The sequence below is a fragment of the Curtobacterium sp. VKM Ac-2861 genome (assembly GCF_013204965.1).
GTDB lineage: Bacteria > Actinomycetota > Actinomycetes > Actinomycetales > Microbacteriaceae > Curtobacterium.
The window spans coordinates 399,716-457,386 of record NZ_JABMLA010000001.1 but is presented as its reverse complement, the minus strand read 5'-3'; the positions used below and the strand labels follow the sequence as shown (position 1 = coordinate 457,386).

Here is a 57,671-nt window from a genome sequence, read left to right as displayed (position 1 = left end):
CGGTGAGGTTCTCCTTGGCCACGTTCGTCACGTTGATGGCGTGGTCGAAGCGGTTCTGGACAGCACCGATGCTCGAACGTGCCGAGGACACGTACTTGATCTGCTCGTCGATCGCGGTGATGGCGGCCTGAGCGTTCGTCGCGCTGTCGAAGGTGAGGGCGCCGACAGCGGTCGACACGGACTCCACGTTGGACTTCGACAGGTCGACGTCGATCTGGCTCGCCGCGTCGCCGTTGGCGCCGACCTGGAACTTCAGGACGCCTGCGGTGCCGGCGGAGCCGTCGAGCAGGTTGATGCCGTTGAAGTTGGTCGACTGCGAGATGCGGGTGAGCTCCTTGGTGAGCTCGCCGACCTCGGTGGTGATCGCCTTGCGCGAGTCCTCGTTGTTCGAGTCGTTACCGGCCTGGACGGCCAGGTCGCGCATGCGCTGGAGGATCGAGTGGGTCTCGGTGAGGCCACCTTCAGCGGTCTGCACGACGGAGATGCCGTCCTGCGCGTTGCGGGCGGCGACCGTGAGGCCACCGACCTGGGACTTCAGCCCCTCGGAGATCGACAGACCGGCCGCGTCGTCGGCAGCACGGTTGATGCGGAGACCCGACGAGAGCTTCTCGAGGGACTTCGACAGGTCGTTCTGCGTCGAGTTGAGGTTCCGGTACGTGTTGAGTGCCGAGAGGTTGGTGTTGATGGACATACCCATGGTGGTTTCCTCCGTGAATGCTGGGTCGTACTACAGCCCGTCCGTGGGCTGACGTGGATGACTCTCGACCGGGTGCCGGGAGTCGTTAGGGAATCGACGGAAATACCCGTCGACGGTTCAGCTCGCCGCCACGGCGACCGGTGCGGTCGCGTCGTGGACGGCACGTGCGACGCCGGCGGCGGCGTTCGACGCGACGCGTGCGAGGTAGGCGCTCCGGCGGGCCGCGGTGGTGCGCGAGGCGGGTTCGGCGGCGGCACCGCCGTCGCCGTAGTGGGCGGCCAGTCCGTCGCGGAGCAGGCGCATCGCCTCGGAGCGCTGCTGCGAGACGGCGGAGTGCGTGATGCCGAGTTCCGCGGCGACGTCGGTCACCGAGCGGTCCCCGAAGTAGACGGCCTCGACGACGAAGCGCATCCGCTCGGGCAGTGCCTCGACGGCTGCGCGCAGGTAGCGGCGCTTCTCGGTCTCGAGCAGGTCGTCGCCGGGCAACGGCAGGTCGGCGGCGACGAGGTCGTGCACGGTCTCGTCGAGGGGCGCGACGATGCGGGCCGCGTCGCTCATGGCATCCGAGGCGGTCTGGCGGTCGACGCCCATCGCATCCGCGATCTCCTGCACGCCGACGCTCCGGCCGAGTCGGGCGGACAGGGCCTCCTGCGTGGCGAGGGTCTCGCGGATCCGCTTCCGGGTGCCGCGGGACGCCCAGTCGGCGGAGCGCATGTCGTCGGCGAGGGCTCCGGCGATCCGGGTCCGGGCGTAGGCGCCGAAGGGGACGCCGAGGGTGGGGTCGAACGCGTCGGCAGCGGCGACGAGCGCGAGGGAGCCGACGGCGGCGAGGTCGTCGCGGTCCAGGTGCGTGGCACGGGAGCGGACGTCGGCGACGATGTAGCCCACGAGCGGGAGGTGCTCCACGATCATCGCGTTGCGTGCGGTGCGGTCCATGCTGATCCCCTGATCGACCTGACGTGACTGTCTCGACTCACCCGTCCCTGGGCACGACGGACGCCGGCCTCGGATGGCCGGTGCGTACGCCGAAGACCCGCCCGGTTCCCTCCGAGCGGTGCACCCCGCGCCCCTGTGAGGCGGTTCGAGGTCGCCCTCGTGGTGCGTTCTGAATGTATCGGCTGGCAATGTCCTGAACAGGGGTTCATCCGTCCCCAGTGCGGGGGCATTCGCGGTGTTTCCCGGTCGGCATTTGGGGGGACCCAGCGCGTAGAACGCCCGTTCCCGTCCCCCGGACGGGAGGCATCCGCTGGTGCGCATCGCGCCAGCGATGCCGGATGCCTCCGGGCGAGCCTGCGAGCACGGCGCCGAAGACCAGCCGTCTCCACTTACGCGCCACCACCCGCGGTCGATAGGTCTCGGTGTCCGCCGGATGGTGGACCCGCAGGACCGAACAACCACGACCCGAACACCCGACGACGACCCACACGGGAGGAGCTGATGAGCGTGAACGACCTGTCCGCCGTGCTCTGGCGCGAACGCGAACTGCTCGAGCTGCTCACCTTCAAGCTCGAGGAGGAGCAGCTCCTGCTCACCGCGGGCCGTTCCCGTTGGGTGTCGCACGCCAGCCGCGAGGTCGAGCAGGTCCTCGAACGACTCCGCAGCACCGGACTCGAGCGCGCCGCGTCGAGTGCCGAGGTCGCCGAGGAGTGGGGCGTCCCCGCCGATGCACCCCTGCGCGACGTCGTCGCCGCAGCGCCGAACGGCCCGTGGGGCGAGATCCTCGCCGCGCACCTGACCGCGATGGTCGAGCTGACCACCCAGATCGGCGCCCTGCGCGACGAGAACGACCGCTTCCTGCGCACCGCCGCCCAGGCCACCGAGGAGACCCTCGCCGGCACCGTGACGACCGCCGCGACCTACGACGCCTCGGGCACCTCCGGTCCCGGCTCCGACGGCGCTCGCCTGTTCGAGGGGACCCTGTAACCCCGTGGTCAGCACCTTCGGCTCCCTCGCCACCGCGTACTCCGGCCTCGCCGCAGCCCGTGCCGGCATCGACGTCACCGGCCAGAACATCGCGAACGCCGGCACCGCCGGGTACACGCGGCAGCGCGTCACGCAGAACTCCATCCCCGCGACGCAGACCGGGTTCATGCGCGGCACCGCCGCCCTCGCCGGTCAGGGCGTCTCCGTCGACGGCATCGCCCGCCTGGCATCGCTGACGCTCGACGTCGGCGTCCGGGTCGCCGCGGGGTCCTCCGCCTACGCCGACGCCCGTGCGACGGCACTGTCCGCCCTCGAGACCGGCCTGCACGAGCCCGGCAAGGACGGCCTGAGCGCCAAGCTCGATGCCTTCTGGTCGTCGTGGAGCGAACTCGCCAGTCACCCCGACGACCCGGGTGCCGCCAGCGCCGTCCTCGGCGCAGCGGGCACCGTCGCCTCGGCGCTGGCAGCCGGATCGAAGGCCGTCGACGCGCAGTGGTCCTCGGTCCGGGGCACCGCGGCCGGCCAGGTGACCCAGCTGAACGACGCCGCGAAGCAGGTGGCCGACCTGAACGGGCGGATCCGCACCGCACTGGCCTCCGGCGGCACCGCGAACGAACTCCTCGACCAGCGTGACCAGCTCACCGAGCAGATCGCGACGCTCGCCGGCGGGACGACCCGCACCAACGCGGACGGCACGGTCGACGTGCTGCTCGGCGGCAACCCGCTCGTGCAGGGCACCGACGCCCGCGCCGTCGCGCTCGGCGGTGGCGAACGCCTCGCCGACGGCGCCGCGGTCACCCTGACCTGGACCTCCGGCACCGCCGGCGCGGTGTCCCTCAGCGGCGGGTCGATCGGTGGCGCCCTCGCCGTCCTCGCCCCGGCGAACGGGAACGGCACGGGCGGCGCGCTCGCCCAGGCCGCCGCGTCCTACGACGCCGTCGCGACCCAGCTCGCCACCACGGTCAACGCCGTGCACGCCACCGGCACGACCCCGGCCGGCACCACCGGCACCGCGTTCTTCGCCCTCGCGGCGGGCGTCCCCGCAGCGCAGGGCCTCTCGGTCGTCCCGACGGACGGCAGCGGCCTGGCGACGCGGAACGCGGCGGGGCAGCTCGACGACTCGTTCGCCGACGCGCTCTCGCGACTCGGCACGGGCCCTGGAGCCGCCGACACGACCTGGGCGACGTTCGTGGCGGGGGTGGGCACCGCCTCCCGGTCGGCCGCGACGGAGTCGACGCTCACCGGACTCGCCCTGACCAACGCGCGCACCCAGCAGCAGTCGAGCGCCGGCGTCGACCTCGACGAGGAGAACGTGAACCTGCTGAGCTACCAGCACGCGTACCAGGGCGCGGCACGCGTCCTGACCGCCGTCGACGAGATGCTCGACACCATCATCAACCGCGTCGGACTCGTCGGGAGGGGCTGATCGTGATCACCCGGGTGACCACCCAGATGTCGATGGCCGCGGCCTCGGCACGGCTGCAGACCGGTGCGGCGCGCGTGGCGCAGCTGACCGAGCAGGCCACCACGCTGCAGGCGATCCAGAAGCCGTCCGACGACCCGGTCGGCACCGCGTCGTCGATGCAGGTGCGCAAGGAGCAGGCCGCCGCCGCGCAGTTCACGCGCAACGCGAACGACGCCGTGGCCTGGCTCGCGACCACCGACAGCGCCCTGTCCAGCGTCTACTCGGTGCTGAACAGCGTGCGGGACCTGACCGTGCAGGCGGCGAACTCCGGCACCATGAGCGACACCGACCGCGACGCCTTCATCACGCAGTTCCAGTCGCTGAAGTCCGACCTCGAGGCACGGGCCAACACGACCTACGGCACCCGCTCGGTGTTCGCCGGCGCCTCGACCGCCGCCGCGGCGTACGACCCGGCGACCGGGTGGGCGGCATCCGGCACGGACGTCTCCCGCCGGATCGGCGACGGCACCACCGTGCGCGTCGACACCGCCGGGGCCGACGTCTTCGGCACCGGCGCGTCGTCGGTGTTCGGCGTGCTCGACTCCATCGTCAGCGACCTGCAGAACGGGGTGAACGTGAACGCGCGGATCAACGACGTCGACGGCGCGCTCGGTGCCGTCCGCGGCGCCCAGGCCGACGTCGGTGTCCGGCACGCGACCGCCCTCGCCGCCCAGGACTCGCTGAAGACGGCAGCCGTCTCGCTCGAGAACCGCCGCGCCGGCATCGAGGACGTCGACCTCGCCAAGGCCGTCCTCGACCTGCAGGTGCAGCAGACCAACTACCAGGCAGCCCTCGCCGTCACCGCGAAGGTCCTGCAGCCGACCCTGATGGACTACCTCCGATGAGCATCTCCCTGACCTTCGCCGTCCCGCCGTTCGGCCTGTCCCCCGCACCGGTCTTCACGCTGACCCCGGTGGACGGCGCCGAGGGCCTGTTCACCCTCGTCGGGGGTTCCTCGCGCTTGTTCGTGCTCGACGCCGCGGTGCACCTGTCGTCGTACTCGCCCGAGCTCACCGACGAGCAGGCCGCGGGGCTCGAGCTGACCGACCCCGCCGACGCCATGCTGCTCGTGGTGGCGAACCCCGGCGCGTCCGGCACGACCGTCAACCTGCTCGCCCCGATCGTCGTGAACGCCCGGACCGCCGTGGGCGCGCAGCTCATCCTGGAGGACCAGGACCTGCCGCTGCGGGCGGAGCTCGCGCGGGCGTAGGTGCTGCGGGGGCTGGCGGCTGCACGAGCTGCCTGGCTGGTCGACTCGGAACGACGTCCTCGATGTCGTACGACATCAAGTTCGTCGCACCCGCGCGTGCGCAACAGTTGCACGCGCCGCCCGACGACAACATCGACGTCGTGCGACATCGATGTTGTCGCACCTTGCACGGGCGTCGGTCCGGCATCGAACACGCGTACGCCCTCGGCCCGGGGCACCGATCCCCGCAGGCCCCTGTCACCCGTCTACCCCGAACGACGTCCTCGATGTCGTACGACGTCGAGTTCGTCGCACCCGCGCGGGTGCAACAGTTGCACGCCCCGCCCGACGACAACATCGACGTCGTGCGCCATCGATGTTGTCGCGCCGTGCGTCCGCCTCATCCCTCCACAGACTGGAGGCCCGGCTCGTTTCCCACAGATCGTCGCTCCGTACCGACATGGTCGGCTCGCACCGCCGATCGTTGAGACATGAACGACCGAGTCCTGGCCATCCCCCTCATCCGCACCGGCGACCATCCGAGCGCTGAACGGCGTGCGCTCCAGCGTCGCGTGCATCGCGGCTCGCTTGCCTCGATCCGGCCCGGCGTGCTGGTCGATCCGTCGCTCGTACAGGGGCTGCGGAGCGAAGACCGTCTGCTCCTGCTCGTCCGGGCGACGGTCCCGTCGGTCGGACTGCCCCGGGCGTTCTCGCACTCCTCCGCGGCAACCGTGCACCGGCTGCCCTTCACCGCAGCGGCTCCCGACCGAGTCGAGGTCGTCGACCCTCGGTTGACCAGGCCGGACACCACGGCGCTTGCCCGGGTCAGACCGGGGCATGCGATCGACGACTCCGGCGGACGATGGGCAGGGACGCCGCCGACCGTTCCGATCGAGATCGACGGGGCACCGGTGACGTCGTTGGTCCGGACGCTCGTCGATCTCTCGGCCACCGCACCGTTGGACCAGGCCGTACCGATGATCGATGAGGCGCTGCGCGGGCGACGGGTCCTGCCTGAGATGCTCCGCGACGAACTCTCGGCCCACGAGCGCAAGGGATCCGAGAAGGCAGGGGTGGCGATCGAGATGGGGTCGGCGCTGTCGGGGTCGCCGGCGGAGTCGGTGTGCCGGGTGCGCTTCCGGCAGGTCGGGGCGCCGGAGCCGGTGCAGCAGCACGAGTTCCGACGGACCGGAGGCGGGACGGCCGTCGTCGACTTCTGGTTCCCGCAGCAGGGCGTCGTGGTCGAGGTCGACGGCCGCGCGAAGTACGAGGACCCGGTGATGCTCGAGGGGCGGAGCACCGCCGAGGCGCACTGGCAGGAGAAGCGTCGCGAGGACTTCGTCCGGTCGTTCCCCGAGGTCCGGTTCGTCATCCGGTTGTCGTGGGCCGACCTCATGCAGCCCGACCGCGTGCGTGCAGCACTCCGCCGGGCGGGTGTCCCGTGCCGGTGACGCGCAGGCGAGCGGCTCCGAGGGCCCGGCCGGGGTCAGTGGCTCGGCGCCTCCGGGTGGTGTGCACGCTGCCGTTCGACCACGAGCGGTGCGCTCGGCACGCCACCGCCGACGATCACTTCGCCGGTGCCGACCCGCATGCCGTGGACCCGCCCGACACCCTTCACCACACCGGCTCGCCGATCGGGGTCGGGCTCGCGGTGGTCGCCCCCGGCTGCGAGCTCGGCGTCACGGACGGCGACCGTCCCGAGCACCTGGGCTCCGGCGCCGAGCTCGGTGGGGCCCTCGACGAGGCAGCCGCCCGACAACCGAGCGCCGTCCCCCACGAGCACGTCCGCCCCGGTCGCCGTGATCGTGACGGGCCCCGGGCCCAGTTCGGCACCGGAACCGATGGTCACCCGGGCCGCGGTGGCGACGAGGGTGACCTGGCCCGGACCGAGCCGCGCGCCGGACGCGACGGTGATCGAGCCCCCGGCACGGGTCTCGAGCACGGTTCCGGGGTAGAGCACCACCCCGGCTGCGAGGGTGACGTCCGCGCCGACGAGCACGGAGCCGGGGTCGAGCACCACGACCTCGGGCAGCAAGCCGCGCACCTCGGCGACCGTCAGGAACCCGGAGGCCCGACGAGCGTCGTCAGCCGGACCGGGCGCGCCGTCGATGTCCATCCAGCGAGCCTCCCACATGCCCGGCGTACGGTGAGCGCATGGCCCGCTCCCCGAAGGACCAGGCGATCGTGCCGCTGCCGAACGCCCAGGTCTCCCCCATGCCCGACGACTCCCGGACCCCGCAGCCGCAACAACCCGGCGGGTGGGTCAAGTGGCTCGACCGTGCCATCAGCGTCCAGCGCCCGGTGGTCGTGGCGCACGTCAACGCGATCCGCCGACGCAAGCCGGACGCCACCCCCGCCGAGGTCATCCAGATCCTCGAGCGGCAGTACCTCACCGCGGTCACCACCGGTGGCGCAGCGGTCGGTGCGAGCGCGGTCATCCCGGGCGTCGGGATGGTGGCCGCCCTCGGGCTGAGCGGCGCGGAGACGGTCGGGTTCCTCGAGACCACCGCGCTGTTCGCCCAGTCGGTGACCGAGGTGCACGGCATCGCCCTGGATGACCCCGAACGGGCACGGACCCTGGTGATGGCGATGATCCTCGGTGCTCCGGGCACACAGCTCATCAAGCAGCTCGGCGGGCAGATCGCCGGCGGTCAGGCGCGCACGGCGTTCTGGGGCGAGATGGTGACCTCGTCCCTGCCGAAGCAGGTCGTCAACGGCCTCGGCGGGCAGGTCCGCGACCAGTTCATCAAGCGGTTCGCAGTGCGTCAGGGGACGTCGGTGCTCGGCCGTGCACTGCCGTTCGGGATCGGCGCTGCCGTCGGCGGGCTCGGCAACCACGCGCTCGGGCGGAAGGTCATCCAGGCCTCGCGGACCGGGTTCGGGCCGCCGTCGGCACACTTCCCGATCATCCTCGAGCCCAAGCCCGCGAAGTCCGAGAAGCAGCCGAAGGACAAGCAACCCAAGGACAAGCAGCCCAAGGACAAGCAGCTGAAGGAGCCCAAGCCCAAGCAGCAGAAGCAGCTCGGCTGGCGCCGCGGCTCGGCGAAGGACGAGGACCTCTGGTCGGAGACGCCCGAGCGCTGAGCCGGGCGGCAGGCCCGATCAGAACGACCGAGGCCCGATCAGAACGACCGAGGCCCGATCAGAACGACCGAGGCCCGATCAGAACGACCGCACCGGCGTCCTGACGACCTGTCCGGCGTGCGCGAACCCGCCGCCGAAGCCGAACAGCAGCCCGGGGACGCCCTCGGGCAGGTCGCCACGCGCCCATGCCTTCGACAACCCGAGCGGCACACTGGCGGCCGAGGTGTTCCCGGACTCGACGACGTCGCGGATGACGAACTTCGACTCCCCGCCGAGTGCGGTGACGAGCGGCTCGATGATCCGCAGGTTCGCCTGGTGGAACGCGAACACCTCGATGTCGTCCATGGTGAGCCCGGCGGCCTCGACGACCTTGCGGGCGTGCCCCTCGGCCTCGGTGATGGCCCAGCGGTAGATCGAGCGACCCTCCTGGTTGAACCGGCCGGGCGTCCCCTCGACCCGCACCGCGTCGAGCAGGTGGGGCACGCTGCCCCACGACACGGGCCCGATCTCGGGGACGTCGGCGGCGCCGAGCACGGCGGCCCCGGCCCCGTCGCCGACGAGCACGCACGTCGACCGGTCGGTCCAGTCGGCGATGGCGGAGAGGGTCTCGGACCCGATGACGAGCGCGACGTCGGTGGACCCGACGCGGATCGACTGGTCGGCGAGGGCGAGCGCGTACTCGAACCCGCTGCACGCGGTGTTGATGTCGATGGGCGCCGGGCCGTTCGTCATCCCGAGCGCGGCGGCGACCCGACCGGCGGTGTACGGCGCACGGTCCTGGTGCGTGGTGGAGGCGACGATGACGAGTCCGACCGCCGAGGGCGACACGCCGGCGTCGGCGAGGGCGTTGCGGCCCGCTTCGATCGCCATCGACGTGACGGTGTCGTCCGGCCCGGCGATGTGGCGGGTCTGGATCCCGGTCCGGGTGCGGATCCACTCGTCGTTGGTGTCGACCATGGTGGAGAGTTCGTCGTTGGTCAGGATGCGTTCGGGCTGGTGGTGACCGAACCCGAGGATCCGGCTGCCACGGAGTGCTGGGGTGTTCACCGTCGTCACGGTACTCCTCCCCGGAGCGCGGACATGCCCCGGACGGCATGCAGCCACGCACCATGCAGAACAATGCACCCAGCAAGCAGAACAATGCACCCCAGCATGCAGAACCGGTACTCCCAGGGCCTGGCAGGGTGCCCCTCGGAGCGCGTAGACCGGAATCATGGACTACACACACCTCGGACGGACAGGGCTGTCGGTTTCACGAGCAGTGCTCGGCACGATGAACTTCGGCCCGGAGACCACTGAAGACGACTCGCACGCCATCATGGACCGGGCCCACGAGCTCGGCGTCAACTTCTTCGACACCGCCAACGGCTACGGCGGCTCGGTGGGCAAGGGTGCCACCGAGGAGATCATCGGCCGCTGGTTCGCGAAGGGCGGCGGCCGTCGCGAGAAGACGGTCCTGGCGACCAAGGTCTACGGCGACATGATCGACTGGCCGAACGGCGGCAAGCTCAGCGCCTTCAACATCCGCCAATCGCTCGACGCCAGCCTGCAGCGCCTGCAGACGGACCACATCGACCTGTACCAGTTCCACCACGTCGACCGTGCGACCCCGTGGGACGAGATATGGCAGGCGATCGACGTCGCCGTGCAGCAGGGCAAGGTCCTGTACGTCGGGTCGTCGAACTTCGCCGGATGGCACATCGCCCAGGCGCAGGAGGCCGCGAAGCGCCGCCACACCTTCGGCCTGGTGAGCGAGCAGTCGATCTACAACCTCGTGGTGCGCGACATCGAGCGCGAGGTCCTGCCCGCCGCCCGCGAGTACGGCCTCGGCGTCATCCCGTGGTCGCCGCTGCAGGGCGGTCTGCTCGGTGGTGTCATCGAGAAGACCGAGAACGGCTCCCGCCGTCTGTCGGGTCGGAGCGCGGAGTACGTCGAGGGGCACCGCGACCAGCTCACGGCCTACGAGTCGTTCGCCGAGGAGCTCGGCCACACGCCCGGCGAGCTCGCCCTCGCGTGGCTCCTCCACCAGCCCGGTGTGACCGCGCCGATCACCGGCCCCCGCACGATGGAGCAGTGGGAGTCCGCGGTACGCGCCGTCGACATCCGCCTGGACCAGCGTGCGCTGGACCGGCTCGACGAGATCTTCCCGGGGCACAAGACCTCACCGGAGGACTACGCCTGGTGAGCTGACGGAACGGGCCGGAACCACGGCCCGCGATCAGGGCCACGGACGGGAGGCACGGTGCGCGTCGGACGCGCACCGTGCCTCCCGTCCGCCGTTGCGACCACCGCACGTGGCGAGCCGTCAGGAGAACGCACGCCCGTCAGAGCGCTGCGATCTCCGCGTCCGTCAGCCCGGCCCAGCGCAGGTACGCGGTGACGCTGCCCCACCGCGCCTCGACGTGCCGGATCACCGTGGTCATGGTCTCCGGCACGCACCGTTGCGCGACGGCGGTCGCCTCGGGGTCCGTGCTGACCGCACGCTCTGCGGCGAACCGATCGGCCAGCCCGACAGCGCTGGCGGCGTAGTCGTCGCCGACGGCCTCGATCGACGCCCCCCAGAGCCGGGCGAGCAGTCCGCTGACGACGCCGGTGCGGTCCTTGCCGGCGGAGCAGCAGACGAGCACGTCGCCGTCGGACCGGGCGATCGCGCGGAACGCGGCGGCGATCCCGGTGCGGTGGCGCTCGAGCCAGTCGATGTACTGATCCTCGAGCTGCACGGCCTGGGCGCCGGACTCGACGGTCGACGGGTCGAACAGCGGGACGAGCCGGTAGCCGTCGGTGGTGCCGAGCGGGTGCGGGACGCGGGCGACCTCGTCGTCACGGCGCAGGTCGACCACGGCCGCGAGTCCGTGCGGGTAGGCGTCGGCACCGACGCGTTCGGTGTTGGCGCGGTACACGGTGCGGGGTCGGGCGTCCTGCAGGCCCGGTCCCCCGACCTCGCGCAGGTTGGTGAGGGTCGACGTCGTCGTCATGCCGTCAACCCTGCCAGACGACGGACCGCACGACGACGGGCCCCGCGCTTGCTGTGTGCGCGGGGCCCGTCGTCGTGCGGGTGGTGCTGGTGGAGCTGGTGTCTGCTGGCTAGCGGACCGAGACCGGCGAGTCGTCGGTCTGCTCGTAGAGGACGTAGCCCTCTTCGCCGTGGACCGCGGTGTCGATGCCGGCGACCTCGTCCTCGGTCTTGACGCGGAAGCCGATCGTCTTCTCGATGAGGAAGCCGATGACGAACGCCAGGACGAAGGAGTAGATGCCGACGGCCAGGGCCGCGGTGGCCTGCTTGCCGAGCTGCTCGAACGAGCCGGAGTAGATCAGGCCGGTGTCGTTGGCGAAGAAGCCGAGGTACAGCGTGCCGACGATGCCGCCGACCAGGTGGACACCGACGACGTCGAGCGAGTCGTCGAAGCCGAGACGGTACTTCCAGTCGATGGCGAAGCAGCAGATGATGCCGGCGACGAAGCCGAGCAGGATGCCCCAACCCGGGGTCAGGTTGGCACATGCCGGGGTGATCGCGACGAGACCGGTGACGGCACCCGAGGCGGCGCCGACCGACGTGGCCTTGCCGTCCTTGAGCTTCTCGACGAGCAGCCAGCCGAGGATGGCGGCGGCCGGTGCGGCGAGGGTGTTGACCCAGGCGATCGCGGCGATGCCGTCAGCGGCGCCCTCGGAGCCGGCGTTGAAGCCGAACCAGCCGAACCACAGGATGGCGGCGCCGAGCAGGACGAAGGGCGGGTTGTGCGGCTTGTGCGCACCCTTGGCGAAGCCGACGCGCTTGCCGAGGACGAGCGCCAGGGCGAGGCCTGCTGCACCGGCGTTGATGTGCACCGCGGTGCCACCGGCGAAGTCGATGACCCCCCACGTGGCAGCCCAACCCGAGGTCAGGTTGAAGACCCACGAGGCGACCGGGAAGTAGACGACCGTGACCCAGATGCCCGCGAAGACCATCCAGGCGCCGAACTTGGCGCGGTCGGCGATGGCGCCGGAGATGAGTGCGACCGTGATGATCGCGAAGGTGGCCTGGAAGCCGACGAACGCCATCGACGGGTACGCCGCCTGGATGTTCGAGGACTGCGCCTCCTCGAAGGCCTGGCCGAGGCCGATCTGGTTCCAGTCGATGCTGAAGAACCCGACGACACCGGAGACCGCCGTGCCGTCACCGTGGTTGGCGAAGGCGATCGCGTAGCCGTAGAGCACCCACAGGACGCTCACGAGTGCGATCGCACCGAACGACATCATCATCATGCTGATGACGGACTTGGCCTTCACCAAACCGCCGTAGAAGAAGGCCAGGCCGGGTGTCATGAACAACACCAGCGCCGCCATGACCAACACGAACGTCGTGTTGCCCTGATCAAGCATCTGTTCACCTCTCGATTGCACGAGCGGCTCTTGGACCGCCTCGGGTGACACCGAGTCTGGCGAGGTGACGTTTCACGAGGGGGCACGATGTGTTTCGCGGATGTAACGCGACGGCGCGGTTTGTAAACGTCGTGTTTCGCACGGCCCGATGCCCCCTGGACAGGGGGTGCACCGACCGGTCAGCGGATGCCCCGGGCGGTGGAGGTCAGTCCTGGGCGCGGCTCAGGGCCACGACACGGCTCGCTGCGCGCAGGTACTTCTTGCGGTAGCCGCCGTCGAGCATGGCGTCGGGGTACACCTGGTCGAGCGGCGTGCCCGAGGCCACGATCCGGACCTGGGCGTCGTACAGTCGGTCGACGAGCGCCACCCACCGGAGCGCGTCGGTCTGGTCCGTGAAGGCCCGGACGTCGGTGAGCCCGACGGCGTCGAGGTCCTCGACGAGCGCGACGTACTTCGACGGGTGCACCGAGCCGAGGTGCGCGACCACGGCCGAGAAGTCGTCGAGCGTGACGGTGCCGGCCGGCAGTGCCGCGGCCACGTCGGACACCACCCCGGCCGACTCGTCGACCGCGCGGCGGCGGTAGTCGAGCCCGTCGATCCGCATGGTGTCGAACCGGTCGGACATCGCCTGGATCTCCCGCAGGAAGTCCTGGGCCGCGAACCGGCCCTCTCCGAGCGCGCCCGGAGGCGTGTTCGAGGTGGCGGCGAAGCGGGTGCCGGTCTCGCTCAGCTCCTTGATCAGGCGGGTCATGACCATGGTGTCGCCCGGGTCGTCGAGCTCGAACTCGTCGATGCAGACCAGCGCGGTCCCCCGCAGCAGGTCGACCGTGCCCTGGAACCCGAGCGCGCCGACCAGGGCCGTGTACTCGATGAACGTACCGAACGTCTTCCGCCCGGAGGCCGCGTGGTACGCCGCGGCGAGCAGGTGGGTCTTGCCGACACCGAACCCGCCGTCCAGGTAGACGCCCGACTTCGCAGCGGGCTCGACCGGCTGCTTGCGGCGGCCGAACAGCCCGCGACGGGGCGCGTCGGTCGGACCGGCCGCGACGAACGCGGCGACGGCGTCGCGCACGTCGGCCTGCGAGGCGTAGTCCGGGTCCGGGCGGTACGAGTCGAACGAGGCGGCCGCGAACTGGGGCGGTGGCACGAGTGCCGCGGCCATCTGCTGCGGGGTCACCTGGGGGTCACGGTCGACGAGGTGCGCTGGCGCGGTGTTCGTGGACAATCAGGAACCCTTCCGGGAAGCAAGTCGTGCGGTGTCACGTTGCGGCTGGGGCACGGTACGTCCGCGTACCGTTGCCCACAGGCACCGACGACCGATCCTAGTCCGGTGCCGGATGACCACCTGGAGGTAGCCCACCATGACCGCACCGGTCGACCCGTCCGAGAAGTTCACCGCCTACGCCCACCCGGAGCGTCTCGTCTCCACCGAGTGGCTGCAGGAACAACTGGACGCCCACACCCCCGACCTGGTCGTCGTCGAGTCCGACGAGGACGTCCTGCTCTACGAGACCGGACACATCCCCGGCGCCGTCAAGATCGACTGGCACACCGACCTCAACGACCCGGTGCAGCGCGACTACATCGACGGCGAGGCGTTCGCCGAACTGCTCGGCAGCAAGGGCATCGGCCGCGAGACCACCGTCGTGGTCTACGGCGACAAGAACAACTGGTGGGCCGCCTACGCCCTCTGGGTCTTCTCGCTGTTCGGCCACGAGGACGTCCGTCTGCTCGACGGCGGCCGTGCCAAGTGGATCGCTGAGGACCGCGCCCTCACCACCGAGGAGACCGTCGTCGCGCCGGCCGAGTACCCGGTCGTCGACCGGATCGACACCGAGATCCGTGCCTACAAGGACGACGTGATCGCCCACCTCGGCAAGCCCCTCATCGACGTGCGCAGCCCGGGCGAGTACGACGGTTCCCGCACCACCGCGCCCGACTACCCGGAAGAGGGTGCGCTGCGCGGCGGCCACGTCCCCACCGCGGTCAACATCCCGTGGGCGACCGCCGCCGCACCGGACGGCACCTTCAAGCCGCGCGCGGAACTCGACGCGATCTACCGCGAGGGCGCCGGCATCGGCGATGCGGACGAGGTCATCGCGTACTGCCGCATCGGCGAGCGGTCGAGCCACACCTGGTTCGTCCTGCAGCACCTGCTCGGCTACGACAGCGTCCGCAACTACGACGGCTCGTGGACCGAGTGGGGCAGCGCCGTCCGCGTCCCGATCGTGCAGGGCGCGGAGCCGGGTACAGTTCCGAACCGATGAACGACAGCACCGAGGCCACCCTCCCCGCCACCCTCGCCGAGATCCGCGACGACTTCCTCGCCCTGGGCCAGAAGGACCGCCTGCAGCTCCTCCTCGAGTTCTCGAACGAGCTGCCCGCGCTGCCCGAACGGCTGCAGGGGCACGAGGACGAACTCGAACGGGTCGAGGAGTGCCAGTCCCCCGTGTTCATCACGGTGACCGTGGGCGAGGACGGCGACGCACCCGACGTCGTCCGCATGCACGCGACCGCGCCGCGCGAGGCGCCGACCACGCGCGGCTTCGCCTCCATCCTGGCGCAGGGCCTGAGCGGCCTGACGGCAGCGCAGGTGCTCGCCGTGCCGGCGGACTACCCGTTGACCATCGGCCTGTCCGAGGCGGTCAGCCCGCTGCGGATCCGCGGCATGGTGGGCATGCTCGGACGCGTGCAGCGTCAGGTGCAGGCTGCGGTGTCGTAGACGCGACCTTCTGACGGACGGGAGGCCCGTGGCGGATCCGCCACGGGCCTCCCGTCCATCTCCCCTCGGCACGCATGCCGTCCTCTGGAATTTCAGTCCGGATCCGTGCCAGGATGGTGCGGTCAGCACCAGGGGGGAATGACGATGGCGAAGATCCACGGGAACGATCCGACCGGCTACTCGTACAGCGCGGCGGATGCACTCAAGTCGGCTTCGACGGCGCTCGCGTCGTCGATCGACGGCCAGTCCGGGTCGCGGTCGTCATCGGTGACGACTGCGCGTGCGGAGTTCCGGGGCTACTTCTCCGAGGTCTTCGCGGACAACGCCGACATCGCCTCGCGCAGCGCGACGAAGCTCGTCGAGTCGCTGCAGAGCCTGTCGGGGTTCGTGCAGCAGCTGCGCGACGCCGCGAAGGACGAGGACGACCGGCGGAAGCAGGCGAAGGCGTGGGACGCCCGCAAGCGTGAACGCGAGGAGAACTTCCTCGTCGCCGCCGGGCACGAGGTCTCGACGTGGTTCGGCGGGGGCGACGACCCGAAGCCTCCGGAGCCCGAGCCGGAGCCACGACTGCAGGCGGACGAGGTCAGCGTCACGGGGCGGGAGTTCCCGGCGGGCGGCGGGACCAGCGGTGGGACGTCGTCCGCCGTCCCCGCGGACCTCCGCTCCTTCGAGGCGACCACCCGGACGCTCGACGCCGATCTGTCCGGCGCCGTCTCGACGTTCCGGAACGCCCTGAGCGACTACGAGGCCGAGTGCAACCCGTGCTGGGGCACCCTGAACGCCCAGTCGCTGCTGACCGCGGTGAACGACTGGCTCACGGCGAACGGGAAGGACGCCGACTGGGCGGGCACCGTCGCAGCGCAGTTCGAGGCCGCCGGTGGCGGTGCCGGGCCTGCGACGCTGTCGGACGCGGCGATCGCGGCCGCGCTGTCCTCGGCGGGGATCGACGCCGGTCGCGACGACTTCACCATCGGGCCGTTCTCGGCGATGGGGACGCCCCCGACCAACGGGTTCGCCGACGACCCGGTCAACACGGCCACCGGCAACTTCCTCGAGCCCGAGACCGACCTGTCCTTCGCGGGGCAGGCCGCGTCGCTCCGGCTCACCCGCATGTACAACTCACTCGACGGCCGCGTCGGGGTGTTCGGACTCGGGTGGTCCTCCATCCTCGACATCCGGCTCGAGGTCAGCGACGAGGCCGCCTCGGTCGTGCTGGACGACGGCCGGCAGGTCGACTTCCCACGGCAGGGGGACGGGTGGAGCCGCGGCGTCGGCGAGGACCTGTGGCTCCGGGCCGAGCAGGACTCGCTCGTCGTGCGGGACAACGCCGGCGGCCGGTGGGCGTTCACGCCGTCCGGACTGTGGCTGAGCAGTGCGCGTGGAGCGGGCACCGCCGTGACCGTGCGACGCGACGAGCACGATCGGATCACGCGGCTCGCGCACGTGTTCGGGCGGTTCGTCGACATCGAGTACAGCGGCGACCGGGTGGCGTCCGCGACGGCGTCGGACGGGCGCCGCGTCGAGTACCACTACGACGAGGGCCGCCGGCTGGTCCGGGCGACCGACGCCGTCGGCAGTCGCCGGTACCGCTGGAACGCGGACGGCCTGATCGACCGGGTGACCGCTGCGACGGGAGTCGTCGAGTGCGAGAACACCTACGACGACCGCGGCCGGGTCGTCGAGCAGCGCACACCGTTCGGTCGACGGGTCCGGTTCTCGTACCTGCCGGGTCGGGTCACCTCGGTCTCCGACATCGACGGGGTCCACGCGAACACCTGGATCGCCGACCGGAAGGGCCGCGTCGTCGGGATCATCGACACCGACGGGCAGCGCCAGTCGATGTCGTACGACCCGCACGGCAACCTCGTCTCGGTGACCGAGCGCGATGGTCAGGTGACCGTCCACGGGTACGACGACCGCGGGCGTCGGGTCCGGACCGTGACGCCGGAGGGCGCCGATCTGACCTTCGGGTACGACGAGCAGGACCGCTTGACCACGGTGGTCACCGCGAACGGTGGGGTCGTCGAGTACGGGTACACGGGCGACGACCGGAACCCGTCCGTCGTCATCGACCCTGTCGGCGGTCGCACGCTGCTCGAGTGGCGGGACGGCGTGCTCGTCCGCACCACCGATCCGACGGGCGTCGTCGTCACGTTCCACCACGACGCGTCCGGTGAGCTCGTCGGCGTCGAGAACGCCGTCGGCGACACCGCACGTCTGATGCGCGACGCCGGAGGCAGGATCGTCGAGGCCGTCACGCCGCTCGGCAACCGGACCCGGTACCGCTACGACGCCGCCGGGCTGCTTACCGCGCGCGAGGACCCGGACGGGGGACTGTGGCGGTTCGAGCACGGCGACGACGGTCGGGTCACGGCGACGATCGACCCGACCGGTGCCCGCACGGAAGTCACCTACGGTCCACACGGCGAGGTCGTCTCCACCACGGACCCCCTCGGTCGCGTCGTCGCGAAGGACTTCGACGCGTTCGGCAACGTGTCGACGATGACCCTGCCCGACGGTGCCGAGTGGGCGTTCGTGCACGACGCGCTCTCCCGGCTCGAAGCCGTGGTCGACCCGGCCGGTGGCACCTGGGAGCGGGAGTACGACGCGGTCGGAGCCCTCGGCGCCACCGTCGACCCGACCGGTGTCCGCACTGAGGTCGGGCGCTCGCGCGCGGACGGCGTCTCCACGGTCCGCGACGCCTTCGACGCCGTGTCCGTGACGACCGACGAGTTCGGGCGTCCGACCCGGCTCGAGCACGCGGATTCCTCTGCTGAGCTGACGACGTACGACGCGTGCGGCCGCCCGGTCGAGCTCGTCGACGCGAACGGTGGCCTCGCCCGCATCGAACGTGACCTCGCCGGACGCGTCGTCGCCGTCACCACCCCGGCGGGCCGCACCACCCGGTACGAGTACGACGCGTGCGGCCGACCGGTCTCCGCGATCGATCCCGCCGGCGCACGCACCACGCTGACCTACGACGCCGATTCGCGGGTCGTCGCGCGCACCCTGCCGACCGGCGAGGTCGCACGCACCGAGTACGACCGCCAGGGCCGGGTCGTCCACGCCGACGTCCCCGGGGTCGGCACCGTCCGGTACCGGTACGACCGGGTCGGTCGCGTGGTCTCGGCGCGGGACACCCGCTTCGGCCAGCGGACCTTCCGGTACGACGCCGCAGGACAGCTCGTCGCTGCGGTGAACGGGCTCGGCGGCACCACCCGCTACGAGCACGACCAGCGTGGACGCCTCGTCCGCACCGTCGATCCGCTGGGTGGCGTGACCGTCCGGACGTACACGCAGCTCGACAAGGTGGCCTCGTCCACCGATCAGCTCGGGCGCACGACGACGGCGACCTACGACCCCGCCGGACGACAGCTCACCCAGACCGACCCGGACGGCACCGTGCTGCGGTGGGAGTACGACGCAGCCGGTCGGGAATCCGCGCAGTACGCCGGCGACCGTCTGATCGGCCGCATCGACCGCGATGCCCGCGCCCGCACGGTGACGATCACCGATGAGACCCGTCCGGACTCCCCCACTGCCCACGTCCTCGAGTTCAGCCGGCTGGGGCAGCTCGTCCGACGCTCGACCGGCGCCCGGGAAACGCGGTGGACCAACGATGCCGACGGGCTCCGCACCTCGGTGCAGTCCCCCGACGGGTCCACGACCCGGTACACGCACGACGCCACCGGACGGGTCGTCCGGGTCGAGCACTCGGTCTTCGGCGAGGTCCGGTACGAACACGACCCGGCAGGCCAGCTCCTGCAGGCCCGCGCCGGCGATCAGTTGCAGACCTGGGAGTACGCGAACGGACACGTCGTCCGGCACGCGCGCATCGACTCGGACGGCACGCACCTCAGCACCATCGGGCGCGACGCCGACGGGCGCATCACCCGGGTCGACGGACCCGGCGGGAGCACCACCTACGAGCACGACGATGCCGCGCAGCTGGTGGCGTCCGTCCAGGACGGCAGTCGCACGGGCTGGGTCTACGACGCAGCAGGTCGCCTGGTCGAGGAACGAACGGACTCCGGGGCCCGACGGTTCTCGTACGACGCCGCCGGACAGCTGACCAGGGTCGACGCTCCGGACGGGGCGCCCGAGGCGGAGTACGCCTACGACGGCGCAGGTCGACGGATCCAGACGGTCCGAACGGACGGCGTCGCGACCACGTACCGCTGGGCCCCGCAGGGTCACCTCACCGGGGTGGCGGAGACCACCGCGGCGGGCAGCACCACGACCGACCTGCACGTCGACGCCCTCGGTGAACTCGCCGATGTCGACGGCGTCCCGATCGACTGGGACACCGCCGCGTTCGCGCCGACGCTCCTCGCTGTCGGCGACACCCCGGTCGTCCGCGCTCCCGGTGGTCTCACCGGGGTGGGCGACGGGTGGGCAACCAGCGGTCGGCGCACCACGAGAGCAGCCGACGACGCCGACCCGTGGCAGACGCTCCTCGACCTCGGCGGCTCCGGCCTGCCCGGCGGGATCGCCCTCGGCGCCGACGGTTCGCTGCAGGTCGCCGGCTTGGAGTGGATGGGTGCCCGCGCCTACGACTCGTCGTCGCGCGGCTTCCTGTCCATCGACCCGGTCACCGCGCCCGCCGGAGCAGCCTGGGCGGGCAACCCCTACTCGTTCGCCGGCAACGATCCGCTGCACGCCATCGACCCGCTCGGTCTCGCGCCCGTTACCGACGCGGAACTGGAGGCCTACGCGGCGGCCGAACAGGGTCCGCTCGCCCGGGCCGCCGCGGCCACCGGTGACTGGTTCGCGGACAACTGGGAGTACGTCGCCGGCGGCGCGATGGTCGTTGCGGGCGGTGTGCTCGTCGCCACCGGTGTCGGCGGTCCGGTCGGCGCGATGCTCATCAGCGCCGGTGCCGACACCATCATCCAGAAGGCCACCACCGGCGAGGTGAACTGGGGCCAGGTGGCCGTCAGCGGGGCCTTCGGTGCCGTCGGCGGTGGTGCCGGAGCCCTGATCGGGAAACACCTGCTCGGGAACGCGGCAGAAGGAGCGGTCGAGAACGTCGCGAACTACGCGGTGAGTGGCCAGCCGGTGACCCCGGGTGGTCTGCTCCGGAACGCGGCCGAGGGTGCGGCGACGTCGACGGCTACCGGCGGCACGATGTCGAAGGTCCACCTGCCGACGTCCGTGAACAAGTTGGACGACCTCGCGCCGACCCCGCCTGTCAACGTCCTCCCGTCGAGCGGGAAGACGTTCGTCGTGACGCCACAGGGGACGGCCTACGACATCCCTGCTGGTTGGGACATCGGACCGGCTCGGACCAACCGAGGGCTCGTTGCGCAAGATCCTGCTTCTGCAGCGAACCCGGGCATGCACGACGATGCCAACATGATCCGGGTGATGGAACCCACCGAACGGTATCCGAACGGCTACAGCCGTTACAGCAACGACTACGGGCAATGGCTCGATCCCCGAACGGGGAAGCCCGGCTCAAAGCCGGACAGCCATGTTCCCAGTGAGCACCAGGGAGAGTACCTCGGATGGCCGAACTGACCGCAAATGACGTTCACCTCGCACTCGTCGGCGAGACTGTCGACCTCATCTGGATCGACTTCAGGCTCACCCTCGCGTTCTCGAACCGGAGCATGGTCTCGTTCGAGACCACCTTCGCGATCAGGGATACGGATGGTGTGACGGTCTCGGTGGATCCGGAAGACAAGGATTCCCTGCTCCCCGCTCTCCATCTCCACACACAGAACGTCACGGGAGCTCGGATCGACGAAAGTGCGCTCGAAATCACATTCTCATCGGGAACGACTCTTCGAGCAGAACCGGACGACGATTACGAATCGTGGCATTACTCCGGCCCTGAGACGCCACCGGTCAGAGCGACCGCTCTCGGAGGTGGCAACCTGTTCATCTCGATACCTGGTGACGGCACTCCGATCGAGCGCGGTTGAGCTGAGCTGAGGATGGCCGCGCAGCCAGATGCCTCGACCAGACGAGGTCCGGAACCGACACAACCCATCGTCGGCGGAGATCCGACGGTGACGGACGCACCCCCGGACATCTCGATCGGCCATCTCCGAGCGGTCACCAACGATTCGACTGTGGAGCTCCATCCGGCGGACCTACTCGAAGCAGGAGCCGAACCTCGTACCGTTCATCGACCCACTCGAAGCCCTCGGGGAGGAGGACGTCCTGATCTGTCAGGTCGAGCACGGCGATGAACTGGTGACCGTGGTGCTCTTCGCGACGGATCGAACGCTCGTGGCGGCCACGGCGATCGACCGATTCGTCGGTCTCGTCCACATCACCGTCGAGGAGCTGTGCGCGCGCCTCCGTGTGTCGAACGCCCCGGGGGTGGAACTGGCGCTCGAGGTGGCATCGCAGTGTCGGTCCGAGGAGCGGGTCCGCATCTTCGAGCAGGGCGCGCTGTCGACGGCACGGACGTTCCTGACGAAGTACACGATGGCCGCCGAGAAGGGCTTCGACGTCCGTGGACTCGACGGGTTCGCACGTGCGCTTGTGCCGCTCGGTAGCGAGCAGCCGGGGTTCTGCACCGTGCAGGCTGACGCCGCGGTCGCGATCACCGCGTTCACGCCCGGCAGGATCGACGTCCTCGCCGCCATGAGCGTCGGCGGGCTCTCGCCCCAGACAGGAACGACCGAGGAGAACGGATGACCACGACAGTGCCGAGCGACCTGGGGATGGTCACGCACACGATCCCCGCTGATCACGTCGCGTTACCCGACCTCGTGCAGTTCTTCGCGGGCTCGAAACACTAGGGCTCGAAACGCCAGGGCGCGAGACACCAGGCCTCGATTCAACCGAGCTCGTCTGGGTCCTCACGACGCTGTCCGCCGTCACGTCCCCTGACCATTTGGTCGAGGCGCTCCCCCTCGAACGCCGTGTCAACACGGCGGAGGACCCAGGGCTCATCCTCAACCAAGCCGAGGCGACGGACATCGCCGACAGCATCTGGCAGCTCATCGACGGCGAGTTCCTCGGGTACCTCCCTGGCACGGACCTGACCGACGAGACGAACCTGGTCGTCCGCATCGACGCGTTCGACAGCGGCGAATGGACCGTGACGGTCCGACCGCCGCTCACGACGATGAGCGATGCCTTCGAGCGGACGCACGGCCCAGCGCAGCCCGGCCGACCGGCGACTCGTCTCGAGGAGGTCGGGCCTCGCCAGCAGACGACGAACGGAACGAGTGCCACACCGGCCGCTTCGTGAGCAGAAAGGGTCGAGTGCGCGACGGTGATCCGACCATTTCTGCTCACTATGCGACCGAACGGACGCAAGGGCAGACGGGAGGCCCGTGGCGGATCCGCCACGGGCCTCCCGTCCGTCTGTCCCTGCGTCTACCGCGCGCTGGCCGCCCCGCGACGCTGGACCACCTCGGTGAGCCACGCGAGGATGCGGGCGTCGAACCAGTCGGCGTCGTGGTTCCAGAGCTTGGTGTGCCGGGCCGTGGTCTGCACCTCGAGCCGTACCAGGTCGGGTCGGGCGCGTGCGAGGTCGTGCGAGGCCGAGGACGGCACGAACCCGTCGTCGTCGCTGTGCAGCAGGAGGATCGGCACCGTCAGCTCGGCGGACCGGGTGACCATGTCGAGCTCGCGCAGGTCCACCGGCTGCTGCAGGCCGGCGAGCCGGTGCAGCACCGGGGTGCGGAGCAGGCGCTGGGCGACTTTGCGGACCGGCCGCGGCAACCCCATGAGCTGGCTCTGCGACTTGAGCACCGCGTGCCAGTCGACCACGGGTGACTCGAGCACCACCCCGTCGACGAGCCCGGCGAAGCGTGAGCGCAGCAGGGTCTGGAGCACGACGGCACCGCCCATCGACCACCCCATGAGCACGACGCTCTGCGCGTTCTGGGCACTGAGCCACCGGAGGACGGAGTCGATGTCCTCCCACTCGGTGCTGCCGAGGCCGTAGCGGCCGTCGACGCTCGGCGGTGCGACGCCGTCGTTCCGCCACGACGCGAGGACGACCGAGTAGCCGGCGGCACGGAAGACGGGGACGGCGCGGATCGTCTCGGCGCGGGTGACACCGCGGCCGTGCACCAGGACGGCCCACGGGGCGTCCGGGTCGTCGGCACGGACGACCCAGGCCGGTGCGGGGCCGTTCGGGGTGGGGATGTCGATGTCCTCGACGGGCACGTCGAGCTCGCCGGGGGTCAGGTAGAACCAGCCGCCCCAGCGACCGCGGCGTGCAGCGGTCGGGTCGCCGGCGTCGATCGCGATGATGCGGCGCGTGACCGTGGTCTCGGTGGTGCCGAGGACCTCGCCGACGCGCATGTGCCCGGTGCCGGCGCCGAACCAGAGGGAGTAGCGGCCCTGCAGCTCGGTGTCGGCGGTCCGCTCGATGGTCACCGTCATCCGGACCGGGTCGACGGCGTGGATCGGGACGCGTTCGGTGCGCTTGCGGTCCGGGGTGACGACGGCGCGGGCGACGGCGGCGACGAAGCCACCGATGACGGCCGTCCCCACCGCGCCGGCGGCCAGACCGGCACCGAGGGCGATGAAGCCGGCCGATCGTGCGGTCTCCTGGACGGCGTCCTCGGCGGGTCGCGCGGATCGGGACATGGCCCGGAGCCTAGTCTGCATGTGTGTCCGAAACCCGAGAGCCCGACGCCTTCGCGCGGCTCCGCGCGTTCGTGTCCTCCGGCAGCAGCCGCTCCGAGACCACCGTCACCGAGATCCCCTCGCCCACGCGGATCGCACCGTTCTCGATCGCCCTGGCGGCGGACGTGTCCGGCACCGCGCACGGCGTCGAGTCGGACCTCGGCACCGGACGGTTCATCGCCCTGTACGACCCCGAAGAACCCGAGGGCTGGGGCGGCGCGTTCCGGGTGGTCTCGTTCGCGCAAGCACCACTCGAACCCGAGATCGGTGTCGACGAGTTCGTCGCCGACGTCACGTGGAGCTGGCTCGTCGACGCGCTCGAGACGCACGGTGCCGAGTACGACCACGCTTCGGGCACGGCCACCAAGATCATCTCGCGCGGGTACGGCGACCTCGCCGCACAGGGCGACGGCGCCCAGCTGGAACTCCGCGCGTCGTGGACGCCCCGCGGCGACGACCTCACCGCACACGTCCAGGCATGGCAGGACATCGTCGCCATGCTCGCCGGTCTGCCTCCTGCCTCGGACGGCGTGACCCTGCTGGCCCCGAGGAGGCTCGCCAAGTGACCGACCCCGCCAGTTCGACCCCCGGTGCACCGGACCCCGCGTTCGAGGACTCGCACGAGGCCGTCAAGGTCATCGACTCGCGCGACGACTACCTCGACGCCGTCGCGGCGATCGCCGCCGGTCACGGGCCCGTCGCCGTCGACGCCGAGCGCGCCAGCGGCTACCGCTACTCACAGCGCGCCTACCTGATCCAGGTGTTCCGTCGCGGTGCCGGTGCGTTCCTGTTCGACCCGATCCCGATCGGCGACTTCTCCGAACTGCAGGCGGCCATCGTCGACGAGGAGTGGCTGTTCCACGCCGCCTCGCAGGACCTGCCCTGCCTGCAGGAGGTGGGTCTCGTCCCGACCCGCATCTTCGACACCGAACTCGGAGCCCGCATCGCCGGGTTCCCCCGCGTCGGTCTCGGCGCCGTCGTCGAGCAGCTGCTCGGGATCACGCTCGCCAAGGCGCACTCGGCAGCGGACTGGTCGACCCGGCCGTTGCCGCAGTCGTGGCTCGTGTACGCGTCGCTCGACGTCGAACTCCTGCCCGACCTGCGTGACGCCCTCGCCGCGAAGCTCGACCAGGCCGGCAAGTCCCGGATCGCGGAAGAGGAGTTCGACGCGGTGCTGCACCGCGCCCCGAAGCCCGTCCGTGCCGAGCCGTGGCGCCGGCTGTCCGGCATGCACGCGCTCCGTGGCGCCCGCGCCCTGGCGATCGCCCGGTCGCTCTGGGTCGCCCGTGACGAGTACGCCCGCGCCGCCGACATCGCTCCGGGGCGCACGATCCCCGACGCCGCTATCGTCGCAGCGGCAGCCGCCGCACCGTCGTCGCGCGCCGAACTCGGCGGCCTGAAGGCCTTCACGGGTCGCGCCAGCCGTTCCGAGCTCGATCGCTGGTGGGCCGCGGTCGACGAAGGCCTGACGACCGAGGACCTGCCGAAGCTCCGCGGATCCGGTGAAGCGACGCTCCCGCCGCCCCGCGCCTGGGCCGACCGCAACCCCGCGGCCGACCGCCGGTACAAGGCCGCACGGGCCGCGGTGACGAAGCGGTCCGAGGAGCTCGACATCCCGCTCGAGAACCTGCTCACGCCGGAGACCCTGCGTGTGGTCTCGTGGGCACCGCCGTCGCCGCCGTCGACCGAGCTGGTCGGGGCCGCCCTCGCCGCACACGAGGCCCGCCCCTGGCAGGTGGAGGAACTCTCCTCGATCATCGCGTCGGCCTTTGTCGCTGCTGCACAGCAGCCCGCGCCGACGGATGACGTCGAGTCGTAGGAACCGCCCAACCGGCATGCGGCCGCCCAGCCTGGGGGCATAGCGTCGGGAGCGTCGCCGGGCGAGGCCCGGCCGGCCGGAGCGACCAGCGTTCCGGCCCGATCGATGAGGATCTGGGAGGCCCGGATTGCCAAAGGCATCAGACGTCGTGTTCGTGGACGGAGTTCGGACACCGTTCGGACGAGCCGGCGAGAAGGGGGTGTTCTGGAAGACCCGGTCCGACGACCTCGCGGTGCACGCGATGCGCGGACTGCTCGACCGGAACGCCTCGCTCGACACCGCAGCGGTGGACGACGTCGCCGTCGCGGCGACCACGCAGCAGGGTGACCAGGGGCTGACCCTCGGCCGCACCGTCGGCATGTTGGCCGGCCTGCCGAAGTCGGTCCCCGGGTACGCGATCGACCGCATGTGCGCCGGTGCCATGACGAGTGTCACGACGCTCGCGGGTGCCATCGCCTTCGGTGCCGCGGACATCGCGATCGCCGGTGGCGTCGAGCACATGGGACGCCACCCGATGGGCTTCAACTCGGACCCGAACCCGCGGTTCATCGCGGAACGCATGGTGTCGAGCGACGCGCTGGTGATGGGGTCCACCGCCGAGCGCCTGCACGACCGCTTCCCGGCGATCACGAAGGACCGCACGGACGCCTACGCCGTCCAGTCCCAGCAGCGCTACGCCGCGGCGTGGGCCGCCGGCAAGCTGCAGCCCGACGTCATCCCGGTCGAGGTGAACAAGGGCGACGGGTGGGACGTCATCAGCACCGACGAGCCGCCGCGTCCGGGCACGACGCTCGAGGCGCTGGCCGCGCTGAAGACGCCGTTCCGCCCGCACGGACGGGTCACCGCCGGCAACGCCGCCGGCCTCAACGACGGCGCGACCATGAGCTTGCTCGCCTCGGCCGAGGGCGCCAAGGAGCACGGCCTGCCCACGAAGATGCGCATGGTCTCGTTCGCCTTCGCCGGCGTCGAGCCCGAGGTCATGGGCGTCGGCCCGGTCCCCGCGACCGACAAGGCGCTATCGAAGGCCGGCCTGTCGATCGACGACATCGGCCTGTTCGAGATCAACGAGGCGTTCGCGGTGCAGGTGCTCGCGTTCCTCGACAACTACGGCATCGCGCAGGACTCCGCGAACGTCAACGCGTGGGGCGGCGCGATCGCCGTCGGCCACCCGCTGGCATCGAGCGGTGTCCGCCTGATGAACCAGCTCGCCGCGCAGTTCGCCGAGCGCCCGGACGTCCAGTACGGCATCACCACGATGTGCATCGGACTCGGCCAGGGCGGCACCGTCATCTGGGAGAACCCCGGCTTCAGCAAGTCCGCAGCACGTTCGGCTCGGAAGGGGGCATGAGCATGACCACCGTCGACACCGACCGTCTGTCCGAACTCAGCGAGGACGAGGTCGTCACGCACTCGTTCGTCAAGCACGTCACGATGCCCTCCGGCGGCACCCTGGCGCTCATCACGCTCGACAACGGCAAGGACTACAAGCGTCCGAGCACCCTCGGGCCGCGCACGCTCCGTGAACTCTCCGGTGTGCTCGACACCCTGAAGACCGAGGCGACGGCCGGCACGATCCAGGGCGTCGCGATCACCGGCAAGGAGTACTGCTTCGCTGCCGGTGCCGACCTGTCGCAGGCAGCGTCCGTGCCGTCGCGGGACGTGGCGCACGACCTCGCGGCCCTCGGCCACGCCACCCTCCGCAAGCTGTCCGACCTCGGCGTGCCGTCGTTCGCGTTCATCAACGGCATCGCCCTCGGCGGCGGGCTCGAGATCGGACTGCACTGCACCTACCGGGTGTTCTCGTCCGCGGCGCAGGGCATCGGCCTGCCCGAGGTCTTCCTCGGCATCATCCCGGGCTGGGGCGGCGCGACACTGCTCCCCCGCCTGATCGGTCCGGAGCGCGCGCTGCGGGTCATCGTGGAGAACCCCCTCAAGAACAACCGCCTGATGGACGGAGCGGCCGCGGTCGAGATCGGCATCGGCGACGCGCTGATCCCGTCGGTGACGTTCCTGCCGTCAGCCGTCGCGTGGGCCGACGGCGTCATTGCCGGTCGTGTTTCGGTCAAGCGGCCCAACGAACCGGGCATGCTCGAGAAGGCTGCCTGGGGCACGGTCGTCAAGGTCGCCCGTGGGCAGGTCGCGTCGAAGATCGGGACGGTTCCGAAGTCGCCGTTCCGCGCGCTCGACCTCGTGGCCGCCGCTCGCGGCGGTTCCCTGGACGAGCGGTTCGCCGACGAGGACGACGCCCTCGCCGACCTGCTCTCCGGTGACCAGTTCGCCGCGTCGATGTACGCGTTCGACCTGGTGCAGAAGCGTGCGAAGAAGCCCGTCGGTGCTCCGGAGGGTGTCGAGCCGAAGAAGATTACGAAGGTCGGCGTCCTCGGCGCTGGTCTCATGGCCTCGCAGTTCGCGCTGCTCTTCGCCCGACGACTCGGCGTCCCCGTCGTGATCACCGACGTCGACCAGTCCCGCGTCGACGCCGGTGTCGAGCGGATCCGCGGTGAGGTCGGCAAGCTGCTCGAGAAGGGGCGGATCTCCCCCGACGACGCGAACCGCATCACCGCACTCGTCAGCGGGTCGGTGTCGTACGACGCCTTCGCCGACGCCGACTGGGTGATCGAGGCCGTCTTCGAGGAGATGAGCGTCAAGCAAGAGGTCTTCCGGAAGATCGAGCAGGTCATCGCGCCGGACGCCATCCTCGCCACCAACACCTCGTCGTTGTCCGTCTCCGAGATGGGCTCGGTGCTGTCCGACCCGTCGCGCCTGGTCGGGTTCCACTTCTTCAACCCGGTCGCCGTGATGCCCTTGCTCGAGGTCGTCCGCACTGCCGACACCTCCGACGAGACGCTCGTCACGGCACTCGCCGTCGCGAAGACCCTCAAGAAGACGGCGATCATCACGGCCGACCAGCCGGGCTTCGTCGTCAACCGGGTGCTCGCACGGGTCCTCGGTGAGGCGATGCGCGGCGTCGAGCAGGGCACCTCGTTCGACGTCGTGGCGGCCGGTGCCGCGCCGCTCGGACTGCCGATGTCGCCGTTCGAGCTGCTCGAACTCGTCGGTCTGCCGGTCGGAGCGCACGTGCTCGACTCGCACCACGCCGCCTGGCCGGAGCGCTTCTACCCCGGTGACGGGCTGAAGAAGATCGCCGAGCACGGGAAGATCCTGACCCGCGACAAGAAGGGCAACGCGACCGGGTACGACTCCGCTGCCGTCAAGCTCGTCGCGCCGTCGAAGAAGGACGCGAAGCCCGTCGACGCTGCCGCGATGCAGCAGCGCTTCGAGGACGCCCTGGCCGACGAGCTGCACCGCATGCTCGAGGACGAGGTCGTCCAGCACGTCGAGGAGATCGACCTCGGCCTGATCCTCGGTGCGGGCTACCCGTTCCAGGCCGGTGGGATCAGCCCCTACCTCGACCGCAGTGGGGCGTCCGAGCGCGTCTTCGGTGGGAGCTTCCACGACCCGCTGATCGTCGGCCCCGCTTCCCGCTAGCCGGCGCGAGTCCCCCTCGCACCACCGAAATCACCCCGAACCGCAGATCGCCGTGGTTCGGGGTGACTTCGGTTGTGCGCCGGGATGGAGCGCCAGCCTCAGGAACGCCCGCCCTGGCGTACGGTGCAGGGGTGACGCAGGAGTGGTGGGCACCGAAAGCCGCCGCAGGGCCCTCCGTGGTCCTGCCGGTCCCGCTCGACGCTGTACCGGCCCTGCTCCGGCGAGCAGTCGACGCCGTTCCGGGTGCCGCGGCCATGGAGATCCGCGACGACGGCGCCGTCATCGCCCGCCGGACCTCGTTCGCGCTGCGGGCCGAGAACATCGTCCTGACCTTCCTGCGCGAGTCGCCGTCCTCGTCCCGCGTCCGGATCCTCCGCGAGGGCCGCGACGGCCTCGACTCCGGCCAGGTCCTCTGGGTGACGCCGATGGCGCGCGCGATCCTCGCTGCACTGCGGTCGGCAGCTGCAGAGGACACGGCAGCGCCCCCGTCGTGAGCCGCCGTCAACCGCCGACGCAGTCGTTGCTGCCGCTGAAGCACGGCGGGACCGACGGCCGTGGTGCCGGCGGCTCGGGCGGCTCGTTGTCGTACGACGTGAAGTACGCGGCGCTGTGCGTCACGACGAGCACGTAGTCCGCCCCGCTCGCCCGGACGGCGCCGTCGCGTCGGTGGACGCCGAGACCCGGTGCGGACTGCACGACGGACGATCCCTCCGACTGCCACAATCCGAGTGACCCGTCCCAACCGCGGACCCGCACGACCGCGAACCGGTCCTGCCCGATGTCGTTGCCGAGTGCGATCGACTGCCGCCCACCGATGTCGACCAAGTACGGTGTCGATCCGTCCGGCTGGATCGCCTGTGCCACGAGGTCCTCGTCGGTCAGGCCGCCCGTGCGCAGCGCCGGTCCGGCGATGCGCACCGCGTCGACCGGTGTGGTTGCACCGTCGATCGTGTACACCGCTCCGGCGTCGATCCGACACGTCGTGCCCGAAGCGGGCTGGAAGAACCCGGAGTTGCTCGCGTGGCCGCACGAGTCGGTCCAGGTGGCATCGACCCGGTGGACTGCGGCGGTGCCCTCCCAGTCGACCACACGGTGCATCGTCTGTCTGGCGCCGACCCGGGCATCTGCACCGAGCCCCGGCGTGACCGTGCCGTCGTTCATCGCTGCGCACCCTGAGGACAGCGCCACCACCGCGAGACCGATCGCCACCGCCGTCGTCCTGAACCCCCGTCGCATGCGGCGATCCTGCCAGACGTCCCCGAGGGACATGCCCCTGACGGCATGGGTGACCATCCGCGACTCACCTAGCTGTAGTTCCCCGTGAGGTTGTGAACGCGATCTGATGGGGTTTAGCCGCCGAGGCCGGTGTGTGGTCGGTGGTGATTGTAGTGATGCAGCCAGTCCGCGTAGGTCGCGGTTCCGGCTGCATCACTGTCGTAGTGACGGGCGTAGGCCCATTCCGCGGCGAGGGTCCGATTGAACCGCTCGACCTTCCCGTTGGTCTGCGGCCGGTAGGGCCTGGTGAAGCGGTGCTTCGCGTCACCGAGGGCGCTCGCGAAGTCGCGGGATCGGTAACACGCACCGTTGTCGGTCATCACGGCCTCGACATGGATCCCCGCGGCGGCGAAGAACGTGTTTGCGCGGGCCCAGAACCCGGCAGCGGTGGCGCCGAGTTCGTTGTCGTGGATCTCTGAATACGCCAGCCGGGAGTGATCATCGACCGCGTGGTGCAGGAACCGGTATCCACGAGAGGCGCGACCGCCCCGACGAGCAGCACGATCACGATTCGAGCCTGCGGCGCGGTCCTGGGCAGACCCGCGTCCGTGAGCGCGCCAGCCGCCACCATCTGGGATGCGGCCTTGCTTCTTGATGTCGACGTGGACGAGCTCACCCGGCCGGGACTTCTCGTATCGCAGCGGAGTCGGCCGGCGAACCGGGAGCCCGGTTGCTTGGTCATTGTTGCGCAGCAGCGGCATCCGGAACCGGGCCAGGACACGTCCGACTGTCGAGCGGGCCAGGCCCAGGTGGAACGCAATCCGGTGCGGTCCCCACCGCCGGGTGACCCGCAACGCGAGGATGCGGCGTTCCAGCCGGGACGGGACTCTGGTCGGACTCGACAACGGCCTCGACGACCGGTCGACCATCGACAAGCCCGCTCGGTATCGTTCAGCCCACTTGGCTGCCGTCGCTGGCGAGCACTGGAACCGTTCCGCGGCCCGACGGACCGGCCAACCATCGACGACGATCAGCCGAGCAAGGCGTTCTCTGCCCGTTGGAGTGAACGGGGCATTAGCGTGAGTCACGAAGACCTCCGGTGACGACGTGGTGTGTGGTAACTCACATCGTCCCGGAGGTCTTCACTTACGTCACCCGTTCACAACGTCCCGGGGAACTACACCTAGCGGTCGGCGGACTCCCGCGACCGCGCGGGCTTCGCCTGCGGCAACTTCGTCCCGACGACCTGGTCGATCACGTCGCGGGCGATCGCCTGCGCCGTCAGCCCGACGTCGGCGAGGATCTGCGACCGGGTCGCGTGGTCGATGAACTCGTCCGGCAGCCCCAGCTCGTTCACGCCCGTGTCGACCCCGGCGGCCCGCAGGTCCTGCCGGAGCCGGGTCCCGACGCCACCGACGCGCACGCCGTCCTCGATCGTGATGACGAGCCGGTGCGTGCGCGACAGCTCGATGAGCGAGCCCGGGATCGGGACCACCCAGCGCGGGTCGACCACGGTGACGCCGATGCCCTGCGCCTCGAGCAGCGCCGCGGCCTCGAGCGCCGTCGGCACCATGGAGCCGACGGCCACGAAGAGCACGTCCTCGACGCCGTCCGCAGCGGCGTGCAGCACGTCCACACCGTCGGGGAGACGACGGACGGCGGGGATGTCCGGCCCGACCTGGCCCTTCGACCACCGGAGCACGGTGGGGGCGTCGTCGACGGCGATCGCCTCGCGGAACTCCTCGCGCAGGGTCGCTGCGTCACGGGGGGCGGCGATCCGGATGCCGGGCACGACCTGCAGCAACGCGAGGTCCCACATGCCGTGGTGCGATGGGCCGTCCGGTCCGGTGATGCCGGCGCGGTCGAGCACGAACGTCACGCCGGCCTTGTGCAGCGCGACGTCCATCAGCACCTGGTCGAAGGCCCGGTTCAGGAACGTCGCGTATAGCGCCACGACCGGGTGCAGGCCGCCGTACGCGAGGCCGGCGGCGGTCGTCACGGCGTGCTGCTCGGCGATGCCGACGTCGTACACGCGGTCGGGGTGCTGCTCCTGGAACAGGTGCAGTCCGGTCGGCCGGAGCATCGCTGCCGTGATCGCGACGACACGGGGGTCCGAATCGCCCACAGAAGCCAGGGTCGACGCGAACACCGAGGTCCACGACGGACCCGACGCGGCGTCGAGCGACTCCCCCGTCTCCGGGTCGATGTGCCCGACGGCGTGGAACTGGTCGGCCTGGTCGCGCAGGGCCGGCTCGAACCCGTGCCCCTTCTCGGTGATCGCGTGCACGATCGTCGGGGCACCGTAGGCTTTCGCCTGCCGGAGCGCCGCCTCCATGGCCCGCTGGTCGTGTCCGTTGACCGGCCCGATGTACTTGATGTCGAGGTTCGAGTACAGCGCTTCGTTGTTCGTGAAGCGCGACAGGAACCCGTGCAGGCCCCCGCGCATCCCGCGGTACACGGCCCGGCCGGGAGCGCCGAAGCGGTCGGCCACGGCCCGGGAGGTCTCGTACAGCGCCCGGTACTCACGCCGCGTGCGCATGGAGCTGAGGAACCGCGCCATGCCGCCGATCGTCGGAGCGTACGAGCGGCCGTTGTCGTTGACGACGATGACCAGGCGGCGGTCGTTGTCGTCCGAGATGTTGTTGAGCGCCTCCCACGTCATCCCACCGGTGAGGGCGCCGTCACCGACCACTGCGACGACGGTGCGGTCGGTCTGTCCGGTCTGCCCGAACGCGCGGGAGATCCCGTCGGCCCACGACAGCGACGACGACGCGTGCGAGGACTCCACGATGTCGTGCTCGGACTCGCTGCGCTGCGGGTAGCCGGCGATGCCGCCCCGCTCGCGGAGCTTCGAGAAGTCCTGCCGCCCGGTGACGAGCTTGTGCACGTACGACTGGTGCCCCGTGTCGAACACGAAGGGGTCGTTCGGCGAGTCGAACACCCGGTGCATCGCGAGCGTCAGCTCGACCACACCGAGGTTGGGCCCGAGGTGCCCACCGGTCTTCGCGACCTCGGCCACCAGGAACCGGCGGATCTCGGCGGCGAGTTCGGTCATCTGCACGTCGGAGAGACGCTTCAGGTCGCGCGGCGACGTGATGCTGCTGAGCAGGCTCACGGGCGCTCCTTTCGTGGGGCTGTCGGCCCACTCTATTCTCGTGGACTCCCATTCAACCGACCTCGCAGGCTCGGTCGGCGCTGGCGCCGCGCGCCGCTGGCGCGTCGCATCATGCGGAGCGCGCGGGAGGCCCGTGGCGGTGTCGCCACGGGCCTCCCGTCCGTCCTGTGGTCGCGTCAGCGACCCGTGCGCACGTCGCTCCTGTCGTTCAACGGACTCAGACGAGCGACCGGAGCACGTACTGCAGGATGCCACCGTTGCGGTAGTAGTCGGCCTCACCCGGGGTGTCGATGCGGACGACCGCGTCGAACTCGACCGGCTGCTTGCCGGCGGGCGAGTGCTCGCTCGGCGTCGCGGTGACGTGCACGGTCTTCGGGGTCCGGCCTTCGTTGAGCTCGGTCAACCCCGAGATCGAGACGACCTCGGTGCCGTCGAGCCCGAGGGACTCGACCGTCTCGCCCGCCGGGAACTGCAGCGGGACGACGCCCATGCCGATGAGGTTCGAGCGGTGGATCCGCTCGAAGCTCTCGGTGATGACGGCGCGGACGCCGAGCAGGTTCGTGCCCTTGGCCGCCCAGTCGCGCGACGAACCCGAGCCGTACTCCTTGCCACCGAAGATGACGAGCGGGATGCCCTGCTCCTGGTAGTGCTGCGAGGCATCGTAGATGAACGACTGCTCGCCGTCGGCGGTCGTGAAGTCGCGGGTGTACCCGCCCTCCACGCCGTCGAGCAGCTGGTTGCGCAGACGGATGTTCGCGAACGTGCCGCGGATCATCACCTCGTGGTTGCCGCGACGCGAGCCGTAGGAGTTGAAGTCCTTGCGGTCCACGTCGTGCTCGGCCAGGTACTTGCCGGCCGGGCTGTCCGCCTTGATCGAGCCGGCGGGCGAGATGTGGTCGGTCGTGACCGAGTCGCCGAGCTTCGCCAGCACGCGGGCGCCGGAGATGTCCGACACCGCGTCGGGCTGCATGGTCATGCCCTCGAAGTACGGGGGCTTCCGCACGTAGGTCGACTCCTGGTCCCACTCGAAGGTGTCGCCCGTGGGGGTCGGCAGGTTCTTCCAGCGGTCGTCGCCCTCGAACACGGAGCCGTACTCGTGGGTGAACATCTCGGTGTCGATCGACTCGTCGATGACCTGCTGGACCTCGGCCGCGTCGGGCCAGATGTCCTGCAGGTAGACGTCGTTGCCGTCCTGGTCCTTGCCGAGGGCGTCCTTGTCGAAGTCGAAGTGCATCGACCCGGCGAGGGCGTACGCGATGACCAGGGGCGGGGACGCCAGGTAGTTCATCTTGACGTCGGGGTTGATGCGCCCCTCGAAGTTGCGGTTGCCCGACAGGACGGCGGTGACGGCCAGGTCGTTGTCCTGCACGGCCTGCGAGATCTCCTCGGGCAGCGGGCCCGAGTTGCCGATGCAGGTGGTGCAGCCGTAGCCGACCGTGTAGAAGCCGAGCTGCTCGAGGTAGGTCGTGAGACCGGCCTTCTCGTAGTAGTCGGTGACGACCTTGGACCCGGGGGCGAGCGTCGTCTTGACCCACGGCTTCGAGGTGAGGCCCTTGGCGGCGGCGTTCCGCGCGAGGATGCCGGCCGCCATCATGACGGACGGGTTCGAGGTGTTCGTGCACGAGGTGATCGCGGCGATCGCGACGGCACCGTGGTCGATCGTGAACGGGTCGGCCCCGTCCATCGCGACCTTCGTCGGGGCCGAGGCCGTCGACGGGGCGCTCGACACGTAGACGTGCTCGTGCAGGTTGGTGTCCTCGTTGGTCGAGCCCGCGGCGATCGGGTCGGAGGCCGGGAAGGTCTCCTCCACCGCGTCGTCGAGGTCGGTCTGCTCGCTCGGGGTCGTGTAGTTGTTCAGGTCGACCTCGAACTGGTCCTTCGCCTTGGACAGTTCGATGCGGTCCTGCGGACGCTTCGGCCCCGAGATCGACGGCACGACCGTGGAGAGGTCGAGTTCCATGTACTCGGAGTACGCCGGCTCGACCGAGGCGTCGTGCCACAGGCCCTGGGCCTTGGAGTACGCCTCGACCAGGGCGATCTGCGCCTCGTCGCGACCGGTCAGGCGCAGGTAGTCGAGCGTGACGTCGTCGACCGGGAAGATCGCAGCGGTCGAGCCGAACTCGGGCGACATGTTGCCGATGGTGGCGCGGTTCGCGAGCGGGACGGCACTGACGCCCTCGCCGTAGAACTCGACGAACTTGCCGACGACACCGTGCTTGCGGAGTTCCTGCGTGATGGTGAGCACCACGTCGGTCGCGGTCACGCCGGCCGGGATCTCACCGGAGAGCTTGAAGCCGACGACCTTCGGGATGAGCATCGACACCGGCTGGCCGAGCATCGCTGCCTCGGCCTCGATGCCGCCGACGCCCCAGCCGAGCACGCCGAGCCCGTTCACCATCGTGGTGTGTGAGTCGGTGCCCACGAGGGTGTCCGGGTAGGCGTAGGTCTCGCCGTCGAAGTCACGCGTGTAGGTGACCTTCGCCAGGTACTCGATGTTGACCTGGTGCACGATGCCGGTGCCCGGCGGGACGACCTTGAAGTCCTCGAACGCGGTCTGGCCCCAGCGGAGGAACTGGTAGCGCTCACCGTTCCGCTCGTACTCGAGGTCGGTGTTGCGCTGGAGTGCGTCCGTGCTCCCGAAGAGGTCGGCGATGACCGAGTGGTCGATGACCATCTCGGCCGGGGACAGCGGGTTGATCTTGTTCGGGTCGCCGCCGATGTCCGCCATCGCCTCGCGCATGGTGGCGAGGTCGACGATGCACGGCACGCCCGTGAAGTCCTGCATGACGACGCGCGCCGGCGAGAACTGGATCTCGGTGTCCGGGTCGGCGTCGGGGCGCCAGGAGCCGAGCGCGCGGATCTGCGCCTCGGTGACGTTCTTGCCGTCCTCGGTGCGGAGGAGGTTCTCGAGCAGCACCTTCAGGCTGTACGGGAGCTTCTCGTGCCCGGGCACCGTGTCGATCCGGTGGATCGCGTAGTCGACACCCCCAACCGACAGTGTGTCCTTCGAGCCGAAGCTATTGACTGCAGCCACCGTGCCGCCTCCCTACTGATCGGTTTGCCCTCATCATCGCGGGCCGTGGTCCGTCCCACCAGCAAGGCAAACCTAATCCCGCTGACGCCGGAGCGCCGGACGGGAAAGTCTCTTGATGTCGAGACAACTCTACACCGTGGCGGCGTCGTCCCTCCGCACGAACACCGTGCGGACCAGCAGCCACGTGACCCAGAGCACGGCGGCGTAGAGCGGGACGCCGAGGATGAGCTTGAGGCCGGCGAGCAGCTCGACCTGCGCGGTGAGGTAGAGCGGCACCTCGACGGCCAGGCGGAGTGCGAAGAGCCCGACCCAGATCCAGGTGGCGACCGTCAGCACACGGCGCTTGACCGGGTCGGCGCGCCAGTCGACGTGCGAGCCGTCCTCGTTCGCCGGCAGCAGGAACCCGACGACCAGACCGATGAGCGGCCAGCGGACGGCCAGCGACACAAGGAGCCCGACCAACCACACCGAGTTGATGATGATCCCCGGGATGAAGTTGCTCTCGGCGCGTCCGGTGATGAGGGCGAGGCCGGCCGACACCGCGACACCGAGGATGCCCGCGAAGGACATCGTCAGCGACTGTCGCTGCACCAGGCGGAGCACGACGAACACCAGGCCGACGACGACCGGGATCACGACGCTCGGCACGAGCTCCTTCGTGATCGCGTAGACGACGAGGAACGCGAACCCGGGCAGCACCGACTCGGCGAGCCCGCGGATCCCGCCGACGGCTCCGAGCAGCGCACGCCCGGAGGGCGCCTCGCCGGGGGCGACGCGGGCGATGCCCGCGTTCTGCACCGCGTCGCGGAACTGCGAGGAGAACGACGGGGTCGGGGATGCCGCCGCGCCCGGATCCGGCCTGGCGGACGCGGGCACGGCTTCGGACCCGGCCGTCTCGGGTCGGTGGGTGTCGTCGTGTTCCGGCACCGTGCCTCCAGGGCGGGTCAGGTCGTCAGATCGCGGTCTGCGTCGACTTCGGCATGTGCAGCGGGATGAGGTCGCGCGGCGGCATCGGCGTCGTGCCGCGCACGACGACGACGCTGCGGAACAGCTCCTCGATCTCGCTCGCGTCGTCGGGCTGCTCGGCGGCCTTGCCGGCGATCACGCCACGCAGGAACCAGCGGGGCCCGTCGACGCCGACGAAGCGGGCCGGCCGGACGCCGGCCGCGCCGCCGTCGCCGTCGACCGCGACGGGCACGGATGCACGGAGCTCAGGGCCGAACGGGCCGTCGACCTCGGTCACGACACCGCCCTGGCGCTCGATCTGCTCGGCGATCTGTGCGCGGATCTCGTGCCACAGACCCGTCGAGCGGGGTGCGGCGAACGGCTGGACCTGCAGCGTCGAGTCGTCGTAGTCGAGCCCGACCGCGACGACGCGCTGTGAACCCTCCTCGACCTCGAGGCGCAGGTGCAGGCCCTCGCGCGGCAGGACCTTGACGCCGCCCAGGTCGACGTAAGGACGGACCAGGTTCGCCTCGGTCTCGTCGTGCGGGCCGTTCTCGGCACGGTCCTCGGGTGCGGACTTGTCCGTCGGGGCGACCCCGTCGACCTCGTCGAGGTCCGCGTCGGCGTCCGTCGCGATGTCGACCTCGGGGGTCGTGTCCGCGATCTCGACCTCGTCGGCGACGGCCTCGGCCACCTCGACCTCGGCCACCTCGCCCTCGTCACGCTTGCGTCGACCGAACTTCATGCGCGCGTTCCTTCCTGAACATCATCGGCGGCGCCGGTCACGGCACCGCTCCGGTCACCGTAGCCGGACGAGCCGAAGCCACCCTGGCCCCGGACGCTGTCGGGGAGTTCCTCGACGCGCGTGTACGTCACCCGCGGGACGGGCATGACGATCAGCTGTGCGATCCGGTCACCCACGTGCACCTCGTACGGCTCGGACCGGTCGGTGTTGAGCAGCGAGACCTTGATCTCGCCGCGGTACCCGGAGTCGACCGTGCCCGGGCTGTTGACGACGGTGATGCCGTGCTTGGCGGCGAGCCCGCTGCGCGGGACCACGAACGCGGCGTACCCCTCGGGGAGCGCGATCCGCAGCCCGGTCGCGGCCAGGTGGCGCTCGCCCGGCTGCAGCACGAAGGCCTCGGTCGAGACGAGGTCGGCACCGGCGTCGCCGGGGTGGGCGTGTCCGGGGCGGTTCTCCCCGGTCCAGAGGACGTCGACTGGTTCGGTCACGTGTCGAGGGTAGTGCAGAGACGTGACCCGACCGTGACCTGCCCCGAGTCGTGGTCGAATGGACCCGTGACCCTGTACCGCGAACGACTCTGGGCCCCGCCCGCCCTGTACCTGGCGACGGCGCTCGTCATCCCCGCCACCCTGCTCGTGTTCCTGCCCATCAGCGTGCTCGCCGGTGTGCTCGTGGCGATCGGCATGGAGCTCGGCGTCCTCGTGCTCCTGTGGGCACTCGCACCCACCATCGAGGTCACGGACAGCGAGTTCCGCGCCGGCAAGGCGCACCTCCCCCGTGCACTCGTCGGCAGCGTCGAGGCGTTCGAGGGCGCCGAGGCGACCACGCAGCGCGGCCCGAAGCTCGACGCACGAGCGTGGACGCTCTTCCGCGGCTACGTGCGCGGGGTCGTCAAGGTCGAGGTCCGCGACGACGCCGACCCGACGCCCTACTGGCTGGTCAGCGTCCGGCAGCCCACGAAGGTGGTCGAGGCGCTCCGGTCCTGACGGACCGCGACGGGCGGACGGGAGGCCCGGCGCGCGTCCGCCCCGCACCGTACGACGAAGGCCCCGCATCCTGGAGGATGCGGGGCCTTCGGTGATCGGTGCGTCTAGAGCGCCGCGCATTCCGCGCAGACCGGCCCGAGCTTCGACTCGTGGTCGAGCTGGGAGCGGTGCTTCACGAGGAAGCACTCGACGCAGGTGAACTCATCGACCTGCGGGGGCAGCACCACGACGTCGAGGTCGACGTCGCTCAGGTCCTGCCCGGCGAGTTCGAAGCTGCCGGGGTTGTCCGAATCATCGTCGACGACCCCCGACATCTTGTCGGGAACGCGCTCCTTGAGGGCCTCGATCGACTCCGAATCGGAGTTGTCATCGGTCTTCCGGGGGGCGTCGTAATCGGTGGCCATGCCCATCCATTTCTCGTATCGAGAGGTCGTCGCCGGGTGATCGGCGGCGACAGTTTGCACTACGTCCCGCCAGAGTGCAAACCGAGATCTGCGGCGGGTCGTCACGGCGCTGCAACCCGTGACCGGATCGGGACATTCCCGACACCCGTCGCCACTGATGCGCAGACTCCGCGGCACGCCCGTGCGCCTCCGTGGAAACCGTCCGCGACCACTGCATACTCACGGGGTACGACGCACGACCGTACGCGACGCTGGGAAGGCTGGACCATGCAAGACGTGAGAGTCATCGGAGTCGAGGCAGGCGCACTCCTCCTGGCGACCGACGGCGGTACCGAGTTCCGGTTGCCCGTCACGTCCTCGCTGCCGGGGCAGGTCCGTCAGGCCAACCCCGACGCCGGTCCGCAGAAGCGGGTCTCCCCCAAGGACGTCCAGGCACGCATCCGTGGTGGCGCCGACGCCGCCGACGTCGCGGCCGCGCTCGACGTCGACGTCGAGTACGTCCGACGCTTCGAGGGCCCGGTGCTCGCCGAGCGCGCGTTCGTCCTCGACGCCTCGCACCGCGTCCCGGTGACCCCGGTCGACGACGAGGCCCCCGACACGTTCGGCGCGGCGATCACCGCGAAGCTCGAGGCCGGCGAGGCCACCGCGATCAGCTGGGGCTCGTGGAAGCACCCGGAGAGCGGCTGGCAGGTCCGGGTCCGCTACACCGCGGCCGAGGTCGAGCACGACGCCCAGTGGCGCTTCGACCCGAAGACCTCGACGCTCGTGCCGGACAACGGCGACGCGCACCGGCTCTCGCACACCGACGACGAGGGCATCGCGCCCCGCCTGCGCGCCGTGGAGTACGAGCAGCAGGACGACGACGGCACCCGCTTCGACTCCGGCGCCTTCCGCGTCGAGGAAGAGGACGAGGCTGTCACGAACCCCGACGTCCCCGACCGCGCCCCGCTCCGTGCACCGCTGCCCCGCATCGGCCAGGCGGCCGTCGAGGAGCGCGCACCCGGCAACGAGACCGCCGACCTGCTCGAGGCGCTCCGCCGCCGCCGTGGGGAGCGCGAGGCCGCCTCGTTCGGCGAACAGCGTGACGAGCCGGCACGCGGCACCTCGATCAGCGTCGTCGACATCCCGCTGCAGGGGTTCGAGGACGAGCCCGAGGGCGACACCGTCCCGCCGTCGGCCGACGCCCGTCCGGCATCGGCGCCCGAAGCCGAGGGCCGTGCGGAGCGCAAGAAGCGCAACCGCCGGTCGATGCCGAGCTGGGACGAGATCGTCTTCGGCACCCGCCCGGAGGACCCGGCCTGATCAGCTCGGACTGACCCGCGGCCGGCTGCTACTGCGCGAACGCCCCGGCGAGCCGAAGCGGGACGAACGTCTCCTCGTCGGTCATCGCGCCGTGCTGACCGATCATGCGCTTCGGAACCTCGCCGTCCCGCAGCGCGCGGTCGTCGTTGAACGCCCACGACCCGCGTGCCACGACGATCACGTCGCCGATGCGCGGGACCACCTGTGGCGAGACCGCACCGAACCACCCGGCGGCGATCGCCTCGTCGCGGCTCGCGACGTACGCCTTCTTGCCGTAGCGCGCCCGGAACGCCCCGACCAGCCCGCGCACGTCGGTGCCCGGCGCCACCGTGAGCTGGCGGCACCGCGGATCGCCCGCCACCCCGACGACGTCCGTCAACAGGAGCGGGTCGATGGCGATGTTCGCGTGGTCGGGCACGTCGAGCACTCCGTGGTCCGCGGTGACCAGGACACCCACGTCCGACGCACCGCGGGCATCGAGGCGGGCGAGCTCGCCGTCGAGCAGCTCGAGCGTCGCCGTCCACCGGGCGGACTGCCACCCGGACTTGTGGCCGATCGAGTCGAGCTCCGGCACGTACAGGTACACGAGCGACCGACCGGTGGCGGTCTCGGCCAGGGCAGCGTCGATGCGCTCCGGGATCGTGTCCGCCGACACGTACCGCGCGCCGCCGAGGACGTTCGCGGTCATGCCCGACGCCCGGTACCGATCGGGGCCGATGACGACGGGGTCGACGCCGAGCTCCGCGGCGCGGGTGAAGAGCGTCTCGGTGAGGAACCAGTCCGCGGGGACCTCGGTGTCCCACCCGCCCAGGAGGTTCATCACGGCGCCGGTGTCCGGGTTCCAGCCGCTGTAGCCGACGACGCCGTGCGTGCCGGGCGACCGTCCGGTGGTCAGGGTGCTCAGCGCCGCGGCTGTCGTGGTCGGGAACCCGCTGCGTAGCTTCTTCGCGGTGCCGGACCCCTTGGCGGCCGTGAGCCAGCGGGCGTGTCCGGCGCGAGCCGACAGCGCGACGCTCCCGAGGCCGTCGACCAGGACGACGATCGCGGAACGGGCGGGACGGAGGGCGATCCGGGCCTCCAGGCCGTGGTCACGCGACCACGCGCCGTCCGCAGCCCCGAGCGCCACGAGGCAACTCGGGAAGACGTCGGCGAGGTTCGCGGCGGCGTCGGGGGCCGTCGGTACGCTTGTTCCCATTCCACAGAGTCTCCCAGACGACAGAGTCTCCTAGACGACTCCGGTCTTCCAGAAAGGTGCCATGGCACGCACGGACGCAGTCGGCCTGCCCGACGGTGAGCGCATCGAGGACGTCGACGTCTCCGAGGAGATGCAGGGCTCCTTCCTCGAGTACGCGTACTCCGTCATCTACTCGCGGGCGCTGCCCGATGCGCGCGACGGCCTGAAGCCCGTCCAGCGGCGCATCCTGTACCAGATGGCCGAGATGGGCCTGCGGCCCGACCGCGGGCACGTCAAGAGCGCCCGCGTCACCGGCGAGGTGATGGGCAAGCTGCACCCGCACGGCGACGGCGCGATCTACGACGCGCTGGTGCGGATGGCGCAGCCGTTCACGATGCGCGTGCCGCTGATCGACGGCCACGGCAACTTCGGGTCGCTCGACGACGGTCCCGCCGCCGCCCGGTACACCGAGGCCCGCCTGGCCGAACCGTCGATGGCGATGACCGAGGGCCTCGGCGAGGACGTCGTCGACTTCGTCCCGAACTACGACAACCAGATCATGCAGCCCGGGGTCCTGCCCGCGGCGTTCCCGAACCTGCTCGTCAACGGCGCGTCGGGCATCGCGGTCGGCATGGCCACGAACATGGCGCCGCACAACCTGGGCGAAGTGGTCGAGGCCGCGAAGCACCTGCTGATGAACCCGCAGGCCACCCTCGAAGAGCTGATGGAGTTCGTCCCGGGGCCGGACCTGCCCTCCGGTGGCACCATCGTCGGGCTCTCCGGGGTCCGCGATGCCTACGCCACCGGGCGCGGCACGTTCCGGACCCGGTCGAAGGTGAGCGTCGAGAACCTCACCCCGCGCAAGGTCGGGCTCGTCGTCACCGAGCTGCCGTACCTGGTCGGCCCCGAGCGCGTCATCGAGAAGATCAAGGACGGCGTCCAGTCCAAGAAGCTCGTCGGGATCTCGGACGTCAACGACCTGACCGACCGCAACCACGGGCTCCGGCTCGTGATCGGCATCAAGAGCGGGTTCAACCCCACCGCGGTGCTCGAGCAGCTGTACAAGCACACCCCGCTCGAGGACGGCTTCGGCATCAACAACGTCGCGCTCGTCGGCGGGTCCCCGCGCACGCTCGGGCTGCGCGAGCTGCTCGACGTCTACGTGCAGCACCGGCTGTCGGTCGTCACCCGGCGGTCGGAGTACCGGCTCGCGCGTCGTCGCGAGCGGCTGCACCTGGTCGAGGGCCTGCTCATCGCGATCCTCGACATCGACGAGGTCATCCAGGTCATCCGCACCTCGGACGACTCCGAAGCCGCACGGAGCCGTCTCCGCGACGTCTTCGACCTGTCCGAGGTGCAGGCCGAGTACATCCTCGAACTGCGGCTCCGACGCCTGACGAAGTTCTCGCGCATGGAGCTCGAGGCCGAGCGCGACCAGCTGCTCGCCGACATCGCTGCGCTCGAGGAACTCCTGGCGTCCGACGAACGGCTCCGTGCCCAGGTCGCGCTCGAGCTCACCGAGGTCTCCGACAAGTTCGCCACCCCGCGCCGAACCCTGCTCACCGAGGCCGACGCCCCCGTCAAGGGCGGTCGCAAGGCCGCGGTCGACCCGGAGTCCCTCCAGGTCGCCGACTCGCCGTGCCGCGTGCTGCTCTCGACCACCGGACGGCTCATCCGCGTCGACATCCCGACCTCGGAGCTCAGCATCGTCCGCGTGCCGAAGCGCTCCAAGCACGACGCCGTCCGGTCCGCCGTGGTGAGCACCGTCCGGGGCCAGGTCGGCGCGCTGACCTCGACCGGGCGGGTCCTGCGGCTCTCCCCCGTCGACGTCCCGGCGGTGCCGCCCGCCGCGGTCCGCCTCGACGCCGGCGTGCGGGTCACGGACTTCCTGGTGCTCACCAAGGGCGAGACGGTCGTTGCACTCGTCGACCTGTCCGGCGCGTCGTCGGACTCCCTCGCCATCGGTACCGCGCAGGGCGTCGTGAAGCGCGTCGTCCCCGGAGCCTGGCCCGACAAGCCCGAGTTCGTCGCCATCGGCCTGAAGCCCGGCGATGCGGTGGTCGGCGCTGCCCAGGCACCCGAGTCCGACGACCTGGTGTTCATCAGCTCGAACGCCCAGCTCCTGCGCTTCCCCGCGTCCGGCGTCCGTGCCCAGGGGCTGCCGGCCGGCGGTGTCGCGGGCATGGCGCTGGCGTCCGGGTCCTCGGTGATCTGGTTCGGGTCCGTCGCCCGGTCCGACGACGCCGTGGTCGCCACGGTGTCCACGACCTCCACGGCGCTTCCGGGCACCGACTCCGGTCGCGCCAAGGTCTCCGCCCTGTCCGAGTTCCCCGCCAAGGGCCGGGCGACCCAGGGTGTCCGGGCGCACGCGTTCCTGAAGGGCGAGGACGGGCTCACCGTGGGCTGGGCGGGCATCGCTCCCCCGCACGCGGTCGGTACGGACGGCGCCGCGCGGACCCTGCCCGACTGGCTGTCGAAGCGTGACGGGTCGGGGGCGCCGCTCGAGGCGGTCATCGGCTCGATCGGTGGCAGTGCTGCGGCGCTCGACGGCACCGCTGGCGACGCGTAGCGCGCGGCTCCGGGGCGCGGGCGCGCGGCGCGCGCTTTCGCGCCCAGCGACAGTTCACGGGCCGATGGCCGCGTGAACTGTCGCTGACCGCGTGAGATCGCACGCCCCGCCAGCCTGGAGGCGCGGGGCAGCCCCACCACGGGCCTCCGTCGAGCACGCGCGCGGACTTTCGCGCTGAGCGACAGTTGGCGCGCCGGCAGCCGCGTGAACTGTCGCTCAGCGCGTGAGAACGCACAGCGCGGCCAGCGCCGCCGCGCGGCTACGCGTCGATGCGGTCGCGGTCCAGACCCTCGCCGGCCAGGATGAACTCCTTGCGCGGGGCCACGTCGTTGCCCATCAGCAGCTCGAACACCTTCGCCGCGCTCTCGGCGTGCGTGATGTTCACCCGCCGCAGGGTCCGGTGCGCGCGGTCCATGGTGGTCTCGGCGAGCTGGTCGGCATCCATCTCGCCCAGGCCCTTGTACCGCTGGATCGGCTCCTGGTACTTCTTGCCGGCCTTCTCGAGCTTCTTCAGCACGGTCTGCAGTTCCTGCTCGGAGTACGTGTACAGCGTGTCGTTCGGCTTGCCGCGGTTCACCACGACCACCCGGTGCAGCGGCGGCACGGCGGCGAACACCCGGCCCTGCTCGATCATCGGTCGCATGTAGCGGAAGAACAGGGTGAGCAGCAGCGTGCGGATGTGGGCACCGTCGACGTCGGCGTCCGACATGATGATGACCTTGCCGTAGCGCGCCTGGTCGATCTCGAACGTCCGGCCGGAGCCGGCACCGATGACCTGGATGATCGACGCGCACTCGACGTTCGACAGCATGTCCGACACGGACGCCTTCTGCACGTTGAGGATCTTGCCGCGGATCGGCAGCAGCGCCTGGTACTCGCTGTTGCGGGCGAGCTTCGCGGTCCCCAGGGCCGAGTCGCCCTCGACGATGAAGAGCTCGGTGCCCTCGGTCTCCTGCGACCGGCAGTCCGCGAGCTTCGTCGGCAACGAGGAGTTCTCGAGCGCGTTCTTCCGGCGCTGCGTCTCCTTGTGGGCGCGGGCCGAGATGCGGGTCTTCATCTCCGCGACGACCTTCTCGAGCAGGGTCGCGGCCTGGGCCTTCTCGGTGCGTTGCGTCGACGTCAGGATCTCGGTGATGCGCTTCGACACGACCTGGTCGACGATCTTGCGGACCGCCGGCGTGCCGAGGATCTCCTTCGTCTGCCCCTCGAACTGCGGCTCGGGCAGCCGGACGGTCAGCACGGCGGTCATGCCGGCGAGCACGTCGTCCTTGTCGAGCTTGTCCTGTCCGACCTTGAGCTTGCGGGCGTTCGCCTCGACCTGCGCACGGACGGCCTTGACCAGACCGGATTCGAAGCCGGCCTGGTGCGTGCCGCCCTTCGGCGTGGCGATGATGTTGACGAAGCTGCGGAACACCGTCTCGTAGCCGTCGCCCCACCGCAGCGCGAGGTCCACCTCGCAGGAGCGCTCGACCGACGTGGACACCATGTGGCCCTTGTCGTCGAGCATCGGGACGGTCTCGGTGAAGGTCCCTATGCCCTGCACGCGCCAGACGTCGGTGACGGCGGTGTCGGCCGCGAGGTGCTCGACGAACTCGCCGATGCCGCCCTCGTAGCGGAAGCGCTCGACGACCGGGCCGGCCTCGACGGAGGTCCCCGTCGCCTCGGCACGCGCAGCTGCGGCCTCGATCGAGGACACGCGCTCGTCGGTGATCGTGATGCCGAGTCCGGGCACCAGGAACGCCGTCTGCCGTGCCCGGGTGACCAGGTCGTCGGTGCTGAACCGCGCATCGGCGGTGAAGATCTGCCGGTCCGCCCAGTACCGGATCCGGGAACCCGTGACGCCCTTCTTCACCTTGCCGACCACCCGGAGCTCGCTGCCCGAGGTGAAGGGGCTGAACGGGGCGTCCGGACCGATGCCCTTGCCGTCGTCGAACGTGCCGGGCTCGCCGCGGTGGAACGACATGGCGTAGGTCTTGCCGCCGCGGTCGACCTCGACGTCGAGGCGCTCGGACAGCGCGTTGACCACCGAGGCACCGACGCCGTGCAGACCACCGGAGGCCGCGTAGGAGCCGGAGCCGAACTTGCCACCGGCGTGCAGCTTGGTGAACACGACCTCGACCCCGGTCAGACCGGTCTTCGGTTCGACGTCCACCGGGATGCCACGAGCGGTGTCGCGGACCTCGACCGAACCGTCGGCGTGCAGCACGACGCCGATCTCGTCGCCGTGCCCCGCCAGGGCTTCGTCGACGGAGTTGTCGATGATCTCCCACAGGCAGTGCATGAGGCCGCGGGAGTCGGTCGAGCCGATGTACATCCCCGGACGCTTCCGGACCGCCTCGAGCCCTTCGAGGACGGAGAGATGGCGTGCGGAGTAGTCGGAGCTCACCGTCCGATGCTACCGAGCGGCACCGACACCCTCGGCGTGGACACTCGCACTGGGGACAACCGATCCGCGCTCAGCGAAACAGCGCTGCACAATGCATCGTTCTCAGGCATCACGTGTTGAAATGGTGCAACCACCCGGCACCACCTGCGATCCGTGAGGAGCACAGCAATGACCCAGACCGTGCAGGACCCCTCCATCGACGAAGTCAGCAACCACCAGCTGACCGCCGCCGACCGTTGCGACAGCTGCGGAGCGCAGGCCTACATCCGAGCCACCATGTCGAGCGGCGAGCTCTTCTTCTGCGCGCACCACGGCGCCGAGTTCAAGGACAAGCTCGCGGCGACCGCCATCGAGTGGCACGACGAGAGCAGCCGACTCTACGAGTCGAAGTAACGCGCGAAGGCGCGAGCACAGCAAGACGGGAGGCCCGGTGCCAGCTGGCACCGGGCCTCCCGTCTGTCTGTTGCCCGTCTCAGAACGCGCGGAGACGACGAAGGCCGGGTCCCGTCAGGGCCCGGCCTTCGTGAGCGTCACGCGATGCGCTTGAACGCCTTGTCGACGTAGCGGTCGACGGTCGCGCGCGCTTCGCGGGCGTAGCGGTCGATGGTCGCCGTCTGCTCCGGGTCCGTCGCGTACTCGCGGCCCAGCCGTGCGGCGGCTGCGGCGAGGACACCGTCGGTCAGCTGCGGGTTGAGCGGCAGGATCGGCCCCTGCGTGTGCGTGCCGAACGACGTGCCGACGATCGCACCCTCGACCGGGGCTCCCGCCTGGTTGCCCCCGCCGGACACGACGTCGGCGAAGGGGGTCACCCCGGCCGCGAGCTCGATCGTGGTGGCGTGGTCCTCGAAGCCGGCGAGACGCTTCGGCGCACCGGGGAGCAGCGGGTACCGGGTCTCGAGGACGAAGTAGTTGACCCGACGTTCGGCACCGCGGACGGCTCGTGCGTCGAACACGCCGAACCCTGCGAGCGGAGCACCCTCGGTGGGTACGACCTCGTTCGTCGCCAGGTCGAACCCGCCGCCGACGGCGATGACCGGCACGCCGTCACTCGCGAACGAACGGAGCGGAGCGGCGATGCGGGCGACGTCGGCACCGAGCGAACGCATCGCGCTGAGCGGTCCGTTGCCGATGACCACGACGTCGGCCGCGGCGGGCAGGTCGTCGCCGGGCGCGTACCCGAGCACCTCGGTGTCGAGGCCGGCTGCGGCGGCACGGCGGACGAGGGCCGCGACGTTGCCGCGGTCCCCCGAGACGCCCATCTGCCGGGGGTAGACGTGCAGGATGGTCAGCCGGTCGGCCGTCATGCGGTCTTCTCCATGTCCGGATGGCCGAGGGCCTTGCGGGCGATCATCATGATCTCGTAGTTGACGATGAAGTTCTTCGTCCCGCTGGTCGTCGACCCGAGCTGCTCCATGTGCTTGATCGCGGCCTCGACGTCGGGGTCGACCCGGCCGATGCGGACACCGGCGTGCTCGAGGGCGATCGCGATCTGCCAGGCCTTGTCACCGGAGACGACGTCGACGTGGTCGAGCTTCGAGAAGTCGATGTCGTAGATCCACGAGATGTCCGGCGTTCCCTCGTCGATCGCCATGAGGACCTGCTCGGGGCGGTCCGGCAGGGCGTCGAGGTTGAGCTGGAGGCTCGCGGCGTTCTTGAACATCGTGAACTCGGCGGACTCGCCGGCGATCGGGAGTCGTTCCCCGCGGCCGTACGCCGGCTTCATCGTGCCGAAGGCCTTCGTGACGGCGTCGGCGCGGAACTGCGTGCCGAGTGCCGCGCTGGCCGTGGCGGTGGCAGCAGCAGCGTCGACCGCGTAGTGCAGGCCGCGTGCGGGCAGGCGCACCGCGATGTCAGCACCGTCGAAGCGGATCGTCGCACCGTCACCGGTGTTCACGACGACCTCTGATTCGGCGACGTTCGGCTGGGCGTCCTGCCGGTCGAAGTCGTCGGCGTTCTGCAGGCCGTTCGGTGCGGCGGCGACGACCTCGGCGCTCGCACCGAAGCGCAGCACCCGCTGGCCGGTGCGCGCCACGTAGGCGTCGAGGAACTGGTCGTCACGGTTCGTGATGACGTTCGCCGTGGACAGTGCCGCGGTGTCGAGCATCATGTCGGCGACGCGCTCGGTCTCGAAGAACCGGTACAGCTGGTCGACCTGCACGTTGAGCATCGTCACCGTGGACGGCGACAGGATGCCGGCGAGCTCGACCGCGAAGGCCTCGTCGACCTCGAGGATGCCGATGTCCGCCTTCAGGCGACCGGTCAGCGACACCTCGGACAGCAACGCCGACGCGATGCCCTGCGGCAGGTTCGCCCCGGACGGATTCGTGAACACGCGGAGCCCGTGCGCCCGGACGATGTCCGAGATCATGTGCGTGGTCGTCGACTTGCCGTTCGAGCCGAGCACGAAGACGACGCCGTTCGGGAACTGCTTCGTCACGTGCTGCAGGAAGTCCGGCACGAGCTTGAGCACGATGAAACCGGGGTACGCGGATCCCCCGCCCCGCGCTCGCGCGAGGGCACGGAGGATCCGCCCGATCAGGATCGGGATGAAGAACCGCATCGGCCTACTCGAGGTAGTCGCGCAGCGACTGCGACCGCGACGGGTGGCGGAGCTTCGCCATCGTCTTGGACTCGATCTGACGGATGCGCTCACGCGTCACGCCGAACGTGTCACCGATCTGGTCGAGGGTCTTCGGCTGGCCGTCACCGAGGCCGAAGCGCATGCGGATGACGCCCGCTTCACGCTCGGACAGGGAGTCGAGCAGGCTCTCGAGCTGCTTCTGCAGCATGGTGAAGCCCACCGCGTCGGCCGGTACGACCGCCTCGGTGTCCTCGATGAGGTCACCGAACTCGGAGTCGCCGTCCTCGCCCAGGGGCGTGTGCAGGGAGATCGGCTCGCGGCCGTACTTCTGCACCTCGACGACCTTCTCCGGGGTCATGTCGAGCTCGCGGGCGAGCTCTTCCGGAGTGGGTTCGCGACCGAGGTCCTGCAGCATCTGGCGCTGGACACGAGCGAGCTTGTTGATGACCTCGACCATGTGCACCGGGATGCGGATGGTGCGGGCCTGGTCGGCCATGGCGCGGGTGATCGCCTGGCGGATCCACCACGTCGCGTAGGTCGAGAACTTGAAGCCCTTGGTGTAGTCGAACTTCTCGACCGCACGGATCAGGCCCAGGTTGCCCTCCTGGATGAGGTCCAGGAACTGCATGCCACGGCCGGTGTAGCGCTTGGCGAGCGACACCACGAGGCGGAGGTTCGCGCCGAGCAGGTGCGACTTGGCGCGCTGACCGTCGCGGGCGACCCAGCGCAGCTCACGCTCGGCCGGCTTGGTCAGCCCGGTCGAGTGCTGCAGCTTGTCCTCGGCGAACAGGCCGGCCTCGATGCGCATCGCGAGCTCGACCTCCTGCTCGGCGTTGAGCAGGGCGACCTTGCCGATCTGCTTGAGGTAGTCCTTCACCGGGTCGGCGGTCGCACCCGTGATGGTCGTCGAGTAGACCGGGGCTTCGTCGTCGTCGGTCTGCGAGATGACGAGCGCGCCAGCGGCGACCGCAGCAGCGGCGTCGGGCTTGATCGCCTTGTCGTCGGTGTCCTCGACGTCCTCGGTCGGCTCGTCGGTGGCTTCGTTCGCCTCGTCGACGGGGTCGACCTTCTTCGCCTTCGGGGCGGCCTTCTTGGCCGGGGCCTTCTTGGCGGGGGCCTTGGTGGCGCGCTTCTTCGGCGCGGCGGTTCCCTCGGTGTCCGTGGCGTCCTCTGCCACAGCACCTTCGGGCTGAGTGTCCTTCGTGGGATCGATCGTCGTGCTCCGGGCAGCCATGCGATCACCTCTCTCGTCGTGCCACGTTCGTGGGGTCGTGGCCTCCCTCGCCGCCCAGGGCCCGAGCCGCAGTCCCCCGCGTCGTCGAGTCCTACCGTTCCGGGCAGCACTAAGACCCATGTCAAGTCCCCCGGGTTGATCGGCGCTCCGAAGTGCTCCGACAGGATGGGGGTCCTGAGTGGGTCCGTGATCATTATTGCACGTGCCGCTTCCGCAGGCGCGCAACGAGTGCAACCCAGAGCGGTCCGACGCGTATTCCCTCTTCCGTGTGGAGCACCCGGCGCGTGCGGTGCCGGGCGTGCAGGAGCATCGCGACACCGAACCCGACCACCAGGTACTGCACCGTGAGGGCCACGCGGAAGTTGTCCCAGGCGAACACGGTCTCACCGGTGACGCGGGACATCACGTCGAGCAGCAGCCCGATCAGGTACATCATCACGAAGGCCGCCAGGAAGCCCCCGACGTTGACGACCCCGTTCGCGGACCCGAGGGAACCGACGGGATTGAACGTCCGGGCGAAGTCGAACCCGATCAGCGAACCGGGGCCGCCGATGCCCATCGCCACGACGAGGAGCACGAGCAGCCAGGTCGGCGGGTGGCCGGGCCAGAGCAGGATCGCGGTCCACACCACGGCGAGCAGCACGACCACGCCGAGCACGAGGTTCGAGCGGCGCATCGGGAACCGCGCGCACAGCAGCCCGAGCACCGGCCCGGCGACGAAGCCCACCGCGACGATGATCGTCAGGAAGCCGGCGGCCTCGGCGGGGCTGTACCCGAGCCCGCGGAGCATCGGGACGCCCCACAGCAGCGAGAACACCGTGCCGGACGACTGCGTCACGTAGTGGGACCAGAACCCGAGCTGCGTGCCCGGCCGACGCAACGCGTGCCCGAACGTCCGGAACGCGGCGCCCCACGAGTGCGGCAGCGGGATCGTTCCGGTCCGCACGACCACGGGGCCGTTGCGGACGAAGACGAACGCCAGGACGAGCCCGACGGCACTCGCGGCGGCGGCGACCCCGAACGCGGGCGTCCACCCCGCTGCGTGCAGGAGCACCGCGAACGGGAACGCCGACAGGATCTGGCCGATCTGCCCGAGGTTGCCCGTCCACTGCGAGATCTGCGGCAGGATCCGGCCGCTGAACCACATCGGCACCAGGCGGATCACCGAGATGAAGGTCATCGCGTCGCCGGCACCCACGAGCACCCGGCCCGCGATCGCCGGGCCGATCGTCGGCGAGAAGGCCACGACGGCCTGGCCGACCACGAGCAGCGCGGCGCCGAGCAGGACGAGCTTGCGCGGCCCCACCCGGTCGAGCGCGACGCCCACCGGGATCTGGAGTCCGGCGTACACGGCGATCTGCACGACCGCGAGCGTGGACAACACCGCCGCCGAGACGGCGAACCGGTCCTGCGCGTCCACTCCGGACACCCCGAGCGAGGACCGCTGCACGACCGCCAGGACGTAGGCGAGCACCGCGATGCCCCAGATCAGGTAGGCGCGACGGGAGTTCACCCCGACAGGCTACCGATCCGGCGGAGCCGGATACGCGACGTGTGTCGCCGACGCAAATGACGTCCTGGTCGCGACCGGACGACCGACGGGAGGGACGGTGCGGGCCCGCCCCGGGCCTCCAGGCCGCCGTTCCGGACCGTTCAGGGCCCGACCCGGCTACTCGCCGCCGTCACCCTGGGTGCGACGATCCGCCAGGAAGCGCTCGAGCTCGGCCGCGATCGCGTCCGCGGTCGGCACCTCGCCGTCGACGTCCGTGAGCGGCGACGCGACCGGGTTGCCCTCCATGTACGTGTCGTGGCGCTCCTCGAGCACACCGACGAGTCGCTGCAGTTCGGCGTTGCCGGCGACCTGCTCCTCGACCCGGGTGAGGAACTCGCGACCCGCCTCGCGCAGGGCGTCCGTCGGGAAGATGAGGCCCGTGGCCGCGGCGATGCCGGACAGGGCCGCGACGGCCGCGTCCGGGAACTCGGTGTCCGACAGGTAGTGCGGGACGAGCAGGACGAGCCCGGTGACCTGCGCGCCGGTGGATGCGAGCCGGTGCTCGACGAGGTGCAGGACGTTCGCCGGCGCCTGGGTCTCGGGCTTCCAGACGCTCATCTGCTCGACGAGGTCGGCGCGGGTGCCGGAGACGGTCAGGCTGATCGGGCGGGTGTGCGGGACCGGCATCGGGATCGACTGCACCCAGGTGGTGTCCGCGACCTGGAGCCGGGCGGCGAGGCCGGTGACGGCGTCCACGAACCGGTTCCACTGGAAGTCCGGCTCGTAGCCGGACAGGAACAGGAACGGCTGGCCGATCTCGTCGCGCACGAGGTGCAGCGCCAGCCGGGGCGGCTCGACGGCGGCGATGTGGTCGTGCTCGAAGGTGATGACGGGCCGGCGAGCACGCCAGTCGAGCAGCACGTCGGGGTCGAACTCGGCGACGAGCTGCGTGTCGAGGTCGTCGAGCACCGACGCCGTCACCTGGGCAACGGCCGAACCGGCGTCCGCGAAGCCGGTGAGCCCGGCGACCAGGTGCAGCCCGGCCGGGACGGTCGGGGCGGCCTCGTCGAACGTGTAGAGCTCCTCGGGGTGGTTCACCGTCCCCATGCTAGGCGGGGCCACCGACGCCCCCGCGCGGGACGGCCACGCCGACAGCGAACAGTGCGTGGATAGGGTTGGAGCATGGTCCGACCGACGCTCTCCACCGACTCCTCCGCCCCCTCCTCGATCTCCGCCGACGTCCTCGTGGTCGGTGTCCGGCCCGGTGCCGACGGTGCCCCCGCGACGATCGCCCAGCCGGCCACGACACCGTTCTCCGCGCTCGACGACCTCGACCTCGCGGCGATCGGCGCGACGGGCGCCAAGGACCAGCTCGTGCGCATCCCGGCCGTCGGCGTCGACGCCGCGAGCATCGCGCTCATCGGGCTCGGCACCGGGACCGACGCCGCCGCGTACCGCTCGGCCGCCGGCAGTGCCGTCCGCCAGCTGCCGCACGCCGCGTCGATCGCCCTCGCGCTGCCGACCGACACCGACGCACTCGTCGAGGCAGCGCTCGAAGGCGCCGCGCTCGGCGCCTACGCCTTCACGCGGCACAAGGGTGCCGGCACGACCGGGCCGACGCGTGGCGACCAGCGCGTGACGGTCCTCGCGCCGTCCGCCGCGACGGACGCCGCGGTCCGTCCGGCGATCGTGGCCGACGCCGCCTCGCTGGTCCGCGACCTCGTGAACACCGCAGCGGGCGACCTGGGACCACAGGACGTCGCCGACGTGGCGACCGCGCTCGCCTCGGACCTCCCGCTCACCGTCGAGGTCCTCGACGAGCAGGCACTCGAGGAGCAGGGCTTCGGCGGCATCCTCGGGGTCGGGCGTGGTTCGGCGCGTCCCCCGCGCCTGGTCGTCGTCCGCTACGCACCGGAGTCCGCCACGAAGCACCTCGCCCTCGTCGGCAAGGGCATCACGTTCGACTCGGGCGGGCTCTCGCTCAAGCCGGCGGCGTCGATGCTCGGCATGAAGACCGACATGACCGGCGCCGCCACGGTGCTCGCCGCGACCGTCGCCGCCGCACGCCTGGGCCTCGACGTGCGCGTCACGGCCTGGCTCGCACTCGCCGAGAACATGCCGTCGGGCACGGCGACCCGCCCGGGTGACGTCCTCACCCTCAAGAACGGCAAGACCGTCGAGGTCACGAACACCGACGCCGAGGGCCGCCTGGTGCTCGGCGACGGCATGGCCGCCGCCTCGCTCGAGACGCCCGACGCCATCGTCGACGTGGCCACCCTGACCGGCGCGCAGGTCGTCGCGCTCGGTGACCGCACCACCGGCCTGATGGGCAGCGACGACCTCGTCGCGAAGCTCCGTGCCGTGGCCGAGGGCGTGTCGGAGCCGATCTGGCCGATGCCCCTGCCCGAGGAACTCGACGCCCGGCTCGCCAGCGACGTCGCCGACATGGTCAACGCCACGGTCGGCAACCCGGCCGGCGGCATGCTGCTCGCCGGCAAGTTCCTGGAGCGCTTCGTCGACGAGGGCATCCCGTGGGCGCACCTCGACATCGCCGGTCCGTCCGAGCACAAGGGCGGCGGCTACGGGTGGCTCGGCAAGGGCGCGACGGGTGTGATGGTCCGGACGCTCATCGCGCTCGCAGAAGACCTCCAGTCCGAGTAGTAGGTTTGGTACCGGTGGGACGGGGCATCGACGCGCCTCCCACCGGTACTGCACGGGACGGGACCGGAACCACGCGGTCCGACCGTCGGACGCCGCCCCCGCGGTGTCCACGTAGGGCCCGATCGGCCCGACACGCACGAGGGAGTTGCACCAGGTGACGGAACAGACTTACGACGTCGTGGTCCTCGGTGGCGGGAGCGGTGGCTACGCCGCTGCGCTCCGGGCCGCCGAACTCGGCATGAGCGTCGCGCTCATCGAGGGCGACAAGCTCGGAGGGACGTGCCTGCACCGTGGCTGCATCCCCACCAAGGCGCTGCTGCACGCGGCCGAGGTCGCCGACGCGACGCGTGACGCCGAGAAGTACGGCGTGATCGCGGAGTTCGCCGGTGTCGAGGTCCCGAAGGTCATCGAGTACCAGCAGGGCGTCATCACCTCGAAGTACAAGGGCCTGCAGGGCCTCATCAAGGCCCGCGGCATCACCGTCGTCGAGGGCTGGGGTCGACTCACCTCGCAGAACACCGTGCAGGTCGGCGACCAGAACATCGTCGGCAAGAACGTCGTGCTCGCGACCGGCTCCTACTCGAAGTCCCTGCCCGGGCTCGAGATCGGCGGCCGCGTCATCACCTCCGAGACCGCACTGCGCATGGACTACGTGCCGAACAAGGTCGTCATCCTGGGCGGCGGCGTCATCGGCGTCGAGTTCGCCAGCGTCTGGAAGTCCTTCGGCGCCGAGGTCACGATCGTCGAGGCGCTCCCCCACCTCGTCCCCGCTGAGGACGAGTCGATGTCGAAGCAGCTCGAGCGTGCCTTCCGCAAGCGCGGCATCGAGTTCTCGCTCGGTGTCCGGTTCCAGGGCGTCGAGCAGCACGAGAACGGCGTCGTCGTGACGCTGGAGGACGGCAAGACCTTCGACGGCGACGTCCTGCTGGTCGCCGTCGGTCGTGGCCCGGTCACGCAGAACGTCGGTTTCGACGAGGTCGGCGTCGCCATGGACCGCGGCTTCGTCACCACGAACGAGCGCCTCGCCACCAACCTGCCGAACGTCTACGCGGTCGGCGACATCGTCCCCGGCCTGCAGCTCGCGCACCGCGGCTTCCAGCAGGGCATCTTCGTCGCCGAGGAGATCGCCGGCCTGAACCCGGTGATCATCGAGGACAAGAACATCCCGAAGATCACGTACTCCGACCCCGAGGTCGCCTCCGTCGGCCTGTCGCAGGCCAAGGCCGAGGCCGAGTACGGCGCCGACAAGGTGGACTCGTACGAGTACAACCTGGCCGGCAACGGCAAGAGCCACATCATCGGCACGTCCGGTTCGGTCAAGGTCGTCCGCGTCGTCGACGGCCCCATCGTCGGCGTGAGCATGATCGGCGCCCGCGTCGGCGAGCTCATCGGTGAAGCCCAGCTCGCCGTGAACTGGGAGGCGTACCCGGAGGACATCGCTCCGCTCGTGCACGCGCACCCGACGCAGAACGAGGCCCTGGGCGAGGCGTTCATGCACCTCGCGGGCAAGCCGCTGCACGCGCTGTGACCCGCACGAGTCCGCGCCCTGTGACAATGACATCCACAACAACTGCAACCCCCCGCGAAGAGGAGTCCACCCGATGAGCGAATCCGTCAGCCTCCCGGCGCTCGGCGAGAGCGTCACCGAGGGCACGGTGACCCGATGGCTGAAGAACGTCGGTGACCGGGTCGAGGTCGACGAGCCGCTGCTCGAGGTCTCGACCGACAAGGTCGACACCGAGATCCCGTCGCCCGTCGCCGGCGTCATCGAGGAGATCCTCGTGCAGGAGGACGAGACCGTCGAGGTCGGCACCGCGCTGGTGAAGATCGGCGACGGCTCGTCCGACTCCGGTTCCTCCGACTCCGGTTCGTCCGACGAGTCCTCGAACGAAGCCGCTGCCGAGGCAGAGGCCCCCGAGGCCGAGCCGAGCACCGAGCAGGAGTCCGAGACCCCCGCCCCGGAGCCCACCGAGCCCGAGCCGGCCCCCGCCGGACAGACGCAGCCCGCGGCCCCGCAGGCCCCGTCGGCACCGCCCGCAGCCGCTCCGGTCCCGCAGGCCGCTCCGGTCCCGCCGCCCGCCGCCACACCCCCGGCCGCCGTCCCGGCGCCGGCCGCTGCCGCACCGGCCGCGCCGAGCGCGACCACTGCCGCCGCGGTGCCGAACCCGACGCAGGACGGCGCAGCCTCCGGCTACGTCACGCCGCTCGTCCGCAAGCTCGCGAACGAGCAGGGCGTCGACCTGTCCACCGTCACCGGTTCCGGTGTCGGCGGGCGCATCCGCAAGGAGGACGTGCTCGCGGCCGTCGCGAAGGCCCCGGCCGCCGGTGGTGCAGCTGCACCCGCCGCCGCGTCCGGTCCGTTCGTCGCCGAGGTCTCGCCGCTGCGCGGCACCCGCGAGAAGATGACCCGCCTGCGCAAGGTCGTGGCCGAGCGCGCCGTGCAGTCGATGACCTCGACCGCACAGCTCACGAGCGTCGTC

Annotated in this window: 48 protein-coding genes (2 of these 48 running past the window's edge); 25 read left to right on the top strand and 23 right to left on the bottom strand. The window is 70.6% G+C overall.

The genetic code is table 11. The features are described from left to right. A protein-coding gene (locus tag HQQ88_RS02030) for a flagellin (protein ID WP_181437623.1) crosses the window boundary here: on the bottom strand, positions 1-697 show its 5' portion. The gene continues 143 nt to the left of window position 1, outside the view; only the first 697 of its 840 coding nucleotides appear in the window; it begins with the start codon at positions 695-697; its stop codon lies beyond the left edge, outside the window. Between the two features lie 117 nt (positions 698-814). Next, entirely contained in the window at positions 815-1,633 is an 819-nt protein-coding gene (locus tag HQQ88_RS02025; protein WP_123938152.1) for a sigma-70 family RNA polymerase sigma factor, read from the bottom strand. 501 nt (positions 1,634-2,134) lie between these two features. Here HQQ88_RS02025 and HQQ88_RS02020 point away from each other — a divergent pair. The 5 genes from HQQ88_RS02020 (at position 2,135) to HQQ88_RS02000 (ending at position 6,725) form a co-directional block, all read left to right on the top strand. Next, entirely contained in the window at positions 2,135-2,620 is a 486-nt protein-coding gene (locus HQQ88_RS02020) for a flagellar protein FlgN (protein ID WP_123292716.1), read from the top strand. Positions 2,621-2,624: 4 nt separating this feature from the next. Beyond that, positions 2,625-4,046, top strand: a complete 1,422-nt coding sequence (flgK, locus tag HQQ88_RS02015; RefSeq protein ID WP_173168501.1) for a flagellar hook-associated protein FlgK — start codon at positions 2,625-2,627, stop codon at positions 4,044-4,046. 2 nt (positions 4,047-4,048) lie between these two features. Beyond that, positions 4,049-4,930 (top strand): flagellar hook-associated protein FlgL, encoded by an 882-nt coding sequence (gene flgL / locus HQQ88_RS02010; RefSeq protein ID WP_173168500.1) that lies wholly within the window; start codon positions 4,049-4,051, stop codon positions 4,928-4,930. After that, positions 4,927-5,295 (top strand): flagellar assembly protein FliW, encoded by a 369-nt coding sequence (gene fliW, locus HQQ88_RS02005; protein ID WP_173168499.1) that lies wholly within the window; start codon positions 4,927-4,929, stop codon positions 5,293-5,295. Before flgL ends, fliW begins: the two co-directional genes overlap by 4 nt. 470 nt (positions 5,296-5,765) lie before the next feature. Continuing rightward, entirely contained in the window at positions 5,766-6,725 is a 960-nt protein-coding gene (locus tag HQQ88_RS02000; protein ID WP_173168498.1) for a hypothetical protein, read from the top strand. 35 nt (positions 6,726-6,760) lie between these two features. Here HQQ88_RS02000 and HQQ88_RS01995 read toward each other — a convergent pair whose 3' ends face one another. Further along, a complete protein-coding gene (locus HQQ88_RS01995) occupies positions 6,761-7,390 on the bottom strand; it encodes a hypothetical protein (RefSeq protein ID WP_173168497.1) in 630 nt (209 codons plus the stop codon). 38 nt (positions 7,391-7,428) lie between these two features. On the opposite strand from HQQ88_RS01995, the gene HQQ88_RS01990 reads away from it, so the two are divergent. Further along, entirely contained in the window at positions 7,429-8,358 is a 930-nt protein-coding gene (locus HQQ88_RS01990; RefSeq protein ID WP_216833908.1) for a hypothetical protein, read from the top strand. A 78-nt stretch (positions 8,359-8,436) separates the two neighbouring features. Here the strand turns inward: HQQ88_RS01990 and HQQ88_RS01985 are convergent, their stop codons facing one another. Then, positions 8,437-9,405, bottom strand: a complete 969-nt coding sequence (locus HQQ88_RS01985; protein ID WP_173168496.1) for a beta-ketoacyl-ACP synthase 3 — start codon at positions 9,403-9,405, stop codon at positions 8,437-8,439. A 166-nt stretch (positions 9,406-9,571) separates the two neighbouring features. Here HQQ88_RS01985 and HQQ88_RS01980 point away from each other — a divergent pair, with 166 nt between their 5' ends. Continuing rightward, entirely contained in the window at positions 9,572-10,543 is a 972-nt protein-coding gene (locus tag HQQ88_RS01980) for an aldo/keto reductase (protein ID WP_123338347.1), read from the top strand. 139 nt (positions 10,544-10,682) lie between these two features. Here the strand turns inward: HQQ88_RS01980 and HQQ88_RS01975 are convergent, their stop codons facing one another. The 3 genes from HQQ88_RS01975 to zapE all read right to left on the bottom strand — a co-directional run bounded on the left by HQQ88_RS01975 (position 10,683) and on the right by zapE (position 13,942). Next, the gene (locus HQQ88_RS01975; protein ID WP_173168495.1) at positions 10,683-11,333 is read right to left on the bottom strand and encodes a tyrosine-protein phosphatase; all 651 of its coding nucleotides are present in this window, start codon (positions 11,331-11,333) and stop codon (positions 10,683-10,685) included. 109 nt (positions 11,334-11,442) lie between these two features. Beyond that, entirely contained in the window at positions 11,443-12,717 is a 1,275-nt protein-coding gene (locus HQQ88_RS01970; protein WP_111086361.1) for an ammonium transporter, read from the bottom strand. A 205-nt stretch (positions 12,718-12,922) separates the two neighbouring features. After that, positions 12,923-13,942: a cell division protein ZapE gene (gene zapE / locus HQQ88_RS01965; RefSeq protein WP_216833905.1), complete on the bottom strand. Its 1,020-nt coding sequence runs from the start codon at positions 13,940-13,942 to the stop codon at positions 12,923-12,925. A 136-nt stretch (positions 13,943-14,078) separates the two neighbouring features. Here zapE and HQQ88_RS01960 point away from each other — a divergent pair, with 136 nt between their 5' ends. From HQQ88_RS01960 to HQQ88_RS01935, 6 genes are all read left to right on the top strand, one after another. Beyond that, positions 14,079-14,984, top strand: a complete 906-nt coding sequence (locus HQQ88_RS01960; RefSeq protein WP_173168494.1) for a sulfurtransferase — start codon at positions 14,079-14,081, stop codon at positions 14,982-14,984. Further along, positions 14,981-15,439, top strand: a complete 459-nt coding sequence (locus HQQ88_RS01955; RefSeq protein WP_111086363.1) for a SufE family protein — start codon at positions 14,981-14,983, stop codon at positions 15,437-15,439. The genes HQQ88_RS01960 and HQQ88_RS01955 overlap by 4 nt, the downstream gene beginning before the upstream one ends. A gap of 144 nt (positions 15,440-15,583) precedes the next feature. Further along, positions 15,584-20,959: a DUF6531 domain-containing protein gene (locus tag HQQ88_RS01950; RefSeq protein WP_173168493.1), complete on the top strand. Its 5,376-nt coding sequence runs from the start codon at positions 15,584-15,586 to the stop codon at positions 20,957-20,959. After that, positions 20,947-21,366: a DUF6188 family protein gene (locus HQQ88_RS01945; RefSeq protein WP_123938162.1), complete on the top strand. Its 420-nt coding sequence runs from the start codon at positions 20,947-20,949 to the stop codon at positions 21,364-21,366. The genes HQQ88_RS01950 and HQQ88_RS01945 overlap by 13 nt, the downstream gene beginning before the upstream one ends. 274 nt (positions 21,367-21,640) lie before the next feature. Continuing rightward, positions 21,641-22,090 (top strand): hypothetical protein, encoded by a 450-nt coding sequence (locus tag HQQ88_RS01940; protein WP_123938163.1) that lies wholly within the window; start codon positions 21,641-21,643, stop codon positions 22,088-22,090. A 199-nt stretch (positions 22,091-22,289) separates the two neighbouring features. Continuing rightward, on the top strand, positions 22,290-22,649 hold the full coding sequence (locus tag HQQ88_RS01935) for a hypothetical protein (RefSeq protein WP_173168492.1): 360 nt from the start codon (positions 22,290-22,292) through the stop codon (positions 22,647-22,649). A gap of 128 nt (positions 22,650-22,777) precedes the next feature. Here HQQ88_RS01935 and HQQ88_RS01930 read toward each other — a convergent pair whose 3' ends face one another. Further along, positions 22,778-24,001, bottom strand: a complete 1,224-nt coding sequence (locus HQQ88_RS01930; protein ID WP_173168491.1) for an alpha/beta fold hydrolase — start codon at positions 23,999-24,001, stop codon at positions 22,778-22,780. Between the two features lie 23 nt (positions 24,002-24,024). Here HQQ88_RS01930 and HQQ88_RS01925 point away from each other — a divergent pair, with 23 nt between their 5' ends. The 5 genes from HQQ88_RS01925 to HQQ88_RS01905 all read left to right on the top strand — a co-directional run bounded on the left by HQQ88_RS01925 (position 24,025) and on the right by HQQ88_RS01905 (position 29,842). Beyond that, positions 24,025-24,606, top strand: coding sequence for a DUF3000 domain-containing protein (locus HQQ88_RS01925; protein WP_123938166.1), 582 nt, complete (start codon positions 24,025-24,027; stop codon positions 24,604-24,606). Between the two features lie 71 nt (positions 24,607-24,677). Continuing rightward, positions 24,678-25,859, top strand: coding sequence for an HRDC domain-containing protein (locus tag HQQ88_RS01920; RefSeq protein WP_173168765.1), 1,182 nt, complete (start codon positions 24,678-24,680; stop codon positions 25,857-25,859). A 127-nt stretch (positions 25,860-25,986) separates the two neighbouring features. Further along, complete coding sequence (locus HQQ88_RS01915; protein WP_123338336.1) at positions 25,987-27,207, top strand: thiolase family protein; 1,221 nt, start codon at positions 25,987-25,989, stop codon at positions 27,205-27,207. Continuing rightward, entirely contained in the window at positions 27,204-29,348 is a 2,145-nt protein-coding gene (locus tag HQQ88_RS01910; RefSeq protein ID WP_173168490.1) for a 3-hydroxyacyl-CoA dehydrogenase NAD-binding domain-containing protein, read from the top strand. Before HQQ88_RS01915 ends, HQQ88_RS01910 begins: the two co-directional genes overlap by 4 nt. Positions 29,349-29,479: 131 nt before the next feature. After that, on the top strand, positions 29,480-29,842 hold the full coding sequence (locus HQQ88_RS01905) for a hypothetical protein (RefSeq protein WP_173168489.1): 363 nt from the start codon (positions 29,480-29,482) through the stop codon (positions 29,840-29,842). A 7-nt stretch (positions 29,843-29,849) separates the two neighbouring features. On the opposite strand, the gene HQQ88_RS01900 is transcribed toward HQQ88_RS01905, so the two are convergent. From HQQ88_RS01900 to dut, 7 genes are all read right to left on the bottom strand, one after another. Beyond that, positions 29,850-30,584, bottom strand: coding sequence for a hypothetical protein (locus HQQ88_RS01900; protein WP_173168488.1), 735 nt, complete (start codon positions 30,582-30,584; stop codon positions 29,850-29,852). Between the two features lie 113 nt (positions 30,585-30,697). Next, a complete protein-coding gene (locus tag HQQ88_RS01895) occupies positions 30,698-31,651 on the bottom strand; it encodes an IS481 family transposase (protein WP_173168487.1) in 954 nt (317 codons plus the stop codon). Between the two features lie 95 nt (positions 31,652-31,746). Beyond that, positions 31,747-33,678, bottom strand: coding sequence for a 1-deoxy-D-xylulose-5-phosphate synthase (dxs, locus tag HQQ88_RS01890; protein WP_123292692.1), 1,932 nt, complete (start codon positions 33,676-33,678; stop codon positions 31,747-31,749). Between the two features lie 217 nt (positions 33,679-33,895). Next, a complete protein-coding gene (gene acnA / locus HQQ88_RS01885; RefSeq protein WP_123292691.1) occupies positions 33,896-36,712 on the bottom strand; it encodes an aconitate hydratase AcnA in 2,817 nt (938 codons plus the stop codon). A 129-nt stretch (positions 36,713-36,841) separates the two neighbouring features. Further along, complete coding sequence (locus HQQ88_RS01880) at positions 36,842-37,639, bottom strand: DUF3159 domain-containing protein (protein WP_173168486.1); 798 nt, start codon at positions 37,637-37,639, stop codon at positions 36,842-36,844. A gap of 25 nt (positions 37,640-37,664) precedes the next feature. Next, on the bottom strand, positions 37,665-38,402 hold the full coding sequence (locus tag HQQ88_RS01875; protein ID WP_216833902.1) for a DUF3710 domain-containing protein: 738 nt from the start codon (positions 38,400-38,402) through the stop codon (positions 37,665-37,667). Next, positions 38,399-38,890 (bottom strand): dUTP diphosphatase, encoded by a 492-nt coding sequence (gene dut, locus HQQ88_RS01870; protein WP_173168485.1) that lies wholly within the window; start codon positions 38,888-38,890, stop codon positions 38,399-38,401. Before dut ends, HQQ88_RS01875 begins: the two co-directional genes overlap by 4 nt. Before the next feature lie 66 nt (positions 38,891-38,956). On the opposite strand from dut, the gene HQQ88_RS01865 reads away from it, so the two are divergent. Next, positions 38,957-39,388, top strand: a complete 432-nt coding sequence (locus HQQ88_RS01865) for a DUF3093 domain-containing protein (protein WP_111086383.1) — start codon at positions 38,957-38,959, stop codon at positions 39,386-39,388. A gap of 104 nt (positions 39,389-39,492) precedes the next feature. Here HQQ88_RS01865 and HQQ88_RS01860 read toward each other — a convergent pair whose 3' ends face one another. Then, positions 39,493-39,792, bottom strand: a complete 300-nt coding sequence (locus HQQ88_RS01860) for a DUF4193 domain-containing protein (RefSeq protein WP_031263038.1) — start codon at positions 39,790-39,792, stop codon at positions 39,493-39,495. A gap of 276 nt (positions 39,793-40,068) precedes the next feature. Here HQQ88_RS01860 and sepH point away from each other — a divergent pair, with 276 nt between their 5' ends. Continuing rightward, the gene (gene sepH / locus HQQ88_RS01855) at positions 40,069-41,094 is read left to right on the top strand and encodes a septation protein SepH (RefSeq protein ID WP_165901460.1); all 1,026 of its coding nucleotides are present in this window, start codon (positions 40,069-40,071) and stop codon (positions 41,092-41,094) included. Between the two features lie 28 nt (positions 41,095-41,122). Here sepH and HQQ88_RS01850 read toward each other — a convergent pair whose 3' ends face one another. Next, positions 41,123-42,289: a nucleotide pyrophosphatase/phosphodiesterase family protein gene (locus HQQ88_RS01850; RefSeq protein WP_173168484.1), complete on the bottom strand. Its 1,167-nt coding sequence runs from the start codon at positions 42,287-42,289 to the stop codon at positions 41,123-41,125. Positions 42,290-42,350: 61 nt separating this feature from the next. Here HQQ88_RS01850 and HQQ88_RS01845 point away from each other — a divergent pair, with 61 nt between their 5' ends. Further along, positions 42,351-44,837: a DNA topoisomerase (ATP-hydrolyzing) subunit A gene (locus HQQ88_RS01845; RefSeq protein WP_123292685.1), complete on the top strand. Its 2,487-nt coding sequence runs from the start codon at positions 42,351-42,353 to the stop codon at positions 44,835-44,837. Between the two features lie 259 nt (positions 44,838-45,096). Here the strand turns inward: HQQ88_RS01845 and HQQ88_RS01840 are convergent, their stop codons facing one another. Continuing rightward, positions 45,097-47,223, bottom strand: a complete 2,127-nt coding sequence (locus tag HQQ88_RS01840; protein ID WP_173168483.1) for a DNA topoisomerase IV subunit B — start codon at positions 47,221-47,223, stop codon at positions 45,097-45,099. Positions 47,224-47,391: 168 nt separating this feature from the next. Here HQQ88_RS01840 and HQQ88_RS01835 point away from each other — a divergent pair, with 168 nt between their 5' ends. Next, entirely contained in the window at positions 47,392-47,616 is a 225-nt protein-coding gene (locus HQQ88_RS01835; RefSeq protein WP_071255055.1) for a hypothetical protein, read from the top strand. A 137-nt stretch (positions 47,617-47,753) separates the two neighbouring features. Here HQQ88_RS01835 and HQQ88_RS01830 read toward each other — a convergent pair whose 3' ends face one another. From HQQ88_RS01830 to HQQ88_RS01810, 5 genes are all read right to left on the bottom strand, one after another. Continuing rightward, a complete protein-coding gene (locus tag HQQ88_RS01830; RefSeq protein WP_173168482.1) occupies positions 47,754-48,527 on the bottom strand; it encodes a hypothetical protein in 774 nt (257 codons plus the stop codon). Further along, entirely contained in the window at positions 48,524-49,783 is a 1,260-nt protein-coding gene (locus tag HQQ88_RS01825; RefSeq protein ID WP_173168481.1) for a MurT ligase domain-containing protein, read from the bottom strand. Before HQQ88_RS01825 ends, HQQ88_RS01830 begins: the two co-directional genes overlap by 4 nt. Before the next feature lie 4 nt (positions 49,784-49,787). Further along, positions 49,788-51,038 carry an RNA polymerase sigma factor gene (locus tag HQQ88_RS01820; protein WP_173168480.1) on the bottom strand — a complete coding sequence of 417 codons (1,251 nt, stop codon included), beginning with the start codon at positions 51,036-51,038 and terminating at the stop codon, positions 49,788-49,790. A gap of 193 nt (positions 51,039-51,231) precedes the next feature. Beyond that, on the bottom strand, positions 51,232-52,551 hold the full coding sequence (locus tag HQQ88_RS01815; protein ID WP_173168479.1) for an MFS transporter: 1,320 nt from the start codon (positions 52,549-52,551) through the stop codon (positions 51,232-51,234). A 156-nt stretch (positions 52,552-52,707) separates the two neighbouring features. After that, positions 52,708-53,637, bottom strand: a complete 930-nt coding sequence (locus HQQ88_RS01810) for a proteasome assembly chaperone family protein (protein WP_173168764.1) — start codon at positions 53,635-53,637, stop codon at positions 52,708-52,710. Between the two features lie 75 nt (positions 53,638-53,712). Between HQQ88_RS01810 and HQQ88_RS01805 the strand changes: the two genes are divergently transcribed. The 3 genes from HQQ88_RS01805 to sucB form a co-directional block, all read left to right on the top strand. Beyond that, the gene (locus tag HQQ88_RS01805) at positions 53,713-55,191 is read left to right on the top strand and encodes a leucyl aminopeptidase (RefSeq protein WP_173168478.1); all 1,479 of its coding nucleotides are present in this window, start codon (positions 53,713-53,715) and stop codon (positions 55,189-55,191) included. 154 nt (positions 55,192-55,345) lie between these two features. Further along, entirely contained in the window at positions 55,346-56,719 is a 1,374-nt protein-coding gene (gene lpdA, locus HQQ88_RS01800; RefSeq protein WP_173168477.1) for a dihydrolipoyl dehydrogenase, read from the top strand. Between the two features lie 73 nt (positions 56,720-56,792). Continuing rightward, positions 56,793-57,671, top strand: the 5' portion of a protein-coding gene (gene sucB, locus HQQ88_RS01795; protein WP_173168476.1) for a 2-oxoglutarate dehydrogenase, E2 component, dihydrolipoamide succinyltransferase. Its footprint extends 615 nt past the window's final position; the window shows 879 of its 1,494 coding nt (coding positions 1-879); its start codon is at positions 56,793-56,795; its stop codon lies off the right edge, out of view.

Bases quoted from the DNA above. Each gene is read 5' to 3' on its own strand.
- HQQ88_RS02025 (WP_123938152.1), bottom strand. From the start codon at position 1,633: ATGGACCGCACCGCACGCAACGCGATGATCGTGGAGCACCTCCCGCTC.
- HQQ88_RS02020 (WP_123292716.1), top strand. From the start codon at position 2,135: ATGAGCGTGAACGACCTGTCCGCCGTGCTCTGGCGCGAACGCGAACTG.
- fliW (WP_173168499.1), top strand. From the start codon at position 4,927: ATGAGCATCTCCCTGACCTTCGCCGTCCCGCCGTTCGGCCTGTCCCCC.
- HQQ88_RS02000 (WP_173168498.1), top strand. From the start codon at position 5,766: ATGAACGACCGAGTCCTGGCCATCCCCCTCATCCGCACCGGCGACCAT.
- HQQ88_RS01995 (WP_173168497.1), bottom strand. From the start codon at position 7,390: ATGGACATCGACGGCGCGCCCGGTCCGGCTGACGACGCTCGTCGGGCC.
- HQQ88_RS01990 (WP_216833908.1), top strand. From the start codon at position 7,429: ATGGCCCGCTCCCCGAAGGACCAGGCGATCGTGCCGCTGCCGAACGCC.
- HQQ88_RS01980 (WP_123338347.1), top strand. From the start codon at position 9,572: ATGGACTACACACACCTCGGACGGACAGGGCTGTCGGTTTCACGAGCA.
- HQQ88_RS01975 (WP_173168495.1), bottom strand. From the start codon at position 11,333: ATGACGACGACGTCGACCCTCACCAACCTGCGCGAGGTCGGGGGACCG.
- HQQ88_RS01970 (WP_111086361.1), bottom strand. From the start codon at position 12,717: ATGCTTGATCAGGGCAACACGACGTTCGTGTTGGTCATGGCGGCGCTG.
- HQQ88_RS01960 (WP_173168494.1), top strand. From the start codon at position 14,079: ATGACCGCACCGGTCGACCCGTCCGAGAAGTTCACCGCCTACGCCCAC.
- HQQ88_RS01955 (WP_111086363.1), top strand. From the start codon at position 14,981: ATGAACGACAGCACCGAGGCCACCCTCCCCGCCACCCTCGCCGAGATC.
- HQQ88_RS01950 (WP_173168493.1), top strand. From the start codon at position 15,584: ATGGCGAAGATCCACGGGAACGATCCGACCGGCTACTCGTACAGCGCG.
- HQQ88_RS01945 (WP_123938162.1), top strand. From the start codon at position 20,947: ATGGCCGAACTGACCGCAAATGACGTTCACCTCGCACTCGTCGGCGAG.
- HQQ88_RS01930 (WP_173168491.1), bottom strand. From the start codon at position 24,001: ATGTCCCGATCCGCGCGACCCGCCGAGGACGCCGTCCAGGAGACCGCA.
- HQQ88_RS01910 (WP_173168490.1), top strand. From the start codon at position 27,204: ATGAGCATGACCACCGTCGACACCGACCGTCTGTCCGAACTCAGCGAG.
- HQQ88_RS01900 (WP_173168488.1), bottom strand. From the start codon at position 30,584: ATGCGACGGGGGTTCAGGACGACGGCGGTGGCGATCGGTCTCGCGGTG.
- HQQ88_RS01875 (WP_216833902.1), bottom strand. From the start codon at position 38,402: ATGAAGTTCGGTCGACGCAAGCGTGACGAGGGCGAGGTGGCCGAGGTC.
- HQQ88_RS01860 (WP_031263038.1), bottom strand. From the start codon at position 39,792: ATGGCCACCGATTACGACGCCCCCCGGAAGACCGATGACAACTCCGAT.
- HQQ88_RS01850 (WP_173168484.1), bottom strand. From the start codon at position 42,289: ATGGGAACAAGCGTACCGACGGCCCCCGACGCCGCCGCGAACCTCGCC.
- HQQ88_RS01845 (WP_123292685.1), top strand. From the start codon at position 42,351: ATGGCACGCACGGACGCAGTCGGCCTGCCCGACGGTGAGCGCATCGAG.
- HQQ88_RS01835 (WP_071255055.1), top strand. From the start codon at position 47,392: ATGACCCAGACCGTGCAGGACCCCTCCATCGACGAAGTCAGCAACCAC.
- HQQ88_RS01830 (WP_173168482.1), bottom strand. From the start codon at position 48,527: ATGACGGCCGACCGGCTGACCATCCTGCACGTCTACCCCCGGCAGATG.
- HQQ88_RS01825 (WP_173168481.1), bottom strand. From the start codon at position 49,783: ATGCGGTTCTTCATCCCGATCCTGATCGGGCGGATCCTCCGTGCCCTC.
- HQQ88_RS01820 (WP_173168480.1), bottom strand. From the start codon at position 51,038: ATGGCTGCCCGGAGCACGACGATCGATCCCACGAAGGACACTCAGCCC.
- HQQ88_RS01810 (WP_173168764.1), bottom strand. From the start codon at position 53,637: ATGGGGACGGTGAACCACCCCGAGGAGCTCTACACGTTCGACGAGGCC.
- HQQ88_RS01805 (WP_173168478.1), top strand. From the start codon at position 53,713: ATGGTCCGACCGACGCTCTCCACCGACTCCTCCGCCCCCTCCTCGATC.